This is a genomic window from Facklamia sp. HMSC062C11, from assembly GCF_001810675.1.
GTDB classification, from domain to species: Bacteria; Bacillota; Bacilli; order Lactobacillales; family Aerococcaceae; genus Facklamia; species Facklamia hominis.
In genome coordinates, this window is the sequence record NZ_KV802403.1 from 57,672 (window position 1) to 102,545 (window position 44,874).

Sequence of the window (44,874 nt, forward strand, 5' to 3'; positions counted from 1 at the left end):
TGAAGGAATGCCTATCGGAGCAAAAGTAACTCTTCGTGGCGATAGAATGTATGATTTCTTAGACAAATTAATCTCAGTATCACTTCCACGTGTTCGCGATTTCCAAGGAACAAGTAATCGTTCATTTGATGGCCGTGGTAATTATACACTTGGTATCAAAGAACAATTGATCTTCCCTGAAATTAGCTATGATAATGTTGATAAAGTGCGTGGTATGGATATTGTTTTTGTAACAACAGCCAACACTGACGAAGAATCTCATGCCTTATTGAAAGAATTAGGCATGCCATTTAAAAAATAATATAAGGAGGCATTATCTTGGCTAAAACATCAATGAGAGTTAAAAACCAACGCAAACCTAAGTATAAAGTTCAAGAATATACCCGTTGCGAACGTTGTGGTCGTCCGCACTCTGTATATCGCAAATTTAAACTTTGCCGTATTTGCTTCCGTGAACTAGCTTACAAAGGTCAAATTCCAGGTGTTAAAAAAGCAAGCTGGTAAGAATTCGAATAACTAAGGAGGTAAAAACATATGGCAATGACAGATCCAATTGCAGATTTTCTAACTCGTATTCGTAACGCCAACAGTGTAGGACACAAAAGTGTCACTGCACCTTCTTCTAATACAAAATTAGCGATTGCTGAAATTTTAAAAGACGAAGGATTCATTAAGAATTACGAAGTTATTGAAGATAACAAGCAAAACCAAATTAAAATTACGCTTAAGTATGGCCGTAACAATGAGAAGGTCATTACAGGAATTAAACGTATTTCAAAACCAGGTTTAAGAATCTACGCAAAATCAGAAGATGTTCCTAAAGTACTAAACGGCTTAGGAATTGCAATCATTTCAACATCAAACGGTGTTATTACAGATAAACAAGCACGTCAACAAAATGTTGGTGGCGAAATTTTAGCCTACGTTTGGTAGAATATATATTAAATTAAAGGAGGTGCAGCCCTGTGAGTCGTATTGGTAAATCACCCGTAACAATTCCAGCAGGCGTAACCGTAAGTTTAGACGGTCATACAGTGACCGTAAAAGGACCAAAAGGTGAATTGACACGTCAATTGAGTCCGAAAATTTCATTAGAAATTAAAGATAACGAAATTGAATTTACAAGACCTGACGATTCCAAAGAAAACCGTTCACTTCATGGAACAACACGTTCAATTGTGAATAATATGGTTGTTGGAGTTTCTGAAGGATTTAAAAAAGAGTTGCAATTAATCGGGGTTGGATATCGTGCTCAAAAGCAAGGTAATAAGCTCGTATTAAATGTGGGTCTTTCTCACTCTGTTGAATTTGAAGCCGAAGAAGGTGTTGGATTTGATGTACCTTCTAACACTTCTATTATTGTAGAAGGCTTTAATAAAGAAAAAGTTGGAGAACTTGCGGCAAATATTCGCGCTGTAAGACCACCAGAACCTTATAAAGGAAAAGGTATCCGTTATGTTGACGAATACGTTATCCGTAAAGAAGGTAAGACAGGTAAGTAATCTAGTATTAACTTACACCCTAAAAATTATAAAAAGAGGTGACTATTGTGATTAATAAGCCAGATAAAAATAAAACACGTCAAAAAAGACATCATCGAATTCGCAATAAAATTTCTGGTACTGCTGAGTGCCCACGCTTAAGTGTATTCCGTTCGAATACTAACATCTACGCTCAATTAATTGATGACGTAGCGGGTGTGACGCTAGCAAGTGCCTCTAGTCAAGATCAGTCCGTTGAAAAATCAAACAAGATTGACCAAGCAAAAGCAGTTGGTAAATTGATTGCTGAACGTGGTGTTGAAAAAGGTTTGAAGCGTGTTGTCTTTGATCGTGGTGGATACTTATATCATGGACGTATCAAAGCTTTAGCCGATGCAGCTCGTGAAAATGGACTTGAATTTTAAAAGAAGGAGGAAAGCTAAGAATGGTATATATTAACCCAGATAATTTAGGCGAATTAGAAGAGCGCGTAGTTGCCATCAACCGAGTTACTAAGGTTGTTAAAGGTGGACGCCGTCTTCGTTTCTCCGCATTAGTCGTGGTTGGTGATAAAGAAGGCCATGTTGGTTTTGGTACAGGTAAAGCTCAAGAAGTACCAGAAGCAATTCGTAAGGCAGTTGATAATGCTAAGAAGAGTTTAGTCAAAGTACCAACAGCTGGAACTACAATTCCTCATGAAACAATTGGTGAGTTCTGTGGCGGACGGGTAATGTTAAAACCTGCTCAAGCTGGTTCTGGGGTTGCTGCTGGTGGACCAGTCAGAGCGATCATGGACTTGGCTGGAATTGCCGATGTAACTTCTAAGTCATTAGGATCAAATACACCAATCAATATGATTCGTGCGACAATGCAAGCAATCCAACAACTTAAAGTTGCTGAAGATGTAGCTGATTTACGCGGAAAATCAGTTGAAGAATTGTTAGGTTAGGAGGTATTTTATGGCTAATTTAGAAATTACCTTAAAACGCAGTCTGATCGGTCGCAAGAAAAACCAAGTTGAAACAGCGAAAGCACTCGGCTTGACTAAGACTTATAAGACCGTTGTTAAACCAGATAATGATTCTATCCGAGGAATGATTTCCGTTATTTCTCATTTAGTAGAAGTCAAAGAAGCTTAATTTTAGTATACTAGTACAAGGAGGTGCCAATGATGAAATTACACACTTTAACCCCTGCAGAAGGTTCTCGTAAAGCGCGTAATCGTGTAGGCCGTGGACAAGGTTCAGGTAATGGTAAATTAGCTGGACGTGGACAAGGTGGTGCTAAACAACGCTCTGGCGGAAGCACTAAGTTAGGTTTTGAAGGGGGACAAACTCCTCTATACCGTCGTTTACCAAAACGCGGATTCAAGAACATTAACCGTAAAGAATATGCGATTGTTAACGTAGAAAGTCTAAACCGTTTCGAAGAAGGCTCAACAGTGGATGTGGACGCTCTATTTGAAGCAGGACTTGTTAAAAAAGAACTTTCAGGAATTAAAATTTTAGGTGAAGGTAAATTAGAGAAAAAATTAAGTGTCAAAGCTCATAAGTTCTCTAAAGCAGCAGAAGAAGCAATTACTGTCGCTGGTGGATCGATTGAGGTGATTTAATGGTCACTTTTATTAAGAACGCTTTTTCTTCTAAAGATGTAAGAAATCGTATTTTCTTTACGCTCTTTATTTTAGCTATTTTCAGACTTGGGTCGCATATTCCAGTTCCTGGAGTGAATGCCAATGTTTTAGACACCCTAGCTTCCCATGGCTTGTTGGGGATGTTAAATGCTTTTGGAGGGGGCGCACTAAAACGTTACTCCTTATTTGCTATGGGTGTTTCACCTTATATTACAGCATCGATCATTGTCCAATTACTTCAAATGGATATTGTTCCAAGATTTACTGAATGGGCAAAACAAGGTGAAGTCGGCCGGCGGAAGCTTAATCAATGGACTATCTATTTAGCGATTGTCATTGGTTATATTCAATCATTAGGGTTATCCTTTGGTATGAATCGAATGTCCCACTTGAATTTAATAAAAAATCCAAGTACAGCCACTTACTTGATCATTGCGCTTGTCTTAACAGCGGGTAGTTTACTACTTGTCTGGCTAGGTGAGCAGATTACAAGAAAAGGGATCGGTAATGGCGTTTCCATTTTGATTATGGCGGGGATTGTTTCGCAAGTTCCGGTTGAAGTTAAAACGTTCATTAAGACAATGATTATTAATGCTGGAGATAAACTAACTCGTAATCTGTTGATTATGGGAGCCGTTATTTTAGCGCTATTTATAATGACTGTGTTTGTGGTTGTGATGGAGAGGGGACAACGTCGTATTCCTGTTCATCATGCTCGTAAATCAGGCGGTCGTCATATGGCTCATTTACCATTAAAGATTAACTCAGCTGGAGTTATTCCAGTAATCTTTGCTAGCTCATTTATTACAACACCTCAAACGATTATCGGGTTAGTTAACCCAAATCCAACAGGTAGCGTAATGCAGTTCCTAGTTAAATTATTTAACATTCAACATCCATATGGAGCAATCTTCTATACTATTTTGCTGATCGGATTTACTTTCTTCTATTCGTTGATTCAGGTCAACCCAGAAAAAGTTGCTGAAAATTTGCAAAAGCAAAGTGCTTATATTCCAAGTGTTAGACCAGGTAAAGATACCGAAAATTATTTAACGAGCTTGATCAATCGATTAAGTGGAGTTGGGTCAATTTATTTAAGTATCGTTGCTCTATTACCGATTGTTGTTGGATTTATTTGGAAAATTCCAAGTAATATTGCCCTTTCGGGTACTAGCTTGTTGATTGTTGTCGGCGTTGCAATTGAAACGGCTAAACAAATCGAAGGTCGGATTGTTAAACGTCGTTATCAAGGTTTCTTGCATATATAATGCGTTAAGACATAAAAAGGATGAGAAAAACGATGAATATCATATTAATGGGTCTACCTGGTGCAGGTAAAGGGACTCAGAGTGACCAAATTACTCAAGATTATCCAATGGTTCATATTGCAACAGGAGATATATTTAGAAAAGCCATTAAAGATGAAACACCTTTAGGTTTAAAAGCTAAGTCTTATACTGATCATGGGAATTTAGTTCCGGATGAAGTAACAAATGCCCTTGTTAGTGAACGGCTTAATCAAGATGATGTGAAAAAGAATGGCTTTATGTTAGATGGCTATCCACGTACCATCGACCAAGCTCAAGCACTTAGTCAAAACTTAAAAGAACTATCGACTCCAATTGATGCTGTCGTATATATAGATGTTGATCCACAAGTGTTAAAGGAACGATTAAGTGGTCGTTTCTCTTGTGCGAAATGCGGAGCAAGTTATCATAAACTTTTTAATCCACCGAAAGTGGAAGGTATCTGTGATAAATGTGGCGCAAGTGACTTCTATCAACGTGAAGATGATGCCCCTGAAAAAGTTTCTCACCGTATTGATCTTCAAATGGAATCAATTCGTCCAATTTTAGATTATTATGATCAATTAGGTCTCTTACATCGCGTTAATGGACAGGATTCAATTGAGAATGTTTATGCGAATGTTAAAAGAATTTTAGAAAAACAATTGGATTGATTCTAGAGAAGGGAGCATACTATTCGAATGTCAAAAGATGATGTAATCGAAGTAGAAGGCACTGTCGTAGAAACCTTGCCTAATGCAATGTTTAAAGTAGAATTAGAAAATGGCCATGAAATTTTGGCTCATGTTTCTGGTAAAATTCGAATGAATTATATTCGCATTTTACCCGGCGATAAAGTGACAATCGAATTGTCACCTTATGACTTAACTCGTGGCCGGATTACTTATCGCTTTAAGTAATCCCCTAAGTCAAATAAGGAGGTAAATGATGAAAGTTAGAGCATCTGTAAAACCAATTTGTGAAAAATGTAAGGTAATTCGCCGTAAAGGTAAAGTAATGGTGATTTGCCAAAACCCTAAACACAAACAACGTCAAGGATAATTTAAAAAGGAGGGAATCGTATGGCTCGTATTGCTGGAGTGGATATTCCACGTGATAAACGAGTTGTGGTATCGTTAACCTATATTTATGGTATCGGTAACTCGACTGCAAAACAAATCTTAGCTCAGGCTAATGTGTCGGAAGATACGCGTGTTAAAGACTTAACGAACGATGAAGTTGATCGTATTCGTGAAATTGTTAATCAGATTAAAGTAGAAGGCGATCTTCGTCGTGAAGTCAGCATGAATATTAAACGACTTCAAGATATTGGTTCTTACCGTGGAATTCGCCACCGTCGTAATTTACCAGTACGTGGTCAAAACACAAAGAATAATGCCCGTACTCGTAAAGGCCCTAAAAAACCAATTAGATAATTATTAAGATAGAAGGAGGGAATAGTCATGGCAAAACAAACACGTAGAGGACGTCGTCGTGTCAAGAAAAATGTCGAAAAAGGTGTAGCACATATTCGTTCAACATTTAATAATACGATCGTTATGATCACTGACGTTAATGGTAATGCGATTTCTTGGTCTTCAGCGGGTTCATTAGGATTCCGTGGTTCTAAAAAATCAACACCATTTGCAGCTCAAATGGCTTCAGAAGTTGCCGCTAAAGGTGCAATGGACCATGGTATGAGAAGTGTTGAAGTAACCGTTAAAGGCCCAGGTTCAGGACGTGAATCAGCTATTCGTTCACTACAAGCAACTGGTTTGGATGTTACTGCAATTCGTGACGTAACACCAATTCCTCATAACGGATGCCGTCCACCAAAACGTCGCCGTGTATAATTAATGCTCATTAAGTCGGTTGTGTTTGAACGATTGGCGCGACAAACGTTTTGAAAGGGGCAGAATAATCAATGATTGAAATTGAAAAACCAGAAATTAGAACAATTGAAATTAGTGACGATGCGAAATATGGAAAGATAGTCGTAGAGCCGCTAGAACGTGGTTATGGAACAACCCTTGGTAACTCATTACGTCGAGTGCTATTATCTTCATTGCCTGGAGTGGCAGTAACGAGTATTCGGATCGAGGGAGTACCTCATGAATTCTCGACCATTAAAGGGGTTGTCGAAGATGTGCCCACAATTATTCTTCAATTAAAACAGTTAGCTTTATTGAAACATGCCCAAGAAGATAAAGTCATTGAATTAAATGTGACAGGTCCCAAAACAGTGACAGCTGCAGATATTATTCATGATAATGAAGTAGAAATCTTAAATCCAAACTTATACCTCTGTACCATTGCAGAAGGTGGCAGCTTGAATATTAAGATGAATGTCGCTAGTGGCAGAGGATTCGTAAGAAGTGAACATAATAAGACAGAGGATATGACTATTGGTGAAATTGCGATTGACTCAATTTATACACCAATTACTAAAGTGAATTATCAAGTAGAAAATACACGAATAGGTCAAAGAAACTCTTATGATCGCTTAACTCTCGATATTTGGACCGATGGCTCAATCAGTCCTGAAAAGGCCCTAAGTTTAGCAGCAAAAATCCTAACAGAACACTTGAATACTTTTGTCGATTTAAATGATGAAGCACGTCAAGTAGAAATTATGGTTGAAAAAGAAGAAGCAGAAAAAGAAAAATTGTTGGTTATGACCATTGAAGAATTAGACTTGTCTGTTCGTTCTTATAATTGCTTAAAACGTGCGGGTATTAATACAATACAAGAGTTAACTAATAAAACGGAATCAGAGATGATGAAAGTTCGCAATCTTGGACGGAAATCACTGGATGAAGTAAAGAATAAATTAACAGGTTTAGATTTAAGCTTACGCGAAGAAGATTAATGAGTTGCAAAGGAGGAAAGAATTATGTCATATCGTAAATTAGGACGTAAAAGTGCTCAACGTAAAGCAATGTTACGTGATTTGACCACAGATGTGATTATTAATGAACGCATCGAAACGACCGAAGCTCGTGCAAAAGAGGTTCGTAAATCCGTTGAAAAAATGATTACTTTAGGTAAAAAAGGCGATTTAGCATCACGCCGTCGTGCAGCATCATTCTTACGTAATGAAATAGCTGATGCTCGTATCGAAGACGATCAAGTAGTTATTGAGTCTGTATTAGATCGTTTATTTGATACTTATGCAGAACGTTATGCAGAGCGTAACGGAGGATATACTCGAATCCTTAAAAAAGGTCCACGTCGCGGAGACGGAGCACCGATGGTTATTATTGAATTGGTTTAATGATTAATCAATTTATTTCACTTTTATGATGAAGAGTGTTATGATTTCAAGGATGAAGTCTAGCTCTATAGCAAGTAAGCCATGAGTTTGGCGGATTAAAGCTGGTTATCCGGCTTTAATCCTTGCTATCATCTTAAAGTGCTTTTTTTTTAAACAAAAATAAATTCAGCCGTGAATAGTTAGGAGTTCGTAAAGTGGAAGCTATCATAAACGTTCAAGATCTTTCTTTTCGTTACCCCAACGCCAGCCGGGATGCTTTAAACTCGGTTTCTTTTTCTGTTAATAAGGGGGAGTGGTTGGCAGTTATCGGACCCAATGGTTCTGGCAAGTCGACCTTGGCTAAAATGATCAATGGTCTCCTGGCTCCTTACCAAGGGTCGGTGGAGGTAAACGGCCGGTTATTGAACGAGGATTCTTTGTGGCAGATCCGAAAAGAAGTAGGGATTGTCTTTCAAAATCCAGATAATCAATTTGTAGGGGCGACTGTCGAAGACGATGTGGCATTTGGTTTAGAAAATTTGGGGATTGATCGCCAAGAGATGGTTCAACGAATCCATGAAGTCTTAAAACAGGTAAGAATGGAGGCTTTCTTAAAGAAAGAACCCGCTAAGTTATCTGGCGGGCAAAAGCAACGCGTCGCTATTGCAGGCATACTTGCTTTAAGACCTGATGTAATTATTTTAGATGAGTCGACGTCGATGCTGGATCCGCTAGGAAGAAAAACAATTATCAAGACGGTCCGTGAGCTTAAAGAAAAATACCAGCTCACGGTTATTTCGATTACTCATGATATTGATGAAGCTAGTCAAGCGGATCGTATTTTAATTCTTAAGGAAGGGAAAGTGATGAAGCTCGCTTTACCAGAAGCAGTATTTTCTTTGGGAGAAGATTTAATAGCAATGGGATTAGATTTACCCTTTGCTGAAAAATTACGTCTTTGTTTAAAGGAGCAAGATGTTCCTGTTCCTGACAAGTATTTAACCGAGGAGGAATTAGTAGAATGGCTATCCCAATCGTATTTGACCAAGTAGGTTTTACTTATTACCCGAATACACCTTTTGAGGTACCCGTTTTAAAGGATATTAATTTAAGTCTCGGTCAAAAAAATATAACGGCAATTATCGGACATACCGGTTCTGGGAAATCGACTTTAATTCAACATTTGAATGTTCTTTTAAAGCCAACTAGAGGGAAAGTAATTATTGATCAACGAGAAATTACTGCTGAAGCCTCTCAAAAAAATTTGAAAGCTTTAAGAAAGAAGATCGGTGTCGTCTTTCAATTTTCAGAAGCTCAATTATTTGAAGAAACGGTACTTAAAGATGTTATGTTTGGACCCTTGAATTTTAAGGTGAGTCAAGAACGGGCTAGGGAGATCGCTATTAAATGCTTGAAACGTGTAAGAATTTCAGAAGCCTTATTCGATCGATCTCCTTTTGAATTATCCGGAGGGCAAATGCGGCGTGTAGCGATTGCTGGAGTCCTAGCCTTGGAACCGGAGGTTCTGGTTTTAGATGAGCCAACGGCAGGTTTAGATCCACTTGGTCAATGGGAAATCTTACAGATGTTTATGGATTTACAAAAGCAAGAAGGGCTATCCTTGATTTTAGTGACTCATCAAATGGATGATGTGGCGCGTTATGCTGATCAGGTCGTAGTCTTAGAAAAAGGGCAGGTTATTAAAGTCGCTACCCCTACAGAAATTTTTTCCCAGCCAGATTGGTTGGAGGAGAAGCAATTAGATTTGCCACATAGTTTATTGTTTCTCAATCAGTTAAAAAAGCGTCTTGATCAAACAAATGATCACATTGATGAATTAGTTCCATTGACTCATGAGGAACTCGCTCAAACTCTTATTCAATGGCATGATCGGGGAATAGATGGAGGACAGATATGAATCAATTAATTATTGGGCGATATATCCAGATGGATTCCTTGGTTCACCAACTTGATCCTCGGACTAAATTATTAACGACTTTTTATTTTATTCTTATTGTGTTTTTTGCTAATAGTCTAGCTTCTTATGCGGTCTTACTAATCTTTATCTTATTGGGTGTTAAGCTGAGCCGAATTCCTATTAAATTCTTTTTTAAAGGTTTAAAGCCGATGTTTTGGATTATTTTGTTTACGGTAATTTTTCAATTACTGTTTACCCAGGGTGGAAAAAGTTATTTTTCATTTGCCTTTATATCAATTACTTCTTTGGGTTTACAAAATGCTTTTTATATCTTTATGCGTCTATTTTTGATTATCATGATGTCAACCTTAATGACTTTAACGACTGCACCGTTAGAGTTAACGGATGGCATTGAACATTTAATGCGACCACTAGCAAAAGTTGGTTTTCCTGCTCATGAAGTCGCTTTGATGTTATCGATTGCCTTAAGATATGTACCAACACTCATGGATGAGGCCACTACTATTATGAATGCCCAGCGGTCACGAGGGGTAGAATTTGATGAAGGGTCCATAATGCAGAGAATGAAGGCGGTCGTTCCAATCTTAGTTCCTTTATTTGTATCAGCTTTTAATCGTGCGGAGGAATTGGCGACGGCCATGGAATCTAGGGGGTATCACGGATCAGAAGGTCGTAGTAAGTATCGCCAATTATCTCTTCAGCGGGCAGATGTTCTGGTGGCTTTGTCACTTATATTATGGACGGGTCTGGTTTTCTTTTTTAGGATTTAATCTAGATTCATATAAAGCTAAGTTGTTTGGATAGGAGAATATTATGCCGCGTTATGTCATAAAACTTCAATACGATGGGACTCGTTACGTGGGCTATCAGGTTCAACCTAATGGGCCATCGATTCAAGGTGCCCTGGAGGCTGCTTTGTTAAAGATTACCAAGCAAAAGTCAGATCAAAAAATAGCCACTTCTTGTTCGGGCCGAACGGATTCGGGTGTTCATGCTTTGGGTCAGGTTGTTCATTTTGATTTGGAATTAGATTTACCTCCAGTAGCAATTCTTAACGCCTTAAATGCATTATTAGATAAAGATATTCGAGTGGTAGCAGCAAATAAGGTGTCAGATCAATTCCATGCACGTTACCAGGTCTTAGGTAAAGGCTATCGTTATCGTATAGATACTGGTAAAGTGCTTAACCCCTTCAAGCGTTTCTATACGACCCATCATCCTTATTCCTACTCTTTAACCTCGATTCAAAATGCCTTGGAGCCCTTATTGGGTTGGCATGATTTTACATCTTTTTGTTCAACAAAAACAGATAAAGAAGATAAGCGAAGAACGCTCTATAAAGCGGAGGTACGAGAAGACAGTGAAGGGCAAGAATTGATTTTTGATTTCTATGGGAATGGTTTTTTGTATAATATGATTCGAATTATTGTGGGGACAGCGATGCAAATTGGTGATGGTTTAAAAGATCCTTCTGAAATGCAACGCCTTTTACAAGTTAAGGATCGAAATCAAGCTGGACCTACTGCTCCTCCGCAAGGGTTATATCTGATGCACGTAGATTATCGTCAGGATCCTTTTGAAGGGGGGGTTTTTAGTGAAGACTAGTGTCCGATTAGCTAGACTTTCGGAGATGGAAACTTTACAAAAGATATACGATCAGGGGCAAAAGTTTCAAATCAAGCAAGGAAATTTGCATCAGTGGGCTCCGGGATATCCGGGACTCGCGCAAATTAAAAGAGATATTCTTAAAAATCGCTTATTTGTGTTAGCTGATGAGAGAGATCACATCTTAGCCGCTATGGCTTTAATAGCTGGTATTGATCCTACTTATCAGCATATTGAAGGTAGAGGTTGGTTGGATGAAACTTCATATCATACTGTTCATCGCTTCGTTAGTGCTGGATTAAGGAGGCATTCTGGGCGAGATTTATTAAAATGGGCTATTAGTCAATGTGGTAACATAAGAATTGATACTCATAAAGCAAATCGTTCTATGCTTCAGTTACTAGAGGATCTAGGTTTTACTCATTGTGGGCGAATCTACTTATTAAATGGTGATCCGCGAGAAGCCTTTCAAATTCATCTTGATCAAGGAACTAGTCATTAAGCTAATAGCTAGATTAGATAGACTCGAAAGAGTCTATTTTTTATGGATTGAAAAATGAAAAAACAACAAGATGAAAACGTGTTTTTCTCATTTTCATCTTGTTAAACTCTAATAGTTTGATATAATGAGTTCATCTTTTTTAGAATGAGGAATTGCTTATGAAATGTATGAAAAATATATTCACTTTATTAGGAATATGCTTATGCTTGTGTTTGCCTATGAGTGTCTCTGCTAATGAAACGATCAAGGTAGGAGCAAATTTTGAATTGTCCGGTCCAGGGGGGAATTATGGGCAAGATATGGTTGATGGAATTAACCTAGCGATTGATCATTTAAATCAAAAAGGTGGCTTATTAGACCATCGGTCTGTGGACTTGGTTACTTTTGATAATCGGTCAGATACAACAGAATCAGCTTCATTAGCCCAAAGAATGATTAAGGAGAAAGTAGTGGGTGTTTTGGGACCAGCGATGACTGGGACTTCCTTAGCGACCGTGCCGATTTTATCCAATGGAAAAGTACCATTAGTATTGCCAGCGGCAACAGGAGCAGGGTTAACTTTGAAGGAAAATGGGGATGTATGGGAGTATCTTTATCGAGTTTGCTTTGAAGACCCCTTTCAAGGACGAGCAGGCGCTCGTTTTGCTTATCAACATTTAAAGGCTAAGAAGGTCATGGTAGTGACTGATGCGATTTCAGATTACTCCCAAGGGATATCAGATAATTTTATGAAAGAATATAAAGGTTTAGGCGGTGATATCTTGAGTCAGGCCTTCTTTGCTAGTGGTGATCGTGATTTTACAGCGCTATTAACGAGTATTTACACGCTTAAGCCGGATTTAATCTATTTACCTTGCTACTATACTGAAGCGGGTTTGTTTATTAAACAAGCGAGAGAAATGGGCATTGAAACACCTATTTTAGGATCGGATGGCTTTGCTTCAGATGTTCTTTTGGATCTAGCAGGGGATCAAAATACACATGATGTTTATTATACAGATCATTTCTCACCATTAAGTGATAACCCTAAGGTACAATCATTTTTGAGTGATTTTCAGGCGAAATATCACCGAGAGGCCTCAACATTTTCAGCTCTTGGCTATGACGCAGCAAATTTATTGTTTGATGCGATTGAACGTGCTCAGTCAACGGATACGGATAAAGTGAATCAAGCCTTGGCTTCGACGAAAGATTTTGAGGGAGTGACGGGTAGTTTTTCGATAGATGCGAATCATAATCCAATAAAGAGTGCGGTTGTTGTCAAATTAGACCAAGGGAAAGTAGATTCAGCCGTAGAGGTACAGGTTAAGTAGTGATTTTAACGATAGGATTCGATAGCTACTGTTAGATATAATGAATAATGGAAGAGGTGTCTCATGCAGGTTCAGTTGTTTTTGCAGCAAATTATTAATGGCCTATCTTTAGGCTCTATTTATGCGCTAATTGCTTTGGGCTATACCATGGTTTATGGAATTATAAAATTAATTAACTTTGCCCATGGGGAAGTATTTATGATGGGAGCATTTGTTAGCTTTTTTGTTCTAGCATATTTGAAGGTTAATTTTTATATTTCAATGTTGATTGCGATGATATTTTGTGCCTTGTTAGGTGTCATTATTGAGAAGATTGCTTATCGACCTTTGAGAAAATCAACTCGTGTGGCAGCCCTGATTACAGCGATCGGCGTATCTTATTTAATCCAAAATTTGATGGTTTATTTTATTGGGCCTGAAGTGCGTTCTTTTCCATCACCGATAGTAGGGGCGCCAATTCAAGTTTTTGGGATATATATTCAACTAAAACAAATTTTTGTTTTTGTGATCAGTATTGCCTTGATGTTGATCCTCCAGTTTTTAATTAATCATACTAAAATGGGTAAAGCGATGCGGGCCGTTGCCGTTGATGCTCAGGCAGCGGAATTAATGGGTATCAATGTCAATCGGGTTATTTCATTTTGTTTTGCCATTGGATCTGGAATTGCTGGTATCACAGGTGTACTTTTTGGTATCTACTATGGGGCGATTGAACCAACCATGGGAACGATGCCGGGCCTGAAGGCCTTCGTTGCGGCGGTTGTGGGTGGTATTGGCTCTATTCCAGGAGCTATGATTGGAGGCGTGTTGATTGGAGTTTTAGAGACTCTAGTGACTGCCTTAGGCTATTCGATGTATAAGGATGCAGCAGTTTATGCGCTATTAATTATGATTCTTTTAGTCCTTCCACAGGGGATTTTGGGAAAAAATAAGAAGGAAAAAGTATAGGAGGTCAGGCGATGACACGATTTCATGGCAAAAATTTAATATGGCTCACGTTCATAAGTTTGTGCTTTTTAGTCATTGGTCTGATGATTCATTTGGATTGGATTAATGCCTATTATGAAGTGACCTTAGTAACAATAATGATCAATATCATCTATGCGGTAGGGTTAAACCTGATTTTAGGGGTGGCTGGACAGTTTTCATTGGGACATGCGGCTTTTATTGCGGTGGGAGCTTATTCTGCCGCATTAATCTCTAAAAGTATTGCTAATCCGTGGTTAGCGATCATACTCTCTTTTATAGTAGGGATGGCATTAGCTGCAGTTTTAGCTTTTCTAGTGGGTCTACCAACGCTCCGTTTAAAAGGAGATTATTTGGCGATTGCGACACTAGGTGCAGCTGAAATGGTTCGAGTCTTATTGATAAACTGGCGTGGATTAACCAATGGCGCTGCAGGAATTAATAACATCCCGCTGACGACTTCTTGGCAGTTGACCTTTGTAATATTGGTACTAACAACAATCCTCATCTTGAACTATACTTATTCTTCGGTCGGTCGTGCAACCCTGGCTATGAGTCAGGACGAGATTGCTGCAGAAGCCATGGGGGTTCCTTTAACCAAGTATAAGTTAGGAGCATTTATCCTGGGAGCGATGACAGCTGCCATGGGAGGAGCCTTGCAAGCTAACTTTATTGGGGTAGTGACTCCGAGTGATTATACATTTAATCGATCGATTGATATTCTTATTATTGTTGTTTTTGGAGGAATTGGTTCCTATACAGGAAGCTTCCTGGCAGCGATTATTTTAGGTTTAATTAATCTCGTGTTGCAAGACTATGGACAATTGCGAATGGTGTTTTATGCATTGGCACTCATCTTGATTATGATTTTTAGGCCAGCTGGATTGATGGGACACAAAGAGTGGCGATTAGCGAGTCAATTACAGCGTAAAATTCAGCAGCGCAAGGAGGCTTAGCAATGACAAGATTAATTGTTAAAAACTTAAGTAAAAATTTTGGCGGTCTAGCGGCAGTCTCAGATGTGTCGCTAACGTTTGATGATAATGCCTTAATTGGCTTAATTGGTCCAAATGGGGCTGGAAAGACCACTTTGTTTAATTTATTAACTGGGGTGTATGTACCTAGCTCAGGCGAAGTTCTTCTAGAAAAAGAGGATCAAACGATCAAGCTAAATGGAATGCGGTCTGATCAAGTAACGCATCAAGGTTTAGCGCGAACTTTTCAGAATATTCGTCTTTTTCCACAACAAACAGTGATCGAAAATGTTTTAGTAGCTATGGATGCCCATAAAAAAAGTCGGTTATGGGATCATTTATTAAGGACGAGTGTATTCTATCAAGATGAGGCACAATTGCGTCAAGAAGCATTGAATCTTTTGGAGCGGCTAGATTTAGCAGATATGGCTAATGAAAAAGCAACGAATTTAGCATATGGCCAACAAAGACGTTTGGAAATAGCTAGAGCATTAGCGACTAATGCTAAAATACTTTTCCTTGATGAGCCTGCTGCTGGGATGAACCCTCAGGAAACGGATCAACTGAGTCAATTAATTTTAGCGATTCAAAAAGATTTTAAGATGACAATTGTTTTAATTGAACATGATATGTCTTTGGTCATGGGTATCTGTGAGAAGATTTATGTGTTAGAATATGGGCGACTCATAGCCCAGGGAAGTCCGGAGCAAATTCGGGAAAATCCTCGCGTTATTAAAGCATACTTAGGAGGTTAATTATGTATATTTGTGATTATATGAGTAAGGACTTAATTACTGTCAGTCCTTCTACAAGCATGATGCAAGCAGCGGATTTGATGGATGAAAAAGATATTAATCGTCTGCCTGTGATCAAAAATGATAAAGTCATTGGCTTAGTTACAAAAGAAACGATTATCGCTAACCGACCTTCTCAAGCGACGTCTTTGTCTGCCCATGAGGTAAATTATTTATTGGAAAAAACGCGAGTTGAAGAAATTATGGAGACTCAGTATCTTACGATTGGACCGAAAGAGCAAGTGGAAAAAGCGGCCCAGTTGATGTTACAACATCATGTAGGTGTTTTACTCGTGATGGAGGATACCAAGCTTCTGGGGCTTATTACAGATAAGGATATCTTTAAGGCCTTTGCTGAAATATCAGGTTATACCGTTAAGGGTGCCCACTTAGTGATTGAACTTGCTAAAGATAAACAAGGCGTTATTGAAGAAGTTGGGGACGCCTTAGTAGAAACTAATAAAAATTTAACGCATATGACGGTTTATCATGTGGACCAAGGAATACGAGTGGCTTTACATATTGATGATCAAGAGACGGACTCATTAAAACATGCCTTAGAAAATAGAGGGTATCATGTGATGGCTATTTATTTAAAAGACTAGATGGTAACTGTTCAATCAAAGAAAGGAATTGTCATGCAAATTAACAAAAGGTTTATTTATAGACTATGGGCCATCTTACTCTTAGTTTGGCAAATCGTGCCCACCACTGTTTTGGCAAATGAGAGTGGCTTAGAAACAAAAGGTGTATTAAGAGTAGGAATGGAAGCAAATTATGCACCCTTTAACTGGTCTCAATCATCGGCTGCCGATCAAGCGGTGGCGATTTCTAATTCAAATGGGGAGTTTGCTAATGGGTACGATGTTCAAATTGCCAAAAAACTAGCCGATTCCTTAGGGCTGGGGTTGGAGATCGTCAAATTAGAATGGGATGGCTTACCACCAGCACTCGAATCAGGTAAAATTGATGCGATTATTGCAGGAATGTCACCAACCCCAGAGAGACGCCAACAAATTGATTTTAGTGATTCTTATTATACATCGGATATTGTTGTTGTTGTTAAAAAGGATGGACCTTATGCTGAGGCCAAGTCTTTAAAGGATTTTGCAGGGGCAAAGATTACGGGACAGTTAAATACCTTCCATTATGATTTGATTCCACAAATTCCACAAGTCGATCAGCAGACGGCCATGGATTCATTTCCAACTATGATTTCTTCAGTCGTATCTAACAAATCGGACGGCTATGTCTCGGAACGGCCAGGAGCCATGGCCGCAGTTGCTGCGAATTCAGATTTAACCTATGTGGCTTTCGAAGAAGGGCAAGGTTTTGATACTAAAGAGGTTGATACATCGATTGCGGTGGGATTACGAAAAAATTCGCCCCTAAAAGCTGCAATTAATGAGGCTTTAACCGCTATTCCTGAAGATGAACGTCAAGACTTGATGCAAGCAATGGTAGATTTAAATCAAAGAGGACCTTCGAAGGGTTTTTGGTCGGATGTTGCTAGCGTATGGTCTTCTTATGGTGGTCAGTTTATAAAAGGAGCTTTAACGACCCTGTTTATCGCATCGGTATCAACTTTATTCGGATTTTTGCTAGGCTTGTTAGTGGCAATATTTCGATCGATTCCTGTTGCTAAGCACCGTCAACCTTTGTTGTACTATCTTCATAAATTAGGAGATTTTATCGTTGTAGCCTATATTGAAATTTTCCGTGGAACACCAATGATGGTTCAAGCAATGTTGATTTTTTATGGGTCCAAGCTATTTTTCAACTTAGATCTATCCTCGATTGTGGCAGCCTTGTTCATTGTGTCGATTAATACAGGAGCTTATCTAGCGGAAGTCATTCGTGGTGGCATCACTTCTGTTGATAAAGGACAAACGGAAGCAGCAAAAGCGATTGGTTTGAACCATACGCAAACAATGGTATCGGTCATTTTACCACAAGCGATTCGTTCGATCTTGCCCACTCTAGGGAATGAATTTGTGATTAATATTAAGGATACTTCTGTTTTAAACGTGATCGCGGTGACAGAACTCTTCTTTATTACACGTTCAGCGGCTGGATCCACCTATTTAACCTTCCAGACATTCTTTATTACGGCGTGCATCTATTTTGTCATGACTTTTGTTGCGACTCGATTATTAAATCTTTTTGAAACCCATCTAGAAGGAGCAGACCATTATAAGGTTTACACCTCGTCATCCTATCCAACAGTAAAGGAGGAATCGTCACATGCCTAGTTCAATTCTTCAAGTCCAGCATTTACAGAAAGCATTTGGCGATCATCAAGTGCTTAAAGATATTAATTTTGAAGTTAATTCCGGAGAAGTTATTTCGATTATTGGTTCATCGGGATCGGGTAAATCGACGTTGTTGCGTTGCTTAAATCTGTTAGAAGAACCTAGTGGCGGAAACATTCTTTTTCACGGCCAGTCCATTTTAAAGCGTCATGCTTCTCCAACGGCATTACGCGCCAAGGTAGGGATGGTCTTCCAATCGTTTAATTTATTTAAGAATATGAATGTTTTAGAGAATTGCTGCCTTGGCCAGCAAAAAATCCTTAAACGTTCAGAAAAAGAAGCTAAAGAGATTGCCTTAGCGAATTTAGATAGGGTGGGTATGGCTCCTTATCGGGATGCTCTTCCAAAACATTTGTCAGGTGGCCAGCAACAGCGGGTTGCCATTGCACGAGCTTTATCCATGGATCCTGAAGTGCTTTTATTTGATGAACCGACATCTGCTCTTGACCCTGAGATGGTAGGGGAGGTCTTGGACATTATGACCCAACTAGCCAAGGAAGGTTTAACCATGATTGTGGTTACCCATGAGATGACTTTTGCCAGAGACGTATCGAGTCGTGTGGTGTTCATGGATAAGGGTTATATTGTCGAAAGTGGCGTACCGGATCAAGTCATTAATCATCCAAAGCATCAACGGACCCAAGAATTTTTGGCCCGTTATTTAAACGAGCAACAATAAAATAATTAAGGATACAAAGAATAAAAACGATTAAACAGTTCTAATTTTTGTTTAATTGTTTTTATTCTTTTTGATTGTTTTAGGTGTTAGTAAAAATGTTTCTACTTATTTATAGGGAGAATCTATAAGCTAAATATGGCTTTCCATCGCGGTTTGCTAATAGGAAATCGCCTTGAAGACGTTTTATTAATGTAGTATAATTAATAGCTATAGGGGGTGAAGCAGTGGCTAATCTAGTGGATCAAGTGAATTCAATTGAATCAGCTTGTGCTGCCAAAGAGGCGGAATATCAAAACAAGCTGAAACAATTGAATCTCGAGTTTGAAGACAAGAAAAAAGCTCTAGAGGAAGATTTTGAAAAGGAATTGAAAGCGTTTAAGGAACATGTTCGCCAGGAACAGGAAGATAAGTTCAAAACAGTCAAGGACCAATTTCAATCAGACAGCCAGCAGAAGATTAAGCAGATGGAAGCAGATATACTTCAACGCCGGCAAGAGCTTGAGCAAAAAATTGCTAAGAAGGTGGTGGAAGAAATATGGCAATAGCCAAGATGGTCAAAATATCAGCTATTGTGGAGGAAAATAATCGTAATCGATTGATGAAAGAATTGCAATCGATTCAGAAGATAGAAGTTCGTCCGATTAATCCAAACCAAGTGGATGGTACTCGGCCAAGCACCAGTCAACGCTTAAATGAGCTGGATGATCAATTGCAAGATGTTCGCTCAGCCATGCGTTTTTTAGATAGTTATTTGAAAGCTAAGGGTTTTAAAGAAAAATATATGAAGCCTTTACCAACAATGACTTTAGAAGAGTTGGAACAGCAAGTATCTTTTGATGAGATTAAATCAGTGACTCAAAAAGTTTGGGCCAAAAAAGAGAAGCTTGAAAAGCTTGAAAGTGACTTACAAGTCATTAATAATGAAGCTGATTTCTTTAGTAAGTGGCAAAATCTTCACGCTATTCCAGCTTATCACCGAGCTCCAAAATATACCAAGTTATATATTGGGACACTGCCTCAGACGAATGACAATGAGTATATCAATGCTGTGCGTGAGAACAAAGATATAATCGTTGAAGAGGTTTACCAATCAAGAGATGAAATCGGTTTGGTAATTGCAACGAGTCTTGATAAAAGCTATGAAGTAAATCAGTTCTTAACACAGAATCGTTTCCAAGCCTTGGATTATCAATTTGCAGACTTACCTGCGAATTTATTAAAAGAGCGCCATCAACAAGCGGAGGATTTAAGAAAAGAAGCTCAAGCAGAGCGTTTATCATTAGCAGATTTCCAAGAGGAATATCGTGTGCTTGAGATGGCTGAAGAAATTCTTTATGCGCTTTATCAAAGGCAGGAAGCCACTGAAAGCTCAATGACCAGTGATCGTTTGTTTGCGATTGAAGGCTGGGTGGCCAAGGATGAAGCGCCTGCGATTATTAAGAATGTTGAAGAAGCTTTACCAGGCCAAATTTATATTAGTCAAAGTGATGTGGTGGAAGATGAAGTGGATGAGGTACCAACTAAATTAGAAAACCCATCATTGATTGCACCTTTTGAAAACATCACTAAAATGTATGGAACGCCTAAATATAATGGTTTTGATCCAACGAGCTCTTTAGCGCCGTATTACTGGATTTTCTTCGGAATGATGATGGCGGACCTTGGTTATGGCCTTTTATTATGGCTAGGTACACTGATTCCGTTGAAGTTCTTCACAATGGATCAAGGAATGAAGAAAAACATTAAATTCTTCCATATTTTAAGTTACTCAGTGATTGTATGGGGATTGTTGTATGGTTCTTTCTTTGGAGCCGCGCTACCCTTTAAGTTGTTATCACCGACTGAAGACGTGATTGCTGTTTTAGGTTTATCTTTTGGACTTGGATTTATTCAAATTCTTCATGGATTAGCCTTGCATACAGGGCTTAATTGGAAGAGCGATAAAGCCTCTGCGATCAAGGACGGTTTAGCCTGGATCGTTATGCTGTGCGGATTTATTATTGCGGCCTTAGGGCCAATGGTATTACACCAAGCTATTTTACAAAAGATTGGTCTATACATGGCAGGAGTCGCAGCCTTGGTGATATTAGGTATTGCGATTATAAATAGTAAGAATAAGGCAGCTGGATTTGCTGCGGGATTGTATGATCTCTATGGTGTGTCTGGTTACCTTGGTGATATTGTATCTTATAGTCGGTTAATGGCTTTAGGAATCTCTGGTGGGTCAATTGCCCTTGCCTTTAATATTTTGGTTGCTTATTTACCACCAGTTGCTCGTTTTACCGTTGGGGTTGTATTAATTATCGCCCTCCAATTGTTTAACTTTGGATTATCCTTGCTGAGTGCGTATGTTCACTCAGACCGGCTAATATTCGTTGAATTCTTTGGTAAATTCTACGAAGCAGGTGGTCGCGAATTTGCACCATTGAAATTTTTAGACAAACACGTAAATATTAAATAACTATTTAGGAGGAATCATTTATGGAATTCTTACAAGAACATGGTGGATATATTTTTGCAGTTTTAGGAATTGCAGTAGCAGTTGTATTTTCAGGTTTCGGATCTTCAAATGGGGTAGGTACAGCGGGTTCTGCTGCAGCTGCTTTAACAAAAGATCAACCAGAAAAATTCGTTCAATCATTGATTTTACAACTATTACCAGGTACACAAGGTTTGTATGGATTTGCGATTGGATTCTTGATTTTCTTACAGCTTGATCCAGGAATGACTTTAGAAAAAGGATTTGCACTTTTAATTGGAGCTCTTCCAGTAGGATTTGTTGGATGGATGTCCGGGATTTACCAAGGACGTGTTGCTGCTGCTGGGATGCAAATTTTAGCTAAACGCCCTGAAAAAGTTATTAATGCGATTATCTATGCCGTCATGGTAGAAACTTATGCCATCTTAGGCTTCGTATTCTCATTCTTACTAGTTCAAGGTTAAGGAGGATAAGCTTGTGGGAAAAATTGAAACTTTACAACAATCTATTTTAGACAAGGTTCAAGCCACAGGTGAAGCAAAAGTTCAAGCTCTTCAAAGTGAATTAGCTGATAAATTGGCTCAATTCAAAACACGTTTAAGTGATCAAGTCAACCAACAAAAAGATAGCTTTAATCGTAGTCAAGCTCGTCAATTTGAAATTCGTCAACAATCGTTAACAAATGAATTAAGAAATGACCAATTGACACATAAACAAGCTTTACTTAAAGAAATGATTCAAGGAGTTGCCCCATTGGTCAACCAACAGGATGAGGAAGAATTTGTCAAATTGATTCGCCATGTCCTAAAAGATATTAATGAATCACAAAGCTTTAAGTTAACCCTTGGTCAAAAATCGAGTGATAAACTAAGTCAAGAAAGTCGTGCTGCCTTACTTAAGGATTATCCAAATATGGAGATTACAGAAGCGAATGAAGCCGGCAAATCTGGTTTTATGCTTTCACAAGCAGGCATTAACTTAAATTATTTCTTTGAAGATGTGATTCAAGAACTAACACCTCAACTGTTAATTGAACTTGAAAAACTATTGCAAGCGTAAGGGGGGCTAGGAATGTCACAATTAGAGTATGCTGGTTTAAATACGACGCTACGTCTCTATGAAGCCCAACTCTTAAGCCAATCTGATTACGATACCTTGTTGCAGATGGATCAAATTGACAGTGTACTAGATTATCTCGCCAAAACGGCTTATGTAGTCAATGAACAAGCTCGCACTCAGCGTCAGTTTGAACCTACAATTCAACAGCGCCTAGAGTACGTATATCATGAGTTGGCTCAAGCATCACCGGATCCACGGGTTATTGAGATCTTCTCTCTTCGTTACACTTACCATAATCTTAAGGTTTTAATTAAACAGAATTATGTTGATCGAGATTTATCTGATCTTTTGATTCCGATTGGAAGTCATTCTTATGATCAGTTAAAGCAGATGGTTGAAACTAAAGGACAAGACGAAGATATAGATCCGATTATGCAAGCGGCGATTTATGATGCGATCACATCGGTAGAAGATACCGGAGATACTTATTCAATTGATGTGATTTTGGATACGGCATATCTCGATCATATTGCTTCAAATGCAAGAGAACTAAATGATCCAGCGGTCATTGAATTTACTAAAATGAAAATTGATTTCCAAAATCTAACAACGTTTGTTAGAGGATATAATCAAGGTCAATCAAACACCTTTATTTATACCGCCTTATCAGGTCAAGGAGGAGTCAGTCGGGATGATATTCTTGAAAACTGGCGAGAAAAAGATTTGAGTGGCTTGGTAGAGACTTTCCATCGAGCTGATTATTTGATTGATCTTGATCAAGTATGGGATCAATTGAATAATAGCGAAGTAGACTCGGCTTTTATTAATCGTGTTATCCAAGAACAGTTCGCAAAGAACTTACGACCTTATTCCTTTGAGGCTTTTGGACCGATGCCTGTCTTAACGTATCTTTATTTCTTAGAAAATGAAACAGATAATATTCGTTTATTATTAATCGGTAAAGAAAATAATCTAGATGCACAGCTAATAAAAGAAAGGATGAGACCAATTCATGGCATATAAGATCGCAGTGGTCGGTAACCGTGACGTGGTTCTGGCTTTCAAATTATTAGGATTCGAAGTCTTCCCAGCTAATAATGGTGAGGAAGCGCGTAAAACAATACATGATTTAGCCCAAGAAAAATTTGGCGTGATTTTGGTGACAGAAAATATTGCTCAGGAAATTCCTGATACAATTCGGTATTTCGATACGCAAGCCACTCCCGCTGTTATCTTAATCCCAACCCATAAGGGATCCTTGGGAATTGGTAAAGCTAAAGTGAACGAAAATGTCGAAAAAGCCATTGGGCAGAATATTCTATAACAAAGGAGGAATTATATGAGCACTGGAATAATTACTGAAATATCCGGACCTTTAGTAAAAGCTAAGGGAATGGCGGATGCATCGATTCGTGAGATTGTTTATGTTGGTAAGATGCACCTAACCGGTGAAATTCTAGAAATGCACAAAGATGTGGCGTCAATTCAAGTCTACGAAGAAACGTCTGGATTACAACCAGGAGAAGAAGTGATTTCAAGTGGGAATCCTTTATCCGTTGAATTAGGTCCTGGGCTATTAACAAAGATGTTTGACGGAATTCAACGTCCTCTACAAGAATTTATGGATGAAACTAAGAGTAACTTCTTGGTTAGGGGAGCAAGCGTTGATATTCTTGACAAACAAAAGAAATGGACGTTTAAACCTACTAAGGCTGTTGGTGATCATGTTATAGCTGGAGATATCATTGGTACGGTTGATGAAACAAAAATTATTGAACACCGGATCATGGTACCAGTGGGTGTTGAAGGGACAATCAAGTCCATTCAGTCTGGCGATTTTACAGTAGAAGAGACGATCTGTGTTTTAGATACGGATCAAGGTGAAAAAGAACTCAATATGATCCAAAAATGGCCAGTACGTGAAGGACGGCCCTATGCTTCAAAAACAACACCAAAAACCCCTTTAAAGACAGGTCAACGAGTAATTGATGCTTTCTTCCCATTAACAAAAGGGGGAGTGGCAGCAGTTCCTGGACCTTTCGGGGCAGGAAAAACTGTTGTTCAACACCAAATTGCTAAGTATGCTGACGTAGATGTTGTTGTTTATGTTGGTTGTGGTGAGCGTGGGAACGAAATGACGGACGTTATTAACGAGTTCCCTGAGTTGGTCGATCCAAAGACGGGCGAATCGATCATGGAGCGGACCATCTTAATTGCTAACACATCGAACATGCCGGTGGCTGCACGGGAAGCTTCAATCTATACTGGAATTACCATTGCTGAATATTTCCGGGATATGGGCTACTCTGTCGCAATCATGGCGGATTCAACCTCTCGTTGGGCAGAAGCCTTGCGTGAAATGTCAGGACGTATGGAAGAAATGCCTGGGGATGAAGGATATCCTGCTTACTTAGGATCACGTATTGCTGAATACTATGAACGAGCTGGTTTAGTGAAGACTTTAGGTTCCGATGGACGTGAAGGATCGGTATCTGCCATTGGTGCGGTATCACCTCCAGGAGGGGATACATCCGAACCTGTTACACAAAATACCTTGCGAATCGTTAAGGTCTTCTGGTCATTGGATTCTAAACTATCACAACAACGTCACTTCCCAGCGATTAACTGGTTAGATTCTTATTCACAATATTCAACGGATGTTCAAGCTTATAACGATGCCCACCTTGAAGAAGGATGGGGAAAATTGGTTCGTCATTTTATGGCCTTACTTCAAGAAGAAGCCAGCCTCCAAGAAATCGTTCGCTTAGTTGGTTTGGATTCCCTTTCTGAAAAAGATAAGTTGACCTTGGTGATTGCAGCGATGATTCGTGAAGACTTCTTACAACAAAATGCCTTCGATGACGTGGATACAACCACTTCCGAAGTGAAACAATTGAAATTATTGCACTTAATTTCTACCTTTGAGCAAGAAGCACGTCATGCAATGGAATTAGGAGCTTATTACCAAGAAATTATGGAAGGAACGAAAGATGTTCGTGAACAAATCGCACGGGCAAAATTCATTCCAGAATCAGAAATTTCTCGATTAGATGACTTGAAAGAAGCCATTAAATCAAGTCTTAAGCAAACACTAGAACGAGGTGGTGAAGCGAATGCTTAAAGAATACACAAATATTGGTGAACTTTCAGGACCTTTGATGATTGTTGATGGTGTTGAAGGCGTTGCTTATGATGAATTAGTTGAGATTGAACTTCATAATGGTGAAACCCGTTTAGGACAAGTACTTGAAGCACAAGATGGCAAGGCTGTTGTTCAAATCTACGGGGGAACTTCAAACATGAAGATCTCAAATATTAAGGCTCGCTTTAAAGGAAAACCGTTAGAGTTTGCCCTATCAGAAGATATCGTTGGACGGATCTTTGATGGGATGGGGAATATCATGGACGGCGGTCCTGAAATTATTCCTGAAAAATTTGCAGACATTAATGGACAAGCGATTAATCCGATGGCTCGGGACTATCCGGACGAATTTATTCAAACCGGAATTTCGACAATTGACCACTTGAACACGCTTGTTCGGGGTCAAAAATTACCAGTTTTCTCGGGTGCAGGTCTTCCTCATAAGGAATTAGCGGCTCAAATTGCTCGTCAAGCGACCGTATTGAATTCCGATGAACCATTCGCGGTTGTCTTTGCTGCAATGGGGATTACTTATGACGAGGCTGAATACTTCATGGATTCCTTCCGTGAAACAGGAGCAATCGATCGTTCGGTCATGTTAGTGAACTTGGCGAATGACCCAGCGATTGAACGTTTGGCTACGCCTAAGATTGCCTTAACGGTTGCTGAATACTTAGCCTTTGAAAAAGATATGCACGTTTTAGTTATCATGACAGATATGACTAACTACTGTGAAGCCTTACGGGAAGTATCAGCTGCTCGGCGGGAAGTACCAGGTCGTCGTGGATATCCAGGTTACTTATATACTAACCTATCTACACTTTATGAGCGTGCAGGTCGGTTAGTTGGCTGTAAGGGTTCCGTAACTCAAATTCCAATCTTAACCATGCCGGAAGATGATATTACTCACCCAATCCCTGACTTAACGGGTTATATTACTGAGGGTCAAATTATCTTGGATAATGCCTTATATAATCAAGGTATTGAGCCACCGATCAATGTATTACCATCTCTATCTCGGTTGAAGGATAAGGGAACTGGTGAAGGTAAGACGCGTGAAGACCACGCTCCAACCATGAACCAACTCTTTGCTGCGTATGCAAAAGGTAAAGAAGCCAAGGAATTAGCGATTGTATTAGGGGAATCTGCCCTATCAGATACGGATAAACTTTATGTGAAGTTTACCGATGAATTCGAAAAACGTTATGTTAACCAAGGTTTCGATACCAACCGAGATATCTTTGAATCATTAGACTTAGCTTGGGATCTGTTAAGAATCTTGCCTAAGTCCGAATTGAAGCGGATCAAGGACCCAATGATTGAAAAATATATGCCGGAAGGAGAGTAATGCGCTATGGCCAACGTATTAGGTGTAAAGCCAACCCGGATGGAGTTAGCCTCCCTAAAGTCAACCGAAGCGCTTGCGACCCGGGGGCATAAGCTACTCAAGGATAAGCAAGATGAATTGATGCGTAACTTCATCGACATGATTCGTCGCAATAATGAATTGCGTGATCAAGTAGAGGAAGAATTAACCCAATCCCTCAAATCGTTTATTCTCTCTAAAGCCTTAATGAATGAGAATTTTATGGAAGAGATCGCGGCGATCACTCAGAACCGCGTCGAATTAGATATTCGTATGGAAAATATTATGTCTGTCTATGTTCCTAAGATGGATTTTCATATTGGCGAAGAGGATAGTCAGGCCCGCTATGGTTATTTGAATTCCAATGCGGAGCTGGATGAAGCACTTGAGGTCTTGACCAAACTCTTACCTAAATTATTAGAACTGGTAGAAATTGAAAAAGCATGTCAACTTTTAGCCGATGAGATTGAAAAGACCCGTCGTCGGGTCAATGCCTTGGAGTATCGGATGATTCCAGATACGCAAGAGACTATTTCTTATATTTCTATGAAATTAGAAGAAAATGAACGGGCTACCATCTCACGGATGATGAAGTTGAAATAGTATATTCAATATAAAGAGGTTATCCGGAAGCAAATTGCTTCTAGCTAACCTCTTTTGCTGAATAGGACATTTATGTCATGTTAAAATAAGTCATTTTCTTATAGAATATTGAGTAGGGAAGAGTGATTAAGTATTGCTGTCGTTGCTGGCTTTGGTGGTAGACTTTTAAGTTATACCTTTTAGAGACTAGATATAATAAAATTTGTTCGATTTGTATAAAAGGGGTGCTCTATGAAATTTAATAAAGACTTTTATAAGTCAATTCGGTTTTGGTGTTGCCTAGCTTTAGTAGTAATGTACTTTCTTTTTGAAGACTATAAAAAACCGCTATGGTACAGCTTGCTTTATTTCTTATTTCAATTGATTTTATTATGGGATACAATCTTTATGAAAAGGAGGGAGTAAATTGAGACGCCAATTGCTTCTGTTGGTCATTAGTTTGATAGTTAGTTTTGGTTTTCTTCCAAGCAGAGTTACGGCTGAAACTCCGACGGATGCTGATATTCAAAGGGTTGGCGATAATTTTCGTTGAAAGACGGTTCCATCTTTTCTATATATACCATCTGATAAAAAGTGGCTAAATTTTTAGTTGATCAAATGATCCTAACGATTTGGATTCAAGAATATTTAGCCAATGAGTCAAATAAAATGAATTAAAGTGTGATACTGCTAATAGCTTGTTTTGCTGTTAGTAGTATTTTTTATATAGCGCAGATAAAAGATCTAATCAAATGTTTAATATTGATCATATAATATGACTATAACACTCTTAAAAAGAGCTTGATTTTTTGATAAAATACCGAAAAAATAGAATAAGGTGATGGGCTTGAAAGGTATAGAACGCAGCGATTGTTCGTTAGATTTTAGCTCAATTAGATTCTACCGTTATTGAAGTGGCTCACCATTATAAAAAGGATGTTTCAATGGAGCAGTTACCGATTTATTTGACATTGGAAGGACAACAATTAGTTAGTAATAAATAACTAGTGGCTAGTAAAAAACCGCTCGAAAGTCAGCACTAAAGCTGATTTTCGAGCGGTGTATTTATATTTTTAGTTTAAAGCTTCTGAAGGGACCTCTAGAGGTTCATCAGTGAGTAGGGTCTTTTCTCCGTGGGTTTTAATTGGATCGAATGTCAAACGAGCGATATTATAGGTATGGTCTCCGATCCGTTCAAGCGCTCCTAAGATATCCACAAAGAGCGATGTGGCAACGGTTGCTTCTTCGTGTTGTGAGGTTAATCGTCTAAAGTGAGAAGCGCGTAGTTCATATTCTATATGGTTTAAGTTGTTTTCGTCTTCTTTCATGACTTCAAAGATATGATGGTCACCATCCTTGAAGACAGCCACCCCTTCAGCATACATATGGATCAAGAGCTCGTAGATAGAAGTGAGTTCGGACATGGCTTCTTCCTGGAGGGACTCGCCTGCATCGTATATCATTTCAAAGTATTCCACGAGATTTTGTGAGAGGTCTCCGATCCGTTCGAAATTCTTCTGAACTTGTAGATTGACTGAATATTCGTCAGCTAATTCTTCAGAGAGGGATTGTTTGGCAATTTTTAGGAGATAACTTTCAATTTTAGTATCGAGCGAGTTAATCATATCTTCCAGTTGATTAACTTCATAAAAGTACTTTTTATCCTTGGTAATTAGATATTGTTTTGAGTTTTCTAGTGCTTTAAGCGAGATATCTGCAACTTGGAGAATGGCTGTTTTAGCTTGAACTAGAGCAACGGAAGGGAAGGTCTTAACCATTGCTTCGTCGAGTTGAATTTTACCAAATTCAAGATCCAGACTATCCTTACCAGGCATGATTTTTTTAAGCAATTGAACACATTTAGGAATAATTGGTAAGAAGATAATCATACCGACAAAGTTAAATAAGAAATGAGCCACGGCAACGGTCATCATGCTGTTTAGATGAAATGTATCTGCGAGATAGAGAATAAAGTGTTCGTAGGGACCGATGATCGCTAGGAATAGGATAGACACAGAAACGTTAAATAGAAAATGGAACAAGGAAGTGCGTCTTGCCGCTAAACTTCCACCAACAGCAGCAAGGGCAGCCGTAACGGTCGTTCCGATATTGGCTCCAAATACCAAGCCTAAGGCCGCAACTAAGCTGATGGATTGGGTGGCATAGAGGGTTTGAATAATTCCGACAATCGCAGAGGAAGATTGAATGACGCCGGTCACTGCTGCTCCAATTAATGCTGCGAGAATGGGTTGTTTACTCAAGCGAATAACAATATCTGAAAATCCAGGAATATATTGGAGTTCTTTTAAGGCATCTCCCATAATGTTAAGGCCAATAAATAGAAGCCCAAATCCAATAATAACTTCTCCTAGATAGATTGTTTTTTTCTTGGAGGACATAAGAGCGATGAATACACCTATTAAAAGAATGAAGTAAGCCAAATAGTCTAATTGGAAGCCAATCAAAATGGCAGTGACGGTTGTCCCAATGTTGGCTCCTAAAATGATGGCAATGGCTTGGTTGAGCCCCATTAATCCGGAACGAACCAGAGAGATGGCGATAACGGTGGCAGCTGAAGAGGACTGGATGAGACCGGTCATGATAATTCCTACTAATACAGCCATTAAGGGATTGGATGTATATTTTTCAATATAATCCCGAATTTTTGTTCCTGCAAATTTAGTAAGGCTATCCCCCATTAATTTAACACCAAAAAGAAATAAACCTAAGCCTCCCGCAATTAAATGCCAGTCAATTTGAGACCACGAACTTAACTCGTTCATTTTATACTTCCTCCAATAAATTTATATAATCGACACATCTTCCTTATTATATCAAAAAGTAAGCTAAAGGTAAGGGTTATGTTATAAGACTTTCGTTAGATAATCCTTGACTGCATTAAAAAAGCAAGCGAAATGCTTGCTTTGAGACGGATTATTTCCAATAATCGAGTTTACTTTCATCGATACCGATATGACTTCCTACAAAATGAGGGTCTAAACCGGCTTTAGCTTGTTTCTTATAGTCGTTAAGGGCCGCAATGGCTTGATTTCCTAAGAGTAGAATGGCAGGAATATTTACTAAGACCATTAAAGCCATTAAAAAGTCAGCGATATTCCATGCAAAGTCCATTTTTAAGCTGCTACCAAAGAAGATTAAAGCGATAGCAATTAGACGATATACTAACATGAAGGTTTTGGAAGGGGTCTTTTTATTGAGATAGGTTAAGCAACTATCGACATAGTAGAGGTTCCCTAATAAGGTAGTGAAGGCAAAGAGGGTCAAGGACAGGGTAATAAAGATATAACCGTAGTGCCCAAAGACAGTAGATAAGGATTCTTGGACATAGGCGGCTCCTGCTAACTCAGGGCTTGCTTCCACTCCGGATGCCATGGCCATAAAGGCGGTTGCTGAACAAATTACTAAAGTATCTAAGAAGACAGAGAACATTTGAACCAGACCTTGCTTAACTGGATGAGAAACATCTGCTGCTGCGGCGGCGTTGGGGGCAGATCCCATACCTGCTTCGTTGGAATAAAGACCTCGCTTAATCCCGTGGACCAAGGCGGAGCCAGCTAATCCTCCGAATATGGCTTGAAAATTAAAGGCATCAGTAAAAATATTCTTAAATACAACGGGCATAAAGTAAATATGGCGAATAATCATGAATAGGGCCATTGCCACGAATAGAACTCCCATCAAAGGTACTAGCGTAGAGGTGGCCTTGATAATTCGTTTTCCGCCTCCCAAGATGCAATAACCGGCCACGAGAGCTAGACAGGCTCCGATAATCCAAGAGGTTTGCCCTTCAACAAAGAAGTCATAGACTCGGAATGAGTCAGTCATATTAAAGGATGCGAGCATATTAAAACCTACGGCATAGGTCAAAATTAAAAATATAGCAAAAAGAACTCCAAAAAAGCGCGAACCTAAGGCAATTTCAATATAATAACTAGGGCCTCCGTAGCTACTACCATCTTCTCCCTTACGCTTGTAAATTTGTGCCAGGGTTGATTCGATAAAGGCTGAAGAGCCTCCAATTAAAGCAATGAGCCACATCCAAAAGACGGCTCCGTAGCCTCCTAGGCAGATAGCTTGAGCGACACCCACAATATTTCCGGTTCCTACACGGGATGCAGTTGAGATCATTAAGGCTTGGAAGGAAGACACTTCACCATCATGGGGTTTTTCTTTGAGAACTCTCAGAGATTCTCGAAAAAGTGAAATTTGTAAAAAGCCAGTTCTCACCGTGAAATAAAGGCCTGCACCGATTAGAATAATAATTAAAATCGGATAGTATAAATAACTGTTGATTTGTAATAAAAGTTCCATTTGCCACCTCAGTCTAATAAAAGTTGCCCAATTTTGGGTTGGTGTTATTCTAACACAATTTATAATTTTGTAAAAGAGAAAATTTACAAACGGATTATCAAGATTAACTTGATTTGAATTGGTTTTTGAGTAAGATAATAAAAATAGTTTATACCATCTTTGAAACTTTCAGAAAAAGAGCCTTGCCTAAATCGGTTGAGTATATTAGAATTAGCTTAACGATTTATGAGAAACCTCGTCGGGTCTTCTTAATATAAAGACAGTTATTGGAGGGGTTGTAAATGTTACAAGTGACAGATTTACAGGTATCTTATGGTATGATCAAGGCGATTAAAGAGGTATCCTTTGAAGTGAAAGAAGGAAGTATTGTAACCTTGATTGGGGCGAATGGAGCGGGTAAATCAACGATTTTAAGAAGCTTATCGGGTTTGATTAAAGCTCAAGCAGGGCAAATAACGTATCTGGGGCAAGATTTAATGAAAAAATCGGCTCAGGAGATTGTTAAAGCAGGTTTGGTCCAAGTTCCCGAAGGTCGGAGAATTTTTCCTGGTTTATCTGTTGCAGAAAATTTAGAGATGGGGGCCTTCTTACGCAAGGATAGATCAGCGATTCAGGCTGATCTAGAAGCAGTCTATCAACGCTTTCCAATTTTAAAAGAACGGAACAAACAAGATGCAGCCACTTTATCAGGGGGCGAGCAACAGATGTTAGCGATGGGACGGGCTTTAATGACCAAGCCGAAGTTATTACTATTAGATGAGCCGTCGATGGGTTTGGCGCCTATTTTTATTAATGAGATTTTTAATATTATTCAAGATATCAATGATCAGGGCACAACGATTCTCTTAGTTGAGCAAAATGCGTATAAGGCACTAGAGATTGCGGATCAGGCTTATGTTCTCGAATCAGGTCAGATTGTCTTGAGTGGAAGTGGTCAGGAGCTTTTGGCATCCGATGCGGTTCAAAAGGCCTATCTCGGAGGATAATATACAAGTAAATAATGAAAGGCCGACCCCGGAGAATCGATGGGACATTGATTCTCCGGGGTCGGTTTCGTATTTTAGTGTTAGCAAGGGTTTAAGTCTTATGAAAAGACGGGATTTGAAGCGAGTTATGAAAGCCAGTCTGGTTTTATCTGAGTGAATAGATAATCTTCAAGCACTGGTGCTAGGTGATTTTCTCGAAGACGTTCTGGTGGTAATATTCCTGGGCTTGCAATGACTTTGTATATTTGATCTTTCCTTAAGTCATCAAGGCTAGGGGATAGGCAGCTATGAGGGTGTTTTTTTTGATAGGCGTAGTAGCATTCAATCAGACGCTCACCTTCAATCAAGTAACTACTTACAGGAAAGGGCGGTATTAACTTTTGTTGGATACTAGCTAAGCTGAGGTCTTCGCCTAGGTCGAGGAAGCATCGGTCGGCGTCGTAAGTTTCTCTTAAATATTGAGCGAAAGCCTCAAGGTTAATGGTTGTTTTTAGCCAGTCCTGATAATCGGTGAGGATGTCTTCTAGATACTCACGCTGACAGTGATTGGGTATGGCTTCATTGCTTAAGAGCACCTGATTCTTTTGGACTTGTCCATGATTGAATTCTTGAAGACCAATATAGCGACCGTGACTACCGGGTTGCACCATAGCAACACCATTAGGATGGCAGGCGGCATTGACAAAATGTTGGTGACCACAAATTAAACTATCAATTTGTGGGAAGCGATTCATTAGGTCATAGGCTTGGTCTTCAATGCTGGGATAGTGTAGCCATTTACCATTGACAGGATCTTGAAGAATTCCCCCATGATAAGCGACACATAAAAGGTCAGCCGATATCCCCTGGCTCTCGATGTCGTGAAGAACTTGATCAAGCGTTTGAATGGGGTCTTTAACCAAGCTTTGACAAACAAAGGACTCCTTTGTAAGTTGGCTAAAAGCGCCCGTCAAAAGCCCGATCACGAGAATTTTTTGGCCATTAGCTAAAGAATGAATATGGTAGGCTGGGAATATGCGCTGATTACCAGTGTCATAAAGGTTTGCACAGATATAAGGGGCCTTGAGTACTTTTACTTGTGATCGTAGCCAATCAAGGCCATAGTCTAAATCGTGATTACCTGGGATCATTACGTCATAACCCAAGTCATTGGCTAAACGAGTCAAAGGGCTTATCTCTTTTTTTAGATAACAATATAAGGAAAAGAGGTTTCCAATGAGAAAGTCACCATTATCGATTAAAAGATCAGGTTTGAGTGATGTAAAGTCAAGGGTCATTCCTAATGGGCTAGCGTGCATATCAGTGGTTGAAAGGATACGTATGGACATAAAGGTCTCCTATCTTAAGGCTTTTCGCAGCCGTGTGGAAATAAAGTCAATAATGATAACCACAATAATGATCGCTAACAGAATGATACTAACTCGATTCCAGTTGCGTTGCTGGAGGGCGAAGATCACAGGAGCACCGATGCCTCCAGCCCCAACTAAGCCCAAGGTTGTTGCACTACGAACATTGATTTCAAAGTGATTAATCACATGACTCACTGCTAGTGAAACAACTTGTGGAATCCGTGCGTACTGGAAGCTTTGTAGAGAGGAAGCCCCTGACGCTTGCATCGCTTCAACTGGGATAGGATCTGATCGGTCGAGCTCCTCACTGACTAGTTTTCCTAGCATCCCAATGAGTTGTACGCCTAGAGCTAAAGCTCCTGCGAAGGCACCAGGACCAACGATTCGAACAAATAGGATGGCATAGATTAAGGCAGGGATTGATCGCATTAAATTTAATAAGCCACGTCCAAAGGCTGGGATAAAACGCCAACTTCCCCATACCACATTCGATGCTAATAAGACAAAGGGCAGGGATAGGACGCTTCCTAACAGGGTTCCGTAGAAGGCGATCGCTAAAGTTTCGAGCATTAGGTGAGCAAGATCTTCGCTCGATTGATCATAGACATAGGACCAGTCTGGTTTTAGGAGACCGGCAAACATATGCCTAATATCACGTGAGCGAAGAGCGGCTAAATTGCTGTAATCAAGACTAATAAAGGAATAGAGGATGACCAGTACCAAGAGCCAGCTAAGAATCTGATTGATACGCTTAGCAGGGAAGGTTTTTAGGGAAGCCATTAGATCACTTCCTTTCGGATATATTGGCTAATAGCGTTGGTGATAAAGACCATCAACAAGATCATCAGAATAATTAAGCTAACTCGTCCGAATTGGAAGAAGCTTAGCGCAGAATTTAGCAGTACACCGATCCCTCCTGCACCAACATAACCTAAGACGGCAGATGCTCGGATGTTTACTTCGAATGCATAAAGCGCATAGGCGAAGATAGCTTCTTTAACTTGAGGCCAAATTGCATTTTGAGCAATTTGAAACCGAGTAGCGCCGATGGATTCGTCCGCTTCAATGGGGCCTTCATCGACCGTTTCAATGGCAGCAAAGATTAACTGTGAGACCATACCAAAGGTAAATACAGCAATTGTCAACACACCAGTTAATTCACCAATTCCGACAATCGCCACAAAAATGGCAGCTAAGAGAAGATTTGGGATGGTTCGGACTAAACTGAAAAAACCACGAAATAGCCCGGTAATAAAGGAATTGCGAGTGACAATATGAGTTCCTAAAAAGGCAGCAGGTATGGCAAATAGGACACCGACGCAAGTGCCAGCGATAGACATCAGGATCGTTTGAATCATTGGTTGGATGAGTTCAGGGAGATAGGACCATTCTGGATTAAAAAATCCACTTAAAAAGAGTAGGGCTTGGGAACGATTGTTGACTAGATCATCCCAATGAACATCAATCAATTGACCGGACCCCCAAAATAGAGCAAGGATCACTAATCCAATAAGTAATTTTTTTATGAGTTGATCGTGAATGGTTGCTTTTAATGGCATAGGATCACCCGTTTCTATAAGATAAGCGTGTCTAAGTCCTCATCAGGGATTTCCTGAGAGGAATCTTGGATTTGACGAGCTTCTTCTTGGAGGATTTCAGTACCGTAGATTTCACTGAGTTTGGCATCCGTTGCTTGACTAGCGGGGCCATCAAAGACGATCTCTCCATCACGCATACCGATGATTCGACTGGCATATTTACGTGCTAGAGGTATGGAGTGGATATTGATAATGATGGTTCGGTTAAGTTCTCGATTTAAGCGACTGAAATCGTTCATGACTGTTTCAGCTGTAACAGGATCTAAGGCTGAAACAGGCTCATCGGCTAGGATAATTTCTGCTTCTTGGACAATCGTTCTAGCAATGGATACACGTTGTTGTTGACCACCACTTAGGGCATCCGATCGAACTTTTAATTTATCAGCTAAGCCCACTTTTTCGAGGGCAGTTTGAACTCGCTGATAGTCTTCTTGACTGAATAAGCCAAATAGACTTTGAAAGTTATTATAGTAGCCTAGTCGACCTGATAAAACATTCTTTTGAACGGTATTGCGCTTAACCAAATTAAACTGTTGGAAGATCATGCCGATATGCCGTCGCATTTGCCGTAGTTGTCTACTGTTGGCCTTGGTTAATGATTGACCATTGATTAATATTTCGCCTTGGCTAATATCATTGAGCCGGTTGAGGCTTCGAAGTAGCGTACTTTTGCCAGCGCCACTTAAGCCAATGATACAAACAAATTCACCTTGTTGGATGGTTAAGTTAATGTCCTTAAGACCAACCACGCCATTATCAAAGATTTTAGTGACATTTTTTATTTCAATCACAACGATTAAACTCCTTTATATTTAGATAAGAGGCGACATGCATTAAGATGTCGCCTCTAGGATACTGGTTAAATAATTGGTTATTGAGCAGCGATTTGTGTGTATTTTTCGACCGTATCATAAACGGACTCATCTGCTTCAGTATAGCCAACGTGCCCCCATAGGGACATAATTTCTTTTCCTTCGTCACTATCAGCCATTGATTTGAAGGCTTCGATGATTTGTTTTCTTAAGTCCTCATCCATGCTTGGTTGAACCGCAATGGCATCATTGGGGATATCACCTTCACTAAGGTAGATTACTCTTAAGTCTTTCATTAAGTCATTATCTGGGAAGGCTTGACCAAAGACTACACGGGTTCCTTGGAATGAAAACATGGCATCTTGTTGACCATTGAGAATGGACGTGATCATACTTGGAATATCATTAACGGTGGTTAAAGTTAGATCTTTGATACTCATGCCTTTTTCTTTCATTTCTGCGATAGGATAAATATAACCAGAAGCAGAGGTTGGGCTCAGAGTGGCAATTTTCTTACCTTTAAGGTCCTCTAAGTTTTGAATCGGGCTATCAGCTTTGACTAATACTTCGGCTTTAAAAGATCCACTTGTTTCACCTTCAATAGGAAGACCTGTTTCAGGGTCATAGGCGCCTAGTTTGGAGGTTAAGATAGCTTGAGCCGCGTTGAGACTACGTGCTTGAACATAGGCAGCAGGAGGCATAATTCCTAGATCCACTTGGCCAGAAGCCATCGCTTGAACAATGGTTGAGTAGTCAGTGGCTAAGGTTACTTTAACTGGTCGACCAAGTTTTTCTGAAAGGTATTTGCTGAAAGGTTCGGCCCGAGCTTCCATTGATCCATCGTTATTGGTTGGGACAAATTGAACTTGCAGTGGTTTTTCTTCGGCCTGAATAAATGTTTGAGGCAGAATGAGGCCTAAAAGGCTGGTAACGACCATGAGGCTAGTGATAGTGTTTTTTAAGATTTTTTTCATAACTATGCTCCTTATCTAGGGTATTTATTAACTTTATACTACCATATTTGTTCATGCTTTAGGTTAAGTTTTTGTTAATTTAGCTAAGAATTTATTATTTTTTTTAATCGTTGATTTTAAAAAGGCAAACTAAAAACCTGCAACTCATCGGCTGCAGGTTTTATTGAGTTGGGTAGGACTAATTAGGCGTTCTCAACGTTATGATAAACATTTTGAACATCTTCATCATCTTCTAGGGCGTCGATTAGCTTTTCAAACTTGATTAAATCAGTCTCGTTAAGCTCGACTTCATTTTGAGCAAGCATTTGGATTTCTGCAAGATCAAAATCTTTGATTCCTAAGGATTCAAGGGTAGACCGAATCAAGGCATAATCTTCTGGTTGGCCGTAGACAATCAAACTATCCTCTTCGCTCACCACATCCTTTACATCGATATCCGCTTCTAGCAGGGCCAGTGTGATGGCTTCCTCATCTTGACCGGAGAAGGCAAAGACGGCTGTGGAGTCAAACATATATGATACAGAACCTGCAACCCCCATGTTTCCGCCGTTTTTTGAAAAGGCGGTCCGTACGTTGGCAGCAGTTCGGTTAACATTGTTGGTTAAGGCATCCACAATAATCATAGATCCATTAGGACCAAACCCTTCGTAACGAAGTTCTTGGAAGGTTTCATCATCAGATCCTTTGGCTTTTTCAATGGCCTTGTTAATGACATGATTAGGAACATTATAAGTTTTAGCTCGGTCTACGACAAACTTTAATTTTTGGTTGGTTTCTGGGTTGGGATCTCCTGATTTTGCAGCAGCATAGATCTCAATTCCAAATTTTGCGTAGATACGCGAGGTCTGTTGGTCAGTTTTGGCTTTCTTTTCGCGAATATTCATCCATTTACGACCCATTATTTCACTTCACTTTCATTTTTCAATCTGAGTTTATTATAACAAATAAGTTTAGAGGGAGAAAATAAATTTTTCTCCCTCTTTTAGAGTTTTGGATTAATCTTGAGGGTACATTTGTTTGATGCGTTCTTGTACGTCATCATTATTGACAAATTCTTCATAGGTGGTATTAATACGGTCATAGGCACCAGTTGGGGTAATTTCAATGACGCGATTAACAGTGGTGTTTAGAACTTCGTAGTCGTGTGAGGCGATTAAGATGGCGCCCTTGAATTTAATGAGGCCGTCATTTAAGGCGGTAATGGATTCTAAGTCCAAGTGATTGGTTGGTTGGTCAAGAACCAGAACATTCGCCTTTGATAACATCATTTTTGATAGTAGACAACGAACTTTTTCACCTCCAGAGAGGACTTTTACGGATTTTAAGACATCTTCACCAGAAAAGAGCATCCGTCCTAAGAAGGAGCGTAAGAAGGTATTATCGCTTTCCTCTTTGCTAGCATATTGTCTTAGCCAGTCAACGATTGTAAGATCATTACCATCAAATTCATCCGATGAATTACGAGGAAGATAGGTCTGGCTAGTGGTAACTCCCCATTCGAAACTTCCTGAATCTGCTTGACTTTTACCCATTAGAATATCAAATAAAGCGGAGATGGCATTATCATTTTTTGAAACAAAGGCGACTTTATCATCACGATTCAGGGTGAATGAGACATTTTCAAAGAGAATTTCATCATCACCTTTTTTACTTAAGCCCTCTACTCGTAATAAGTCATTACCAATTTCACGCTCTGGAGAGAAGCCCACAAAAGGGTAACGACGGCTAGAAGGTTGGATATCATCTAGGGTGATCTTCTCTAAGAGTTTTTTACGGGATGTGGCCTGTTTTGATTTAGAGGCATTAGCTGAGAATCGGGCGATAAAGGTCTGTAGTTCTTTGATTTGTTCTTCTTTTTTAGCATTTTGATCCGCTTGGAGTTTAGCCGCTAGTTGACTGGATTTGAGCCAGAAGTCGTAGTTTCCGACATAGAGCTTGATTTTACCAAAGTCGACATCGGCCATATGGGTGCAGACTGTGTTTAAGAAGTGACGGTCGTGAGATACAACGATCACGGTATTTGGGAAATCCATAATAAAATCAATAAGCCAGTCAATTGCCTTGGCATCTAGACCGTTTGTTGGTTCGTCTAAGAGTAAATTATCTGGCTTACCAAAAAGTGCTTGAGCTAGTAGGACCTTAATCTTATCCGCTTCAATTAAATCACTCATAAGGCTATAGTGCATTTCAGTAGGGATACCTAGTCCTTGCAACATGTTTGCTGCTTGCGCTTCTGCTTCCCATCCACCCATTTCTGCAAAGTGAGCTTCAAGTTCACCAGCGCGAACACCATCTTCTTCAGAAAAATCTTCTTTGAGGTAGATCGCATCTTTTTCTTTTTTGATGTCATACAGTTCCTTATAACCCATCATGACGGTTTCAATCACTTGATGGTCTTCAAAACCATAGTGGTTTTGATTTAAGACAGCGAGCCTTTCTTGGGGGTCCATAGAGACGTTGCCGGTGGTCGGGGTGATTTCCCCCGATAGAATCTTTAGAAATGTAGACTTTCCGGCGCCATTAGCCCCAATGACTCCATAGCAGTTGCCGGGTGAAAATGTGATATTTACATCATCGAATAATTTTCTATCAGAAAATTGTAAACTGACATTTGATACATTAATCATGAGAATCCTCCTTAAATGTCCCATTTAGGGCATACAGATATATTCTATCATGGGCTAGCAAAAAAAGCACCTTGAAAATGGCTTACTTGAACGGATACCAGGCTTTTAAGATCTGCCAAAGATTTCCAAGTAAGCGAGAGTTTCTTTTAGTGCGGCTTACTAAACGAGTCTTGCCTTGGTCTTGTTGGGAATGAAGCTTTTTCTGGCGGTCGACGGCATCTTGAATCAGGATTTCTTGTGAATTAACGGCCGGCTCATTGTTGGGGCGAGTCAAATGATACTTTCCTGCAGAGTCGAGAATGAAAGCATGTTGGTTATCCGATAGTTGTAAGTTAAGGAAGTTGAGGATTTTGTCTTCGATCTTATTATCCAGTATGGGAAATTCGATTTCAACCCGTTTAACCATGTTTCTGGTCATCATATCCGCGGAAGATAAGAAGAGACGCTGTTGACCGTTGCGGTGGAAGTAATAAATTCGTGAATGCTCGAGTAAGCGACCAACAATTGATCGGACGTGAATGGTTTCAGAGATGCCCTTGATACCGGGGCGAAGGCAGCAGATGCCGCGCACGATGAGATCAATTTTGACACCAGCTTGACTGGCTTGATATAACTTCTGAATCAAGGATTTATCAGTGAGTGAATTCATCTTAGCAATGATGTGACCATTACCAAATTCTTCTTGATAGCTTATTTCTTCGTCAATCGCATCCATTAGGGAATCACGAATTTCAAAAGGTGAGACATGTAGATAGCGATATTCGGGTCTTTGACAATAACCGGATAAATAGTTAAAAAATTCAATCGCATCTTGACAAAGTCCAGGATGGGTCGTAATAAGCCCCATATCGGTGTAGAGTTTTGCTGTTTTATCGTTATAGTTGCCTGTTCCTAAATGAAGATAGGGTTGAATATGATCGCCTTCTTTTCGGATGACGAGACAGATTTTTGAGTGGGTTTTTAGTTCGGACACCCCATATAAGACATGACACCCGGCCTCTTCGAGTTCTTTAGCCCAGTAGACGTTATTTTCCTCGTCGAAGCGGGCCTTCAATTCAACAAGAACGGTAACTTCTTTTCCATTTTGTGCAGCCAATTTTAAGGCTTGAATGATGGGAGAGTGCTTGGAAACACGATAAAGCGTTTGTTTGATGCTGATCGTTTGTGGGTCAGTCGCAGCATGGCTAACTAGCTCGATAATCGGTTTAAAGTCATCGTAGGGATGGTGAAAATAAAGGTCTGATTGACGGGCAGCATCAAAAAGCTTTTCTCCTAGAAGCTTAGGGTTAAGATAGGGCTGATAGGGTTTAAATAAAAACTGAGGATTTGTTTGACCAATCAGTTGACGTAGGCTAAATAAATAGGTCAAGTCTAGGGGGCCTTCAATTTGGTCAATTAGACGCGAATCAAGCTCAAAATGCGTGGTGAAGAAACTATCTGGTAAGCTTGGAGAGCCGTTAAAATAGCGCTGATCGATTTCGATACGGACGGCCATGCCATTTTTTCGTTTTTGAACATAGTCTTCGATGACGGCTAATAGATCGTCAGCCTCCTCTTCAGCTAGGTCAAAGTCGGCATTGCGAGTAATTCTGAAAGGAAAGGCTTGATTTATCTGATAGCCTTTGAAGAGCGAATCTAAGAAATAAATAATAATATCCTCAATTAAGATAAGGGTATTGGTCTCCCCCTCTAGTAAATAATAGCGATCCAACAGTTGAGGGATAGGGAGGATGGCTTGTTTTCTTTGCTTACCTTCTTTCAACTCAATATAGATGTTGATGGCCTTATTGATCAGATGAGGGAAAGGACGGTAGGCATCGATAGCTAAAGGGGATAGGGTTGGTAGAATGAGTTGGTCAAAGTATGCTTGGACTTGATCGACTTCTTGATCAGTGAGGTCTTTCATTTGTTTGATTTGATAGCCGGTTTGCGGAAGCTCTTGAATGAGCTCATGATAACGTTGGTATTGAAGTTGTAAATTCTTCTGGTTCTGTGCAGTGATATGGTCTAATAATTCATCGGGTGTTTGATAGGTCTTATTTTCAGAAATAGCGACGTCAGCTAAGAGTTGGTCATAGACCCCCGCCACACGAACCATATAGAATTCATCCAAGTTGGAGGAAGCAATCGCAATAAAATTAAGTTGTTCTAGAAAAGGATTGAGATGATCGTAGGCATTGAGGATACAGCGTTGATTAAAATCGAGCCAGCTTAATTCACGATTAAAATATAGCGAGGGATCATTAAAGTCAGGATCAGGTATCGAAGGGGTTGAATTGTTAGACGGAATTAATGGTTTCAAGGACATGAGTGAATTCCTCCTTATTCTAGGAAAGTGATTCTAAAGGAACAAAGTCTAGACATAAGTTTGCACCATCTAAGGCACGTTTTAGATGCTTGGCGTGTTTTTGGGCACGGTATTGTTCGGCGACAACGGGGCCATTGCAATAGAGGCTGAGTTGATAGGATGATTTTGATTTTGTGAGTTTAAGGGTTTGAATTGGGTGGGTCTGCGAATCGTCAAGTGCTTGGGAAAATTTAAGCAGGCCTCCGAGTTTGATGAGTTGGGCTAATTCCATATCGTCAAACCAACCTGTGAAAGCTTGGATATATTGCTTAAGTAGAGACTTGTTACGAAAAGAGGCCAGAATCGCTAAACGAACCCGTTCTTTGTGGTTGAATCCAGCTAGATTCATGTTGGATAGTAAATAAAAGGTATGCTGTGAATCGGCTTCTTGATCAATAAATTGCCCACATTGGAATAAATAAGCGGCGAGTTCGATTTCCAATTGTTGATTGTATTGATAATTAAAGAGACCTAGTTCACAGAGTTGACGGTAGAGATCCATCGCCAATTTGGCTCGAGTACTAGCGTTGATTGTATTTACCTTGAATTCACGACAAGCTCGACTGACAGAGCGAGACTTGACTAAGTCGGGATCAAAGGGACGATTGTAATGCTGGTTGAGATAGTGCATGATTACCCCTTCACGTAATCCTTGTTTCGAGATGAGGAAGGTGGGGGCTTTGGTCAGGGCAAACAATTCTAGAAAGGCCAGATTGGCGGGAATAATAATATCCCGACGGTCAGAACTCAGTCCATCTAGATCATCAAGTTCCTTGAGTGACTTGCTTTGAAAGAGGTCTAAGGTTTTCTCTAGCATTTTATGGCTGAGGTGATAACCATGAATACCGGCAATCGGATAATCGGTGAGCCGTTGATAAACTTGGGCGATGTTCCGAGCGGATCCGCCAATACCTACAAGGGGCACTTGACATTTTTTAAGCCAGTCTAAGCTTTTAAATTGTTCTTTGATGAATTTGCGGGTGTTCTCAATGGCTTGGGGGTCATTATGGGGGACGTCTTTGAAGAAACGTTCCTTGAGTGTTACCACTCCAAAAGGGAAAGAGTGGTAGTGGATGAGTGAGTTGTTATGGCTGAGAGTCAGTTCACACGAACCACCTCCAATATCAATGGTGACCATGTCTTCCAAGGATAAGGAGTGGTTAACCGCATACTGGCCGTAACTGGCTTCCTCCTTTTCGGATAAAATGCGTAGTGTTGATCCAGTTGCTGTTTTAACCGCTTGGCGAATTTCGTCCTGGTTTTGAGATTGACGGATTGCAGCCGTTGCAAGAATGATTTCTTCATTTACTTGGTGGGCTTGGCAGGTTCGATGAAAGGCAGTCAGTGTATCGACTAGGACTTTGATCCCTTGAGGACTGAGAGTGACTTCGCCTGATTTTGTTTGATCGAGATACTGAGAAAGCCTGGCAGGGGTTTTTAAGTTCAATAATTCGTCCATATCACAGTAAGCATTAATGCCATAGATGACTAAACGAATGGTATTCGATCCGATATCGATAAGGGCAATTTTATGGTCGTGCATAGGTAACTCCTTTTAGGCGAGATCTTTGATCATAGCAATAAGGGCAGGGACAACATCTTGACTCTTGGAAACCATTTGTCCCTTAAGTTTAATAAGGCCAACGGTATAGAGATTGACGTAAGGAAATTGTGACTCTCCTATTTGGGAAAGGGCGGCTAATTTTTCTGGATTATTAGCTCCTTGTTGACGCGTATCGGTATAAAGCCCAATCATGGGAATCCCTGCTTGATAAGCCACTCCTACTTCTGAAGCCACCCCTGGATCGATGACTTGACCGTCTAAGACCGCTAATAAAATATCTGATTCTAAGAGGGCCTTGGTATCAGCTTGAGCAATCATTTTTGAGTCGGCGTAGCAAGTTTTGTCATTAATATCAGCCTGTTCTTGTGGAAGATAGATATCAAGTTCAGGAATTTCTTGACGCAAGTGATCAGCAAGCTGTTGATTAAAAGCAACTTCCATTTCAGTGAAGAGGGGACTAGCAAAATAAAGTTTAGTCATGAGTTAGAGCTCCTTTATGATGGTTTACATCTATTATTATAACGGACGCAACGAAAAAAATGTTTGTTTGAGGGCTAAAAAACGGATAAAAGTTTTTAAAATTTTAACTTTAAAGAGGCTGTGACACAAGTCTCAAAAATATCCCAGAAATTTTATTCTTATTGGATAAAATTTCTGGGTTCTTTTTTGATCCTTTCTAGGATTGAAATGGAAATAGAAGCGGGAGGGCCTCTATTTTTTTATTGATTAACTTAATTATGACATAAAAACCGGTTGAATCGTTGATATTACAACGGTTCAGCCGGATTTTTGGTGACTTATGTCACAGCCTCATTTGGGGGTTAGATTAGTACTCTCAACACAACGAGAGTTACAATTCGGGGCTAGTTTGGTACTCTCAGGGCACTGAGAGTTACAATTTGGAGCTAATTTAGTACTCT

Annotated in this window: 50 protein-coding genes (1 of these 50 cut by a window edge); 38 read left to right on the forward strand and 12 right to left on the reverse strand. The window is 39.7% G+C overall.

Translation table 11 applies throughout. The features are described 5' to 3' along the window. From rplE to HMPREF2758_RS05975, 37 genes are all read left to right on the forward strand, one after another. A protein-coding gene (rplE, locus tag HMPREF2758_RS05795; protein WP_006908501.1) for a 50S ribosomal protein L5 crosses the window boundary here: on the forward strand, positions 1 to 301 show its 3' portion. It extends 239 nt beyond the left edge of the window; the window shows 301 of its 540 coding nt (coding positions 240–540); its start codon lies off the left edge, out of view; the stop codon is at positions 299 to 301. Between the two features lie 17 nt (positions 302 to 318). After that, the gene (locus HMPREF2758_RS05800) at positions 319 to 504 is read left to right on the forward strand and encodes a type Z 30S ribosomal protein S14 (RefSeq protein WP_006908502.1); all 186 of its coding nucleotides are present in this window, start codon (positions 319 to 321) and stop codon (positions 502 to 504) included. 30 nt (positions 505 to 534) lie between these two features. Beyond that, complete coding sequence (rpsH, locus tag HMPREF2758_RS05805; protein ID WP_006908503.1) at positions 535 to 933, forward strand: 30S ribosomal protein S8; 399 nt, start codon at positions 535 to 537, stop codon at positions 931 to 933. 32 nt (positions 934 to 965) lie between these two features. Beyond that, complete coding sequence (rplF, locus tag HMPREF2758_RS05810; RefSeq protein WP_006908504.1) at positions 966 to 1,502, forward strand: 50S ribosomal protein L6; 537 nt, start codon at positions 966 to 968, stop codon at positions 1,500 to 1,502. 47 nt (positions 1,503 to 1,549) lie between these two features. After that, complete coding sequence (gene rplR / locus HMPREF2758_RS05815) at positions 1,550 to 1,906, forward strand: 50S ribosomal protein L18 (RefSeq protein ID WP_006908505.1); 357 nt, start codon at positions 1,550 to 1,552, stop codon at positions 1,904 to 1,906. A gap of 20 nt (positions 1,907 to 1,926) precedes the next feature. Then, entirely contained in the window at positions 1,927 to 2,430 is a 504-nt protein-coding gene (gene rpsE, locus HMPREF2758_RS05820) for a 30S ribosomal protein S5 (RefSeq protein WP_006908506.1), read from the forward strand. Between the two features lie 10 nt (positions 2,431 to 2,440). Next, entirely contained in the window at positions 2,441 to 2,620 is a 180-nt protein-coding gene (gene rpmD / locus HMPREF2758_RS05825; protein ID WP_006908507.1) for a 50S ribosomal protein L30, read from the forward strand. Positions 2,621 to 2,652: 32 nt separating this feature from the next. Beyond that, positions 2,653 to 3,093: a 50S ribosomal protein L15 gene (gene rplO, locus HMPREF2758_RS05830; protein WP_070609593.1), complete on the forward strand. Its 441-nt coding sequence runs from the start codon at positions 2,653 to 2,655 to the stop codon at positions 3,091 to 3,093. Beyond that, a complete protein-coding gene (secY, locus tag HMPREF2758_RS05835; RefSeq protein WP_070609594.1) occupies positions 3,093 to 4,382 on the forward strand; it encodes a preprotein translocase subunit SecY in 1,290 nt (429 codons plus the stop codon). Before rplO ends, secY begins: the two co-directional genes overlap by 1 nt. 32 nt (positions 4,383 to 4,414) lie before the next feature. Beyond that, on the forward strand, positions 4,415 to 5,074 hold the full coding sequence (locus tag HMPREF2758_RS05840; protein ID WP_070609595.1) for an adenylate kinase: 660 nt from the start codon (positions 4,415 to 4,417) through the stop codon (positions 5,072 to 5,074). A gap of 27 nt (positions 5,075 to 5,101) precedes the next feature. Continuing rightward, the gene (infA, locus tag HMPREF2758_RS05845; protein WP_006908511.1) at positions 5,102 to 5,320 is read left to right on the forward strand and encodes a translation initiation factor IF-1; all 219 of its coding nucleotides are present in this window, start codon (positions 5,102 to 5,104) and stop codon (positions 5,318 to 5,320) included. Between the two features lie 28 nt (positions 5,321 to 5,348). Continuing rightward, entirely contained in the window at positions 5,349 to 5,462 is a 114-nt protein-coding gene (gene rpmJ / locus HMPREF2758_RS05850; protein ID WP_006908512.1) for a 50S ribosomal protein L36, read from the forward strand. Positions 5,463 to 5,482: 20 nt separating this feature from the next. Beyond that, the gene (rpsM, locus tag HMPREF2758_RS05855) at positions 5,483 to 5,836 is read left to right on the forward strand and encodes a 30S ribosomal protein S13 (protein WP_006908513.1); all 354 of its coding nucleotides are present in this window, start codon (positions 5,483 to 5,485) and stop codon (positions 5,834 to 5,836) included. Positions 5,837 to 5,863: 27 nt separating this feature from the next. Then, on the forward strand, positions 5,864 to 6,253 hold the full coding sequence (gene rpsK / locus HMPREF2758_RS05860; protein ID WP_006908514.1) for a 30S ribosomal protein S11: 390 nt from the start codon (positions 5,864 to 5,866) through the stop codon (positions 6,251 to 6,253). A gap of 71 nt (positions 6,254 to 6,324) precedes the next feature. Next, complete coding sequence (locus HMPREF2758_RS05865) at positions 6,325 to 7,269, forward strand: DNA-directed RNA polymerase subunit alpha (protein ID WP_006908515.1); 945 nt, start codon at positions 6,325 to 6,327, stop codon at positions 7,267 to 7,269. 24 nt (positions 7,270 to 7,293) lie between these two features. Next, a complete protein-coding gene (rplQ, locus tag HMPREF2758_RS05870; RefSeq protein ID WP_006908516.1) occupies positions 7,294 to 7,674 on the forward strand; it encodes a 50S ribosomal protein L17 in 381 nt (126 codons plus the stop codon). 194 nt (positions 7,675 to 7,868) lie between these two features. Continuing rightward, entirely contained in the window at positions 7,869 to 8,705 is an 837-nt protein-coding gene (locus HMPREF2758_RS05875; RefSeq protein ID WP_070609596.1) for an energy-coupling factor ABC transporter ATP-binding protein, read from the forward strand. Beyond that, positions 8,675 to 9,571, forward strand: coding sequence for an energy-coupling factor transporter ATPase (locus tag HMPREF2758_RS05880; protein ID WP_070609597.1), 897 nt, complete (start codon positions 8,675 to 8,677; stop codon positions 9,569 to 9,571). The genes HMPREF2758_RS05875 and HMPREF2758_RS05880 overlap by 31 nt, the downstream gene beginning before the upstream one ends. Continuing rightward, on the forward strand, positions 9,568 to 10,362 hold the full coding sequence (locus HMPREF2758_RS05885) for an energy-coupling factor transporter transmembrane component T family protein (RefSeq protein ID WP_070609598.1): 795 nt from the start codon (positions 9,568 to 9,570) through the stop codon (positions 10,360 to 10,362). Before HMPREF2758_RS05880 ends, HMPREF2758_RS05885 begins: the two co-directional genes overlap by 4 nt. A 43-nt stretch (positions 10,363 to 10,405) precedes the next feature. Beyond that, positions 10,406 to 11,197: a tRNA pseudouridine(38-40) synthase TruA gene (gene truA / locus HMPREF2758_RS05890; RefSeq protein ID WP_070609599.1), complete on the forward strand. Its 792-nt coding sequence runs from the start codon at positions 10,406 to 10,408 to the stop codon at positions 11,195 to 11,197. Further along, positions 11,187 to 11,699, forward strand: coding sequence for an N-acetyltransferase (locus tag HMPREF2758_RS05895; RefSeq protein WP_070609600.1), 513 nt, complete (start codon positions 11,187 to 11,189; stop codon positions 11,697 to 11,699). The genes truA and HMPREF2758_RS05895 overlap by 11 nt, the downstream gene beginning before the upstream one ends. A gap of 158 nt (positions 11,700 to 11,857) precedes the next feature. Then, a complete protein-coding gene (locus tag HMPREF2758_RS05900; protein WP_070609601.1) occupies positions 11,858 to 13,012 on the forward strand; it encodes an ABC transporter substrate-binding protein in 1,155 nt (384 codons plus the stop codon). A gap of 63 nt (positions 13,013 to 13,075) precedes the next feature. After that, complete coding sequence (locus HMPREF2758_RS05905) at positions 13,076 to 13,960, forward strand: branched-chain amino acid ABC transporter permease (protein WP_006908523.1); 885 nt, start codon at positions 13,076 to 13,078, stop codon at positions 13,958 to 13,960. Between the two features lie 11 nt (positions 13,961 to 13,971). After that, positions 13,972 to 14,934, forward strand: coding sequence for a branched-chain amino acid ABC transporter permease (locus tag HMPREF2758_RS05910; protein WP_070609602.1), 963 nt, complete (start codon positions 13,972 to 13,974; stop codon positions 14,932 to 14,934). A 2-nt stretch (positions 14,935 to 14,936) separates the two neighbouring features. Next, positions 14,937 to 15,707 (forward strand): ABC transporter ATP-binding protein, encoded by a 771-nt coding sequence (locus tag HMPREF2758_RS05915; RefSeq protein ID WP_006908525.1) that lies wholly within the window; start codon positions 14,937 to 14,939, stop codon positions 15,705 to 15,707. A gap of 2 nt (positions 15,708 to 15,709) precedes the next feature. Continuing rightward, a complete protein-coding gene (locus HMPREF2758_RS05920) occupies positions 15,710 to 16,351 on the forward strand; it encodes a CBS domain-containing protein (RefSeq protein WP_070609603.1) in 642 nt (213 codons plus the stop codon). 33 nt (positions 16,352 to 16,384) lie between these two features. Then, on the forward strand, positions 16,385 to 17,998 hold the full coding sequence (locus HMPREF2758_RS05925) for an ABC transporter permease subunit (protein WP_070609721.1): 1,614 nt from the start codon (positions 16,385 to 16,387) through the stop codon (positions 17,996 to 17,998). Beyond that, a complete protein-coding gene (locus HMPREF2758_RS05930; protein ID WP_070609604.1) occupies positions 17,991 to 18,737 on the forward strand; it encodes an amino acid ABC transporter ATP-binding protein in 747 nt (248 codons plus the stop codon). The genes HMPREF2758_RS05925 and HMPREF2758_RS05930 overlap by 8 nt, the downstream gene beginning before the upstream one ends. Positions 18,738 to 18,961: 224 nt before the next feature. Next, complete coding sequence (locus HMPREF2758_RS05935; protein WP_016648634.1) at positions 18,962 to 19,282, forward strand: hypothetical protein; 321 nt, start codon at positions 18,962 to 18,964, stop codon at positions 19,280 to 19,282. Continuing rightward, entirely contained in the window at positions 19,273 to 21,198 is a 1,926-nt protein-coding gene (locus tag HMPREF2758_RS05940) for a V-type ATP synthase subunit I (protein ID WP_070609605.1), read from the forward strand. The genes HMPREF2758_RS05935 and HMPREF2758_RS05940 overlap by 10 nt, the downstream gene beginning before the upstream one ends. 20 nt (positions 21,199 to 21,218) lie before the next feature. Further along, positions 21,219 to 21,680 carry a V-type ATP synthase subunit K gene (locus tag HMPREF2758_RS05945; protein WP_006908531.1) on the forward strand — a complete coding sequence of 154 codons (462 nt, stop codon included), beginning with the start codon at positions 21,219 to 21,221 and terminating at the stop codon, positions 21,678 to 21,680. Between the two features lie 13 nt (positions 21,681 to 21,693). After that, positions 21,694 to 22,275 carry a hypothetical protein gene (locus tag HMPREF2758_RS05950; RefSeq protein WP_006908532.1) on the forward strand — a complete coding sequence of 194 codons (582 nt, stop codon included), beginning with the start codon at positions 21,694 to 21,696 and terminating at the stop codon, positions 22,273 to 22,275. Between the two features lie 12 nt (positions 22,276 to 22,287). After that, positions 22,288 to 23,298, forward strand: coding sequence for a V-type ATPase subunit (locus tag HMPREF2758_RS05955; protein ID WP_016648632.1), 1,011 nt, complete (start codon positions 22,288 to 22,290; stop codon positions 23,296 to 23,298). Continuing rightward, positions 23,288 to 23,599 (forward strand): V-type ATP synthase subunit F, encoded by a 312-nt coding sequence (locus HMPREF2758_RS05960; RefSeq protein ID WP_006908534.1) that lies wholly within the window; start codon positions 23,288 to 23,290, stop codon positions 23,597 to 23,599. The genes HMPREF2758_RS05955 and HMPREF2758_RS05960 overlap by 11 nt, the downstream gene beginning before the upstream one ends. 15 nt (positions 23,600 to 23,614) lie before the next feature. Beyond that, the gene (locus tag HMPREF2758_RS05965; RefSeq protein WP_006908535.1) at positions 23,615 to 25,396 is read left to right on the forward strand and encodes a V-type ATP synthase subunit A; all 1,782 of its coding nucleotides are present in this window, start codon (positions 23,615 to 23,617) and stop codon (positions 25,394 to 25,396) included. Continuing rightward, positions 25,389 to 26,765, forward strand: a complete 1,377-nt coding sequence (locus HMPREF2758_RS05970; RefSeq protein ID WP_006908536.1) for a V-type ATP synthase subunit B — start codon at positions 25,389 to 25,391, stop codon at positions 26,763 to 26,765. Before HMPREF2758_RS05965 ends, HMPREF2758_RS05970 begins: the two co-directional genes overlap by 8 nt. Before the next feature lie 6 nt (positions 26,766 to 26,771). Further along, positions 26,772 to 27,386 (forward strand): V-type ATP synthase subunit D, encoded by a 615-nt coding sequence (locus HMPREF2758_RS05975; RefSeq protein ID WP_006908537.1) that lies wholly within the window; start codon positions 26,772 to 26,774, stop codon positions 27,384 to 27,386. A 1,052-nt stretch (positions 27,387 to 28,438) separates the two neighbouring features. On the opposite strand, the gene HMPREF2758_RS05980 is transcribed toward HMPREF2758_RS05975, so the two are convergent. Both HMPREF2758_RS05980 and HMPREF2758_RS05985 read right to left on the reverse strand, forming a co-directional pair. Next, positions 28,439 to 30,148 carry a Na/Pi cotransporter family protein gene (locus HMPREF2758_RS05980; protein ID WP_070609606.1) on the reverse strand — a complete coding sequence of 570 codons (1,710 nt, stop codon included), beginning with the start codon at positions 30,146 to 30,148 and terminating at the stop codon, positions 28,439 to 28,441. Between the two features lie 151 nt (positions 30,149 to 30,299). Next, positions 30,300 to 31,697 carry an alanine/glycine:cation symporter family protein gene (locus tag HMPREF2758_RS05985; protein WP_070609607.1) on the reverse strand — a complete coding sequence of 466 codons (1,398 nt, stop codon included), beginning with the start codon at positions 31,695 to 31,697 and terminating at the stop codon, positions 30,300 to 30,302. A gap of 281 nt (positions 31,698 to 31,978) precedes the next feature. On the opposite strand from HMPREF2758_RS05985, the gene HMPREF2758_RS05990 reads away from it, so the two are divergent. Further along, positions 31,979 to 32,683 (forward strand): ABC transporter ATP-binding protein, encoded by a 705-nt coding sequence (locus HMPREF2758_RS05990; RefSeq protein WP_070609608.1) that lies wholly within the window; start codon positions 31,979 to 31,981, stop codon positions 32,681 to 32,683. Between the two features lie 125 nt (positions 32,684 to 32,808). On the opposite strand, the gene HMPREF2758_RS05995 is transcribed toward HMPREF2758_RS05990, so the two are convergent. The 10 genes from HMPREF2758_RS05995 to HMPREF2758_RS06040 form a co-directional block, all read right to left on the reverse strand. Further along, complete coding sequence (locus HMPREF2758_RS05995; protein WP_070609609.1) at positions 32,809 to 34,011, reverse strand: metallophosphoesterase; 1,203 nt, start codon at positions 34,009 to 34,011, stop codon at positions 32,809 to 32,811. Positions 34,012 to 34,020: 9 nt separating this feature from the next. Further along, positions 34,021 to 34,812, reverse strand: coding sequence for a phosphonate ABC transporter, permease protein PhnE (gene phnE / locus HMPREF2758_RS06000; RefSeq protein WP_070609610.1), 792 nt, complete (start codon positions 34,810 to 34,812; stop codon positions 34,021 to 34,023). Beyond that, positions 34,812 to 35,591, reverse strand: a complete 780-nt coding sequence (phnE, locus tag HMPREF2758_RS06005; RefSeq protein WP_070609611.1) for a phosphonate ABC transporter, permease protein PhnE — start codon at positions 35,589 to 35,591, stop codon at positions 34,812 to 34,814. Before phnE (HMPREF2758_RS06005) ends, phnE (HMPREF2758_RS06000) begins: the two co-directional genes overlap by 1 nt. 14 nt (positions 35,592 to 35,605) lie before the next feature. Beyond that, entirely contained in the window at positions 35,606 to 36,421 is an 816-nt protein-coding gene (phnC, locus tag HMPREF2758_RS06010; protein ID WP_070609612.1) for a phosphonate ABC transporter ATP-binding protein, read from the reverse strand. Positions 36,422 to 36,501: 80 nt separating this feature from the next. Continuing rightward, a complete protein-coding gene (locus tag HMPREF2758_RS06015; protein WP_207209362.1) occupies positions 36,502 to 37,422 on the reverse strand; it encodes a phosphate/phosphite/phosphonate ABC transporter substrate-binding protein in 921 nt (306 codons plus the stop codon). A 176-nt stretch (positions 37,423 to 37,598) separates the two neighbouring features. Then, the gene (locus HMPREF2758_RS06020; protein WP_070609614.1) at positions 37,599 to 38,315 is read right to left on the reverse strand and encodes a YebC/PmpR family DNA-binding transcriptional regulator; all 717 of its coding nucleotides are present in this window, start codon (positions 38,313 to 38,315) and stop codon (positions 37,599 to 37,601) included. 96 nt (positions 38,316 to 38,411) lie between these two features. Continuing rightward, complete coding sequence (locus HMPREF2758_RS06025; RefSeq protein ID WP_070609615.1) at positions 38,412 to 40,043, reverse strand: ABC-F family ATP-binding cassette domain-containing protein; 1,632 nt, start codon at positions 40,041 to 40,043, stop codon at positions 38,412 to 38,414. An 82-nt stretch (positions 40,044 to 40,125) separates the two neighbouring features. Next, positions 40,126 to 42,351 carry an RNA degradosome polyphosphate kinase gene (locus HMPREF2758_RS06030; protein ID WP_070609616.1) on the reverse strand — a complete coding sequence of 742 codons (2,226 nt, stop codon included), beginning with the start codon at positions 42,349 to 42,351 and terminating at the stop codon, positions 40,126 to 40,128. A 19-nt stretch (positions 42,352 to 42,370) separates the two neighbouring features. Next, a complete protein-coding gene (locus HMPREF2758_RS06035) occupies positions 42,371 to 43,933 on the reverse strand; it encodes a Ppx/GppA phosphatase family protein (RefSeq protein ID WP_070609617.1) in 1,563 nt (520 codons plus the stop codon). A 12-nt stretch (positions 43,934 to 43,945) separates the two neighbouring features. After that, positions 43,946 to 44,434 carry a nucleoside 2-deoxyribosyltransferase gene (locus tag HMPREF2758_RS06040; RefSeq protein WP_070609618.1) on the reverse strand — a complete coding sequence of 163 codons (489 nt, stop codon included), beginning with the start codon at positions 44,432 to 44,434 and terminating at the stop codon, positions 43,946 to 43,948. Positions 44,435 to 44,874 lie beyond the last annotated feature (440 nt).

Bases quoted from the DNA above. Each gene is read 5' to 3' on its own strand.
- HMPREF2758_RS06025 (WP_070609615.1), bottom strand. From the start codon at position 40,043: ATGATTAATGTATCAAATGTCAGTTTACAATTTTCTGATAGAAAATTA.
- truA (WP_070609599.1), top strand. From the start codon at position 10,406: ATGCCGCGTTATGTCATAAAACTTCAATACGATGGGACTCGTTACGTG.
- HMPREF2758_RS06020 (WP_070609614.1), bottom strand. From the start codon at position 38,315: ATGGGTCGTAAATGGATGAATATTCGCGAAAAGAAAGCCAAAACTGAC.
- HMPREF2758_RS05985 (WP_070609607.1), bottom strand. From the start codon at position 31,697: ATGGAACTTTTATTACAAATCAACAGTTATTTATACTATCCGATTTTA.
- rpmJ (WP_006908512.1), top strand. From the start codon at position 5,349: ATGAAAGTTAGAGCATCTGTAAAACCAATTTGTGAAAAATGTAAGGTA.
- HMPREF2758_RS05945 (WP_006908531.1), top strand. From the start codon at position 21,219: ATGGAATTCTTACAAGAACATGGTGGATATATTTTTGCAGTTTTAGGA.
- rpsH (WP_006908503.1), top strand. From the start codon at position 535: ATGGCAATGACAGATCCAATTGCAGATTTTCTAACTCGTATTCGTAAC.
- HMPREF2758_RS05930 (WP_070609604.1), top strand. From the start codon at position 17,991: ATGCCTAGTTCAATTCTTCAAGTCCAGCATTTACAGAAAGCATTTGGC.
- HMPREF2758_RS05965 (WP_006908535.1), top strand. From the start codon at position 23,615: ATGAGCACTGGAATAATTACTGAAATATCCGGACCTTTAGTAAAAGCT.
- phnE (WP_070609610.1), bottom strand. From the start codon at position 34,812: ATGGCTTCCCTAAAAACCTTCCCTGCTAAGCGTATCAATCAGATTCTT.
- HMPREF2758_RS05905 (WP_006908523.1), top strand. From the start codon at position 13,076: ATGCAGGTTCAGTTGTTTTTGCAGCAAATTATTAATGGCCTATCTTTA.
- HMPREF2758_RS05880 (WP_070609597.1), top strand. From the start codon at position 8,675: ATGGCTATCCCAATCGTATTTGACCAAGTAGGTTTTACTTATTACCCG.
- rplO (WP_070609593.1), top strand. From the start codon at position 2,653: ATGAAATTACACACTTTAACCCCTGCAGAAGGTTCTCGTAAAGCGCGT.
- HMPREF2758_RS05990 (WP_070609608.1), top strand. From the start codon at position 31,979: ATGTTACAAGTGACAGATTTACAGGTATCTTATGGTATGATCAAGGCG.
- rplQ (WP_006908516.1), top strand. From the start codon at position 7,294: ATGTCATATCGTAAATTAGGACGTAAAAGTGCTCAACGTAAAGCAATG.
- HMPREF2758_RS05955 (WP_016648632.1), top strand. From the start codon at position 22,288: ATGTCACAATTAGAGTATGCTGGTTTAAATACGACGCTACGTCTCTAT.
- HMPREF2758_RS05980 (WP_070609606.1), bottom strand. From the start codon at position 30,148: ATGAACGAGTTAAGTTCGTGGTCTCAAATTGACTGGCATTTAATTGCG.
- rpmD (WP_006908507.1), top strand. From the start codon at position 2,441: ATGGCTAATTTAGAAATTACCTTAAAACGCAGTCTGATCGGTCGCAAG.
- HMPREF2758_RS05910 (WP_070609602.1), top strand. From the start codon at position 13,972: ATGACACGATTTCATGGCAAAAATTTAATATGGCTCACGTTCATAAGT.
- HMPREF2758_RS05915 (WP_006908525.1), top strand. From the start codon at position 14,937: ATGACAAGATTAATTGTTAAAAACTTAAGTAAAAATTTTGGCGGTCTA.
- HMPREF2758_RS05925 (WP_070609721.1), top strand. From the start codon at position 16,385: ATGCAAATTAACAAAAGGTTTATTTATAGACTATGGGCCATCTTACTC.
- phnE (WP_070609611.1), bottom strand. From the start codon at position 35,591: ATGCCATTAAAAGCAACCATTCACGATCAACTCATAAAAAAATTACTT.
- rpsK (WP_006908514.1), top strand. From the start codon at position 5,864: ATGGCAAAACAAACACGTAGAGGACGTCGTCGTGTCAAGAAAAATGTC.
- HMPREF2758_RS05960 (WP_006908534.1), top strand. From the start codon at position 23,288: ATGGCATATAAGATCGCAGTGGTCGGTAACCGTGACGTGGTTCTGGCT.
- HMPREF2758_RS05940 (WP_070609605.1), top strand. From the start codon at position 19,273: ATGGCAATAGCCAAGATGGTCAAAATATCAGCTATTGTGGAGGAAAAT.
- HMPREF2758_RS05885 (WP_070609598.1), top strand. From the start codon at position 9,568: ATGAATCAATTAATTATTGGGCGATATATCCAGATGGATTCCTTGGTT.
- rpsM (WP_006908513.1), top strand. From the start codon at position 5,483: ATGGCTCGTATTGCTGGAGTGGATATTCCACGTGATAAACGAGTTGTG.
- HMPREF2758_RS05840 (WP_070609595.1), top strand. From the start codon at position 4,415: ATGAATATCATATTAATGGGTCTACCTGGTGCAGGTAAAGGGACTCAG.
- infA (WP_006908511.1), top strand. From the start codon at position 5,102: ATGTCAAAAGATGATGTAATCGAAGTAGAAGGCACTGTCGTAGAAACC.
- HMPREF2758_RS06030 (WP_070609616.1), bottom strand. From the start codon at position 42,351: ATGTCCTTGAAACCATTAATTCCGTCTAACAATTCAACCCCTTCGATA.
- HMPREF2758_RS05865 (WP_006908515.1), top strand. From the start codon at position 6,325: ATGATTGAAATTGAAAAACCAGAAATTAGAACAATTGAAATTAGTGAC.
- rpsE (WP_006908506.1), top strand. From the start codon at position 1,927: ATGGTATATATTAACCCAGATAATTTAGGCGAATTAGAAGAGCGCGTA.
- secY (WP_070609594.1), top strand. From the start codon at position 3,093: ATGGTCACTTTTATTAAGAACGCTTTTTCTTCTAAAGATGTAAGAAAT.
- HMPREF2758_RS06040 (WP_070609618.1), bottom strand. From the start codon at position 44,434: ATGACTAAACTTTATTTTGCTAGTCCCCTCTTCACTGAAATGGAAGTT.
- HMPREF2758_RS05975 (WP_006908537.1), top strand. From the start codon at position 26,772: ATGGCCAACGTATTAGGTGTAAAGCCAACCCGGATGGAGTTAGCCTCC.
- HMPREF2758_RS06035 (WP_070609617.1), bottom strand. From the start codon at position 43,933: ATGCACGACCATAAAATTGCCCTTATCGATATCGGATCGAATACCATT.
- HMPREF2758_RS05970 (WP_006908536.1), top strand. From the start codon at position 25,389: ATGCTTAAAGAATACACAAATATTGGTGAACTTTCAGGACCTTTGATG.
- HMPREF2758_RS05900 (WP_070609601.1), top strand. From the start codon at position 11,858: ATGAAATGTATGAAAAATATATTCACTTTATTAGGAATATGCTTATGC.
- HMPREF2758_RS05920 (WP_070609603.1), top strand. From the start codon at position 15,710: ATGTATATTTGTGATTATATGAGTAAGGACTTAATTACTGTCAGTCCT.
- HMPREF2758_RS05995 (WP_070609609.1), bottom strand. From the start codon at position 34,011: ATGTCCATACGTATCCTTTCAACCACTGATATGCACGCTAGCCCATTA.